The organism is Microtetraspora niveoalba (assembly GCF_001570405.1).
In the GTDB taxonomy this organism is placed as follows: Bacteria; Actinomycetota; Actinomycetes; order Streptosporangiales; family Streptosporangiaceae; genus Microtetraspora; species Microtetraspora niveoalba.
In genome coordinates, this window is the sequence record NZ_BBYM01000007.1 from 57672 (window position 1) to 113807 (window position 56136).

The following is a 56136-nucleotide window of genomic DNA, read 5'->3' on the forward strand; positions in this document are numbered from 1 at the left end:
TACGGCGCGTTCGCGTACGTGTACTGGCTGCGTTCGCGCGGGCTGCTCGGCGGGCTGGCCAGCGGGACGAACTGGGTGTTCCGCGACGAGTCCATGCACATGGAGTTCGCCTTCAGCGTCGTGGACACCGTCCGGGCCGAGGAGCCCGGCCTGTTCGACGACGAGCTGGGCGAGCAGGTCACCCGCATGATGGAGGAGGCGGTCGCCGCCGAGCTGGCCTTCGCCCACGACCTGTGCGGCGACGGCCTGCGCGGCATGAGCGCCGACAACATGCGGCAGTACCTGGAGTACGTCGCCGACCGGCGGCTCGCCCGGCTCGGCCTGCCCCTCCGGTACGGCACCGCCAACCCGTTCGCGTTCATGGAGCTGCAGGACGTGCAGGAGCTGGCCAACTTCTTCGAGCGGCGGGTCTCGGCCTACCAGGTGGCGGTCGAGGGCGACGTCAGCCTGGACGAGGCGTTCTGAGCCGCGAAAACCGCCTGGACCGCACGAACCGGGGGCCGTCCGGGACGTCTCAGGACGGCCCGGACGGCCGCAGCACCCGGGTGGCCCCGGCGATCAGGGCCGTGGCGAGGATCCAGCCGGCCGCGATGAGCCCGCCGGCCAGCCACTGCGTCCAGCCGACCGGCTCCCACGCGGCGCGCTGGTCGAACAGGCTGACCGGCACCAGCAGGTCGAGCGTGTAGAGCAGAGGGTTGAAGCTGCGCCGCTCGTCCAGGCCGATCTGTGAGGGGTGGTGGGCCGAGAACACCGCCGTGCCCAGCGCCAGCAGCAGGGTCGCCCACACCCCGGCCAGCCACGGCCGGTAGCCGTAGCCCACGATCACGTCGAGCAGCCAGCCCCAGACCATGCCGGGGAGCCGGAGCGTCCGCCGCCGGCCGCGCTGCTTGGCCAGGAGCACCCGGCGCGCGTCCGACTCGTGCCCGATCCGCCGGCAGTACGCGGCGAGCTGCTCGTACGGCTGCGGCCGGTACCCGTCCGGGTCGCGCCGCAGCCAGGCCAGCCGATCCGACAGCCGCGCCGGCCCGCGCAGCGACTCGTACGTGGCCTCGTTCAGGTGGACCGCGCCCGGATAGCAGTCGGGCCGGTCGAGCAGCACCCCGATGCGCGAGTAGCCGAGGTTGATCTCGCCCTCGATCGACGCCGGGGTGAGGATCAGCTCGTCCACCTGCATGTGGCTCAGGTGCAGCACCCGTTCCGGGGCGGTGAGCCTGGACCGGTCGAAGGACAACACCCCGCCGATCCGCGCCCCGCGCAGCCGTACCGTGCCCTTGGCGGTGAAACCCTCGCTGAACTCCGCCGCGGTCGCCTGCAGGTGGTCGGCGTGCACCGCGTACGGCCCGGCGGACGTGACGACGGACCGCTGCAGGTAGATCCCGCTGTTGAAACGGGCGCCGATCAGGCGCAGGGTCCCCGTGCTCCGCATGCCGCGCAGGAACGCCCCGCCGTCCACGGTCAGGCCGCCCGCCCACAACGCCGTGTGGCTGCGGGCGTACCCCCGTGCCTCCACCTCCTGGGGGCTGAACGGCTCCCGCGCGTCCGCGAGGTAGCTCTCCGTGCCCCGCATGACGTCGTCGGGCGTGCCGATCGTCGCGCGGGACAGCCGGAACTGGCCGGTGACGTGTGTGTTGTCCAGGCGCACCCCGGCGTGGACGGTGGAGCCGTCGAGATCGAAAAGCCCGTCGATCACCGCCCGGCCGGCCTTGAACCTGCGGATGTCGCAGCCGCGGAAGCGGACGCCGCGGGTGCGCGCGTCGTTGAGCGAGACCGCGCCCGGGATGTAGCAGTTCAGCAGGTGCAGCTTGGAGGTGAAGACGGCGTCGGACAGGTTGAGGTCGCCGACGATCCGCGCCCCGGCGAGGCGGACGCCGGGCACCTCGCCCGGCCGGCCCTCGCGCATCCCCAGCAGCAGCGCCGCGATCACCTGGGCGCGCACCCGCCGCTCCCGGCCCCAGGTCGCCCCGTCGGCGGGGTCGTCCCGGTCGCTCTCGCGCAGGTCCACCCAGGCGCCCGAGGGATAGGCGTCCCACAGCTTGCGCTCTGCCGGGTTCAGCCGCCAGAAAGGCCGTGATCTTCCCACTCGACGCACTGTAGCGCTAGAACGCCCGGATCGTCCCGGCGATCTGTTCGAACAGGGCGTCGTTCCCGTCGAGGTCGGTGGTCAGGGTGACGACGCACGTCGTGCCCCTGCCGGTCGGCACGTGGTACTGCGTGCCGCGCACCCTGACGCCGCGCAGCGGCAGCGCGTACCTGATCCGCACCGCCCGCGTGCCGCCCAGCGGCACCCCGGTCGCCTCCGAGACCTCCGCGTGGACCTCGGCGAGCTGCGCCCTGGCCGCGTCGATGAGCGTCTGCTCGGTCGCGCCCACACTCGGCCGGCAGAAGCCGTTGAGGTTCGTGGCGAAGCGGTTCCGCGACCGCTCGGCCGATCTCGGGTCGGTCGCGTAGAGCGCCTTGCTCGCCGCGAGCCCCTTGAGGCTGCTGCGCGCCTGCTCCAGCGCGGGGCCGGACAGGCCGCTCTGTTCCGCCAGCCGCTCCGGCTCGCCCGCGGCCAGGTCCATCGAGGCCCAGCTCTCGGGTACGGCGATGAGCAGGCCGTTGGCGGCGCCGCCGATCCGCCGGAACCCGTCCGGCACGTCGCCCGCCGGGGCCTCGCCCGCGTCCCCGCCTCCGCAGCCCGCCGCCAGGACGGCGGCCAGGGCGGTGCCCAGCACGGATCGGGTGACGTGTCGGCGCACGGGTCCGCCTCCTCGACCTGCCGGGTTCACGGCCGCTTGGCGGCGATTATCGCATCGCTTGGGGATGCGGGCCGGGTTCGCCCACCTCCGGCCGGCGACGATGTGGGATGCCGTGAATTGACCAATGGTGTCAAAGCCTTTCCGGAAAAGGCATTCCCTCTGATTATTTTCGCGAGCAAAATAGGCATAAACGGGACTCGCAGCGGTAATGACCCTGTGAGGTGTGAGATGTCGCAGAATCCATTCGCCCGGCTCGCTCGATGGCTGGGATTCGACAGGAATCCGCTACGCCGCCGGTGTGACCGGATCGAGGCGATCATGAGGTTGATCGCCGTCGTGGGCGTGGCGGTCGCCGCCGTGCTCGGGATCCTGTTCGGCGTCCGGGCGTACGGCGACGGAGTGCGCACGGAGACCGCCCAGGCGCACTCGCGGCACCTGACCCGGGCGACGCTGCTGCAGGACGTGCCGGCACGTGGCCTGGCTCCCTCCGGGGTCGCGGTCGGCCGAGGCCGGGCGGAGTGGACCTCCGTCACCGGCGCCCATCGCACCGGACTCATCGAGGCGCCGCCGGGCAGGCACACCGGCGACGTCGTGCAGATCTGGACCGACGACACGGGGGCGCCGGCCCGCCGTCCCCAGGATCGGGAGACCACCGTGGTCGCGGCCATGACGGTGGGGCTCGGCCTGCCCACCGGCGCGGCCGCCCTGCTGACCCTGCTCGTCCTGGGCACCCGTACGGTCAACCAGCGGCGGGCCACCCGCGCGTGGGAGGCGCAGTGGAGCGTCGTCGAGCCGATGTGGCGGATCAACGGTCGATGATCTCGTTCTTGCCGATCACCACGACACCGCCGCGGGTCACCGCGAACCGCTGCCGGTCGTAGTCGAGGTCGAAGCCGATCCGGGCGCCGTCCGGGACGACCACGTTCTTGTCGATGATCGCCCGCCGGACGACCGCGCCCCGGCCGATCTTGACCGCACCCATCAGCACCGAGTCCTCGACGAGCGAGTGCGAGTGGAGCACGACGCCGGGGGAGAGGATCGAGCGGACGGCCGTCCCGCCGGACACGATGACGCCCGGGGACACCAGCGAGTCGAGGGCGTGCCCCATCCGCTCGCCCTCGTTGTGCACGAACTTCGCGGGCGGGAGCGGGTCGTGCCCGGTGTAGATCGGCCACCGGCTGTTGTAGAGGTTGAACACCGGATGCACCGAGATGAGGTCCATGTGCGCCGCGTAGTAGGCGTCCAGCGTCCCCACGTCCCGCCAGTAGCCCCGGTCGCGCTCGGTCGAGCCGGGGACGACGTTGTCGGCGAAGTCGTACACCTCGGCGCCGCCCGACTTCACGAACATCGGGATGATGTCGCCGCCGAGGTCGTGGCGGCTGGAGGGGTCGAGGGCGTCCTCGCGCAGCGCCTCGATCAGCGTCTGCGTCTTGAACACGTAGTTGCCCATGGACGCGTAGATCTGGTCCGGCGCGTCCGGCAGGCCGACCGCGTCCTTGGGCTTCTCGCGGAAGGCCGTCATGCGCCGCCCCGACGGATCGGTCTCGATGACGCCGAACTGGTCGGCCAGCGCCAGCGGCTGGCGGATCGCGGCGACCGTCACGTCCGCGCCCGAGTCGATGTGCTGCTCGACCATCTGCCGGGGGTCCATGCGGTAGATGTGGTCGGCGCCGAAGACGATGCAGTGGTCCGGCAACTCGTCGTAGATCAGGTTGAGGTTCTGGAACAGCGCGTCCGCCGAGCCGGCGAACCAGCGGGGGCCGAGCCGCTGCTGGGCCGGCACGGGCGTCACGTAGTTGCCGAGCATCGCCGACAACCGCCAGGTCCGCGAGATGTGCCGGTCCAGGCTGTGGTTCTTGTACTGCGTCAGCACAACGATCTGCAGGTAATGCGCGTTGGCCAGGTTCGACAACACGAAGTCGACGAGCCGGTATATCCCCCCGAACGGCACGGCGGGCTTGGCGCGGTCCGCCGTCAGCGGCATCAGCCGCTTTCCCTCACCGCCGGCGAGCACGATCGCGAGGACCTTCATAGCCACGACCCTAACCCGCCAAAGCTCGTATAAAACACCGCGATTGCCGACGAGAAATGCGAAACCACCGCGGAATCCGATGCAGTGCCGGGGGACCCCGCGACGCCGTGCGGCGCCGTCCGGGTGGCGGGCGGGCGGCAGGCGGCGGGACGCGACCCGGCGCGCACGACCTAAGCTCCTGCCATGCGCGTCGATCTGCTCAGCCGGGAGTACCCGCCCGAGGTGTACGGCGGTGCCGGCGTCCACGTGGAGTACCTCGCCCGCGAGCTGCGGCGGCTCGCCGACGTCCGGGTCCGGTGCTTCGGCGCGCCGCGCGAGGAGACCGGCGTGGCGGCCTACCGGGTGCCGGGCGGCCTGGAGACCGCCAACCCGGCGCTCCAGGTGCTCGGGGTCGATCTGGAGATGGCCGCCGCCTGCGCCGGAGCGGACGTGGTGCACAGCCACACCTGGTACGCCAACTTCGCCGGACAGGTCGCCAAGACGCTCTACGGCACGCCGCACGTCGTGACCACGCACAGCCTGGAACCGCTCCGCCCGTGGAAGGCCGAGCAGCTCGGCGGCGGGTACGCCCTGTCGTCCTGGGCCGAGCGGACCGCCCTGGCCTCGGCCGACGCCGTCATCGCCGTGTCCGAGGGCATGCGCCGCGACGTTCTCACTGCGTATCCCGAAATATCGCCCGACCGGGTGCGGGTGATCCACAACGGCATCGACACCGCCGAATACGCGCCCTCACCCGGCGCCGAGGCGCTGGTCCGGCACGGCATCGACCCGCGGCGGCCGTACGTCGTCTTCGTCGGGCGGATCACCCGGCAGAAGGGCCTGGTCCACCTCCTGCGCGCGGCCCGGTCCTTCGACCCGGGCGCCCAGATCGTGCTCTGCGCCGGGGCGCCGGACACCCCCGAGATCGCCGAGGAGGTCACCACCCTGGTCTCCGAGCTGGCCGCGACCAGGAAGGGCGTCGTCTGGATCTCCGAGATGCTGCCCCGGCCCGAGGTGATCCAGATCCTCACGCACGCCGCCGTCTTCGTGTGCCCCTCGGTCTACGAGCCCATGGGCATCGTCAACCTGGAGGCGATGGCGTGCGAGACGGCCGTCGTGGCCACCGCCACCGGCGGGATCCCCGAGGTCGTGGACGACGGCGTCACCGGCCTGCTCGTCCCCCTCGACCAGGGGCCGGACGGCGAGCCTCATGACCCCGGCGCGTTCGCCGCCGCGATCGCCGAGCGGGTCGGCGCCCTGCTCGCCGACCCGGACCGCGCCGCCGCCATGGGCGCGGCCGGCCGGAGCAGGGCCGTCGAGCGCTTCTCCTGGCGCAGCATCGCCGAACGGACCCACCGCCTCTACACGACGCTCGCGGACGCCCGCACGTGAACGGCGGGCAGACCCCTTCCGGGCGCCCGCCCGTTCCCCACGGACAAGGAGACACATGATCGCGATCGACCGGGTCCGCATGGCCTTCACCGACCGCCACGGCGGCGTCAGCGTCGAGCCGTACGGCACCCGCAACCTCGGCGGCGCGGTGGGCGACGACCCCGCCGCCGTCGTGAAGAACCGGGCCGCCACCGCGGCGGGGTTCGGCCTGGACGAGGTCGTCTTCATGCGCCAGGTCCACGGCGCGGACGTCGCCTACGTCACCGCCCCCTTCGGCGACGACCCGCCCGGCCTGGACGCCGTGTACACCGACCGGCCGGGCCTCGGGATCGCGGTCCTGGTCGCCGACTGCGCACCCGTCCTGGTCGCCGACCCCGTCGCGGGCGTCGTCGGGGGAGCGCACTCGGGCCGCCCCGGGACCGAGGCCGGAGTGGTCCCCGCGCTCGTCGAGGCCATGGCCGCGCGCGGCGCGGCCCCGGAGCGGATGGTCGCGCTCGTCGGCCCCGCCGCCTGCGGCCTCTGCTACGAGGTGCCGGCCGACCTGCGCGACCGCGTCGCGGCGCGGGTCCCGGAGACCCGGTCCGCCACCCGGCTCGGCACACCCGCCCTCGACATCCGCGCGGGCATCGCCGCGCAGCTCACGCGCGCCGGGGTGGCCGACATCAGGCACGACGACCGCTGCACGATCGAGACGCCCGACCTGTACTCCTATCGCCGGGACCGGAACACCGGCAGGTTCGCCGGATATATCTGGCTCACCCGATAGGGGCGCTCAAGACGCGCGCCCCCGTGGGCGCCGGCGAGTGTGACCGGCGCGGCGACCGTGACCGACCGGCGCGGCGACCGTTACGGATCGGCGCCGTGGCCGGCCGCGGCCTCAGCGCCGGGTGAGCCGGCAGGCGTCCTCCCACCGGAGCGGATCGACCGGCGGCTCGTGACGGATCAGCTCGGCGCAGTCGCCGATCGCGTCCGTCAGCAGCTTCCTGAGCATCGCGTCCGGATCGGCGACGCACGCCTCCGAGATCCCCCGGACGGCGAGCTGGACCGTGTTCGGCGCCGCGTACCTGCGGAACCCCTTGGCGGAGACCCGGACGCCGCGCCGGAACCTGTAGGCCCACCGGGCCGCGTCCGGGACCTTCGCCAGCGTGCGCGCGCTCTCCTCGCCGACACTGCCCTGCGGCCGCCCGTCGAGGGTGGCCAGCACGTGCTCGGCGGAGAGCACGGACACCGCCAGCGCGAGCTGGCGCTCGTGCGAGACCACCGGCAGCGCCGAGGTCGCGCACCGGAGCGCGATGCGGGCGTCGATGCGCGGGTCGTCGCCGGTGAGCCCGATCACGGACGGGATCAGCGGGGCCAGCAGCGGCCGCGCCGCGTCCGTCGTGTGGTCGTTGACCAGGCGCGCCAGGCCGGCCAGCAGCGGATGCGTGCAGGCCGGATGGTCGCTCCAGCGCTCCCCGGCCAGGAAGGACGCCAGCTCCATGAAGCACGCGCCCTTGCTGGGGTTGCGATGCTTGCCGCGTGACAGCAGCGGCATTGCCGTGGGCATCTGATCGTGCACGAGAAACTCCCACCCGAATCGCCCAACATGTCGCTTTCCAGTGTGCGCTCAGGTGGCGTCATTGAGAAGAACCGGCCCCCGGGGGTCCCCGTCCACGGACGCGGAAAGCGCCGATTTCACGGGTATCGCGGCGGATCCGCTTTCGCATTGGCAAAGTCGCGTTTCGAGGAAGCTGCCCGCCCGAACGCCCACGCGGCCGGGGGTTTCGCAGGGCCGCGCGTCACCGAGACGGGTAATCGGCCTCAACGGAGCCTTTTGCCTGTAATAGGTGACCACCGTGATTTGCGCCCTTTAGCGTGAAGCGAGGGAGTACCCGATAAATGCCGCCCGTGCCTCGGGCACGGATCCGGACGGACACGCCGCGACGCGCGTGAAGGCCGGAGCGAGCCTCCGGCCGACCGTCCCGCCCTCGTCGAGAGATCCGAGCGCGCGAGGAGCTCTCGGCGAGTTGGACGACAACGCGGCGAGCACCGCCGGGCCGTGCGCGGCTAGGGCGCATTTTCCGGGGACGACCAGGTCACACGCCGTTTCGGCGCCTTCCCGGGAAGCCGATTCGACTGCTCCGTCGATCCGCGAGTGCCACCGGCCCAGCCGACCCGTTCGGCGGGCCAGGCAACACCTGCGAACACGCCCCGCCCCTGAGCCGGGCGTGAACCTCACCACACGGAGTGATTCTCATGCTCAGACAAGTCCTCGCAACCGGCGCGCTCGTCGCCTCCGCCTTCGTCGTCCCGCTGGCCATGCAGGCCCAGCCCGCCAACGCCGGCGTCACCCCCTGCTCCACCGGCACGGACAGCTCGTCGTCCTCCACCAGCACGACGACGTCGTCCTCGGCCGCCTGCCACTGGCGGCGCGGCTGCAAGATCTGCCATGGCGAGGTCGTCTACTGCAAGCACCGCCGCTACCACCACCCGCGCCATCCCGGTAACGAGAACTTCAACGAGAACCGGAACGAGAACCTCAACCGGAACGAGAACATCAACCGGAACGAGAACATCAACCGGAACACCAACATCAACCGGAACGGCTGACGCCCACCGGTAGAAGCGGCCGCCCCGTGAGCGCACCTCACGGGGCGGCCGCCCCATGGCGTGCCCACGACGGCGGGGACGGCCTCTCCGGCCTCCAGCGGCCTCTCCGGCCCGCGGGGCCGCTTCGCCGTGCCGACCGACGTCCCCGCGCGGCATCTGAGCGTAGGAGCGCCGCTACGGCCTGACATCTGGTTGTTCGCCGCGTTCGCTGAACGGTTTCACAGTCCATCCGAACAGACGGTAATCCGCCCCGTCCGAGCCCTTTGCCACTTACGGGTGACCCCCCGCGAGGGGCGTCCCTACCGTTGGGATAGGTCGACACGCCGTTTCGGCGTCATCCCGGGAGACCGATTCGACGCTCCGTCAGTCACCACGCGCCCGTGGCAGGCCGCATCACCGGCAGGCTCAGCGGGTCACGGAGGTCCGGCCCTTGCCATGAGGGGCGCGCGATCACCAGCCAGAAGACACCAACGGAGTGATTCTCATGCTCAAGAACGCAATCGCCACCGGCGCGCTGGTGGCCTCCGCCCTCGTCATCCCCGTCACCTTCTCGGCGCTTCCCGCGAACGCGGCCGCGGCGTCCCAGGGGGTGGGCTCCGAATCGACGACCACGAACGCCGCCGACTGCTGGTGGCGGGAGGGCTGCAAGTACTGCAAGCAGCACGGGGAGACGCGCCGCGTCACCTGCGAGCGCAGCCGCCGCGGCCACGAGAGTCGCGAGCACTGGGAGAGCCGCGACCACCGCGGCCACGAGTACCGGAACCACGAGTACCGGAACCACGAGCAGTACCGTCGCCACTAGCGGGGCGAGGGGCGCTTCCTAGGGCCGCCCCACGCTGAGAAAGGCCCGGCGAGCCGGGCCGGACACCGCCGTCGCCTCGCGGGGGAACCCGCGGGGCGACGGTGCTCCGGACGGCGGCGCGGCCCGATCAGCCGCCGCTCTTGCGGCGGAAGGTGCGCCGGCCGCCGGCCGGGCCGTGGGCGGCGTGGACCTTCGACGGGTCCTTGCCGGTGCCCGAGGCGTTCCGCTCGGCCTGCGCGCGCTTCTTGCGCTCCAGGGCCTCGCGGAACTTCCGCTTCATCTCGTCGTCTTCCGGCGCGTCGTGCTCCGGTTCGGCGGCAGCCATGCGGACCTCCTGCAGGGTGCATGCGCGCGGTTCCAGGACCGGCGCGGTACACGCTCACCCTACCGCCACACAGGTTCTCTTGATCCGCGCGGAACAGGGCGCGAAGGAACACGGACGGCCTGGCCCACCGGCCGGATCGTTTCAGAGGTGGAGACGGGATTTGAACCCGTGTGGACGGCTTTGCAGGCCGCTGCCTCGCCTCTCGGCCACTCCACCGAGGGAGGCCCGTACGGAAGACCTCTCAGAGCGGAAGACGGGATTCGAACCCGCGACCCTCACCTTGGCAAGGTGATGCTCTACCACTGAGCCACTTCCGCGTCCGCCTGACGGCGTCGCCGTAACTGTACCGGGTTTCCGGCTCCGATGCGTACTCTCGCGACAGGCGTCGTTCACGGCCGTGTTCCCGCCGGTTCGCCGCGGGTCTCCCGGCCCGGCCCCGATGCCGTACGTTCCACACCCGGCCGACGGCGAGAATGAACGCATGAAAATCGGGACGTTCGAGGTGTGGCCCCCCGTGGTGCTCGCGCCGATGGCGGGGATCACCAACATCGGCTTCCGCACGCTCTGCCGCGAGCAGGGCGGGGGCCTGTTCGTCTCCGAGATGATCACCTCCCGGGCGCTGGTCGAGCGGGTGCCGCTGACGTTCCAGATGATCCGCTTCGGTCCGGAGGAGCGCCCGCGCAGCATCCAGCTCTACGGCGTGGACCCGGCCATCGTCGGCAAGGCGGCGCGCATGGTGGCCGAGGAGGACCTGGCCGACCACATCGACCTGAACTTCGGGTGTCCCGTCCCCAAGGTGACCAGGCGCGGCGGCGGGTCGGCGCTGCCGTACAAGCGGAACCTGCTGCGGGCCATCCTGAGGGAGGCGGTGGCGAACGCCGGCCCGCTGCCGGTGACGATCAAGATGCGCAAGGGCATCGACGACGACCACCTGACCTACCTCGACGCGGGCCGGATCGCCGCGGAGGAGGGGGTCGCCGCGGTCGCCCTCCACGCGCGCACGGCAAAGCAGCACTACGGCGGCACCGCCGACTGGGACGCCGTCAAGCGGCTCAAGGACGCGGTGCCGGAGATCCCCGTGCTGGGCAACGGCGACATCTGGACGGCCGACGACGCGCTGCGCATGGTCGCCGAGACCGGTTGCGACGGCGTCGTGGTCGGCCGCGGCTGCCTGGGCCGGCCCTGGCTGTTCCGCGACCTGGACCTCGCCTTCGGCGGGTCGCCCGAGCGCACCCGGCCGACCCTCGGCGAGGTCGCGGCCACGATGGTGCGCCACGCCGAGCTGCTGTGCGAGGTCATCGGCAGCGAGCCGCACGGGCTGGCCGACTTCCGCAAGCACGTGGGCTGGTACCTCAAGGGCTTCGTGGTCGGCGCCGAGACGCGGCGCGCGCTCACCACCGTCTCCAGCCTCGCCGAAATGCGCGAGCGCGCCGCCGAGCTGGACCGGGACCAGCCGTGGCCGGCCGAGGCGGACGGCCCGCGCGGCAAGAGCGGCGAGCGGGCCAAGGTCATGCTGCCGCACGGCTGGCTCGACGACCCCGACGACATGACCGTCCCCGGCGCGGACGCCGAGGACGCCACCTCCGGCGGCTGACCCGCGCCCTCCGGCCGGCACCCTCCGGTCAGCGCCTTCCGGCGCTCTGGGAGGGCGCCGGCCGGGGAGCGGTCACATCCGGGCCATGCCGGTGACGTGCAGCACCGCGTGGCCCTCCTCGTCGGAGGCGGCGAGATCGACCTGCGCGGTGATGCCCCAATCGAGATGCCCCGCCGGGTCCTCGATGACCTGGCGGACCCGCCACAGCTCCTTCTCCTCCTCGATCTGGAGCAGCGCGGGGCCGCGCGCGGAGGCGCCGGTGCCGATCTCGTCGTGCTCCTCGTAGTACGCGTCGAGCGCGGCCCCCCAGTCCACGTCCGGCGCCAGCTCGACCAGCTCCTCCTCGCGGTCCAGCGCGGCCAGCTCGACCATCCGGAACATCGCGTTGCGCACCAGCACCCGGAACGCGCGGGCGTTGGCCGTGACGGGCCTGATCCTGCTCTCCAGCTCGGCCTCGGACTCCAGCGCCTCCGACGGGTTGGCCAGCTTCTCCCACTCGTCGATCAGGCTGGAGTCCACCTGCCGGACCAGCTCGCCCAGCCACTCGATCAGGTCGATCAGGTCGTCGGTCTTGAGGTGCTCGGGCACGGTCTTCGACAACGTGCGGTACGCGTCGGCGAGGTACCGCAGGACGGTCCCCTCCGACCGGGCCAGCTCGTAGAACTGGATGTACTCCGTGAAGGTCATCGCCCGCTCGTACATGTCGCGCACGATCGACTTGGGGCTGACCGTGTGGTCGCCCACCCACGGATGGCCGCGCCGGTAGGTCTCGTACGCGCCGAACAGCAGGTCGGCGAGCGGCATCGGATAGGTGATCTCGGCGAGGCGCTCCATGCGCTCCTCGTACTCGACGCCGTCGGCCTTCATCTCGGCCACGGCCTCGCCGCGCGCCTTGTTGAGCTGCGCGTGCAGGATCTGGCGCGGATCGTCCAGCGTCGACTCGACGATCGAGACGATGTCCAGCGCGTACGTGGGCGACTCGGCGGACAGCAGCTCGAACGACGCGAGCGCGAACGTGGACAGCGCCTGGTTGAGGGCGAAGTCCTCCTGGAGGTCCACGGTGAGCCGGGCCCTGCGGCCGTGCTCGTCGGGCTCCTTGAGCGTCTCCACGATGCCGCCGGCGAGCAGCGAGCGATAGATGGCGATCGCGTGGCTGATGTGCCGCCGCTGCGCCTTGCGGTCCTCGTGGTTGTCGGTCAGCAGCCGCTTCATCGCCTGGAAGCAGTCGCCCGGCCGGTTGATCACCGAGAGCAGCATCGCGTTGCTGACCTTGAACCGCGAGGTCAGCGGCTCGGGCTCGGCCGTCTGCAGCTTCTCGAAGGTCTCCTCGCTCCAGCCGACGAATCCCTCCGGCGGCTTCTTGCGCGCGTAGCCGCGGCGCCGCTTCGGGTCGTCGCCGATCTTGGCGAGCGCCCGCTCGTTCTCGATGACGTGGTCGGGGGCCTGGCACACCACGTACCCGACGGTGTCGAAGCCCGCCCGCCCGGCGCGGCCCGCGATCTGGTGGAACTCGCGGGCGCGCAGCCGCCGCACCCGGTTGCCGTCGAACTTCGACAGCGCGGTGAACAACACCGTGCGGATCGGGACGTTGACCCCCACGCCCAGCGTGTCGGTGCCGCAGATGACCTTGAGCAGGCCCGCCTGGGCCAGGCGCTCCACCAGACGGCGGTACTTCGGGAGCATGCCGGCGTGGTGGACGCCGATGCCGTGCCGTACGAGCCGGGACAGGGCCCGGCCGAACCGCGTGGTGAACCGGAAGCCGCCGATGAGGGAGGCGATGGCCTCCTTCTCGGCCTTCGTGCACATGTTGATGCTCATCAGCGACTGGGCCCGCTCCATCGCGGCCGCCTGCGTGAAGTGCACGACGTAGACGGGCGCCTGCTGCGTGGACAGCAGCTCCTCCAGCGTCTCGTGCAGCGGCGTCAGCCGGTACGAGTAGAGCAGCGGCACCGGCCGCTCGGCATTCTTCACCACGGCGGTGGGGCGGCCGGTGCGGCGCGTCAGGTCCTTCTCGAACCGCTCGACGTCTCCCAGTGTGGCCGACATCAGTACGAACTGCGCCTGCGGCAGCTCCAGCAGCGGCACCTGCCAGGCCCAGCCGCGGTCGGGCTCGGCGTAGAAGTGGAACTCGTCCATGATCACCGTGCCGACGTCGGCGCGCTCGCCGTCCCTGAGGGCGATCTGGGCCAGGATCTCCGCCGTGCAGCAGATGATCGGCGCGTCGGAGTTGACCGAGGCGTCGCCGGTCATCATGCCGACGTTCTCGGTGCCGAAGATCGCGCACAGGTCGAAGAACTTCTCCGACACGAGCGCCTTGATGGGCGCCGTGTAGAAGCTGACCTCGTCCCTCCCGAGGGCCGCGAAATGGGCCCCGGCGGCGACCAGGCTCTTGCCGGACCCGGTCGGGGTGGCCAGGATCACGTTGTTTCCGGAGACGACCTCGATCAGCGCTTCCTCCTGCGCCGGGTACAGCGTCAGCCCCCGCTCGGTGTTCCACGCGGCGAACGCCTCGTAGAGCGAGTCGGCGTCGCTGTCAGCCGGAAGGCGCGCGATGAGATTCATGCTCTTTATCCTGCCGAAGGCTGAGGGCTGCTTCGACCGCCGGGCGCGGTTCGGCCGCGGATGACCCGCCTGAGATCCCGCGGCCCCCGCCGTCCGGGAGGAGGTTCTTTCTCCCGGTAGGAGGAACCCCAACCCGAGGGCCCTGCGGCGCGCGGCGCCCACCACCGGTTCCGTTACCGTCTGCGACTGTCCCATCACAGACCCCCGAAAGGAATCGGTACGTTGACCGTGACCATCGAGAGCTTGGACAGACGGGTGACCGTGCTCGAAGGGCAGGTGAAGACGGTGAGCCACTTCGCCGGACTGGCGCAGCGGCGCTACGAGGCCACCGCGGAGTGCGTGAGCCACGTGCAGATCGAGATCCGGGAGCTGCGCGCCGAGGTGAACGAGCGATTCGACGCGCTCGGCGAGCGCGTCGCCGGGCTCGAAGAGCGCATGGACCGGTTCGAAGAACGGATGGGCCGGTTGGAGGAGCGCCTGACCACCGTCGGGCACCGGCTCACCGATCTCGAGAGACGCCTCACGAACGTCGAGAGCCGGCTGACCAGGGTCGAGCACCGCCTCGACGGCGTGGAGGTGGTCCTGCGGTCGCACGGCGAGATGTTGCAGGAGATCCTCCGCAGGCTCCCCGCCGCCGCGTGACGCGCCGCCCGGCCGAGACCGTCGGCCGGGCGGTCCGCCATCCCGAGTGGCCCGGCCCGGGCCCGGGCCGGTTCGTACGCCGGGCGGCGGATGTCAGAGGCCGAGGTCCTCGATCTCCTTCAGCAGCGCCGACCGGGAGTCGCCCGCGGAACCGGACGCCGGGCCGGATGACGACGGGGGGCCGCCCCGGCCGGAGGAGACGGCGGCCCGGCGCTCGCGGAAGAGATAGCCGCCCGCGATGCCGCCCAGGAACCCGAACAGATGCGCCTGCCAGCCGATCCCCTCGGCGGGCAGGAGCCCGGTGAACTGGTAGGCGAAGCAGAGCCCCATCACCAGGCCGATCACGATGTCGATCAGGTGCCGGTCGAACGCCCCGCGCACCAGGATGTAGCCGAAGTAGCCGAACACCAGCCCGCTCGCTCCGGCCCCGACCGTCGAGGGGGCCGCGGTGAACCACGCGCCGAGCCCGCTCGCCACCGCGATCAGCGCGGTCACCCCGAAGAACTTCTTCACCCCCCGGTACGCCGCGAGGAACCCGAAGATGAAGAGCGGGCCGGAGTTGCCCTCGATGTGCTCCCAGCTCCAGTGCAGGAACGGGGCGGAGACGATGCCGGGCAGCCCGTCCAGCTCCCACGATTTGATCCCGTAGCTGTAGCTGAGGCCGTATCCGGCGGCCCAGTTCACGATCTGGACGACCCAGATGAGGCCGAGAAGGCCGACCATGACCCAGAACGCCTTCCGGGCCTCGGCGATCATGATTTCCGCGGTGCGGCCGTCGCTCAACGAACCTCCCCGTCCGGCGGACACTGCAGCCGAAACATATCCCCGGGCGGGCCCGGCCGCCACCGGCGGCCGGACGCGCGCCACCCGCGGGGCGTGACCGCGGCCCGGCCTATGGCGGGGCCGGGCCGCTCCGGCGCGCCGGGTCCGCCATGGGCCGTCGCCGGTCAGGCGCGTTCGATGACGACCACCGGGATCTCGCGCTCGGTCTTGCGCTGGTAGTCGTCGTACGGGGGCCAGGTGGCGGCCATGGTCCGCCACATGTCCGGCTTCTCCTCGGGCGTCGCCGTCCGGGCCACCGCGGCGAACCGGTCACCCCTGACCTGGAACTCCACGTTCGGGTCGGCCTCGATGTTCCGGTACCAGAGCGGCGGCTCGTCGGCCCCGCCCTTGGACGCCACCACCAGGTAGGCGTCGCCGTACTTCTGGTAGATGAGCGGAGTGCTGCGCCTGAGCCCGGACCGGCGGCCGGTGGTCGTGAGGATCGCGACCGTCGTTCCCTGCCAGTCGTGGCCTTCCGCGCCGTCGGTCTCGACGTAGCGCCTGACGTGTTCCGCGCCGTAAAGCATGGTGAGTCACCTGTCCTCTCGTCGGGGGCAACCTTCCGCCGAGTCGATCAATTCCAGCGCGAGCCGCAACGCCGCGTCCGTCCGCTCCTCGTCGTCCACCTTCACGTCGCGCAGCACGAACCAGGCCGCGTGCATGGTGAAGATCGCCATGGACCGCCGCAGTCTGACGTCGACCGGATCGTCGGCTTCGCAGAGGACGGAGAGGATCGTGGTCATCCGCTCGCGCATCATGGTGATCTTGTCGTGCCCCTGGAGCGCGGTCTGGTTGCGTTCCAGGAAGCGCATGACCTCGTGGTCGCGTCCGTGGGTCATGTCGTGCGAGTAGCGGCGGACGAGCTCGCGGCGGGTCTCCGCCGTACGCGGCTGCTCCTTGGCCCAGGAGATCAGCGAGTCCAGGGACGCGATGCGGTCCTCGGTGAGACTCGCGACGATGTCGTCCTTGCTTTTGAAGTGGTAGTAAAGGGCGGCTTTGGTGACGTTGAGTGCTTCGGCGATCTCACGTAGGGACGTCGCCTCGTAGCCCTGTTCCGTGAACAGTCGCAGCGCGACCTCCTGGATCCGACGCCGCGTGTCGGTCTGTGCACCCATTGCCTCGCTTTACCCCTTTATTTAACTTGACGGCCGGTAAGCATGGAGCTTAGCGTGTCCCCCTGCCGCTAGCCGGTCGGCAAGTAAGCCACACATTCAAGGGGGACGTCGATGACAGAATCCGCTGCGCCACCAGGCAGGTCCAAAGAGGTCATGATGGTGCTGCCGGGCCTCATGCTCGCGATCATGCTGGCGATGCTGGACAACATGATCGTCGGGACGGCCATGCCGCGCATCGTCGGCGAGCTGAACGGCCTCGAGTACTTCACATGGGTCACCACATCGTACGTGCTCGGGACGACCGTCTCGACGCCGATCTGGGGCAAGCTGGGCGACCTCTACGGCCGCAAGAACATCTTCCTCGCCTCGATCGTGATCTTCCTGGTGGGTTCCGCGCTCTGCGGCATGGCGGGTTCGTCGCTCTTCGGCGGAACCGAGGACGGCATGATCGAGCTCATCGCCTTCCGCGCGGTCCAGGGCCTCGGCGCCGGCGGTCTCCTGGTGAACGCGATGGCCATCGTCGGCGACCTCGTGCCGCCCCGCGAGCGCGGGCAGTACCAGGGCATCATGGCCGCGATCATGTCGCTGGCCATGATCGCGGGACCGCTGGTCGGCGGCTTCATCACCGACCACCTGGACTGGCGCTGGGCGTTCTACGTGAACCTGCCCATCGGCGGCGTCGCGCTCATCTGGCTGATCCTCAAGCTGCACCTGCCCAAGCACCGCACCGAGCACCGCATCGACTGGCTGGGCGCGGCCGTCCTCACCGTCGGCATCACCGCCATCGTGCTGATCACCTCGTGGGGCGGGCAGGCGCACGGCTACCCGTGGGGTTCCTGGCAGATCCTCGGCCTGACCGCCCTGGCCGTGGTCTCGCTGGCGATCTTCCTGCCGATCGAGAAGCGCGCGGCGGAGCCGATCATGCCGCTGCACGTGTTCCGCGACCGCAACTTCACCCTGATCTCGGTGCTCGGCTTCCTGCTCGGCTTCGCGATGTTCGGCGCGATCAGCTTCCTGCCGCTGTTCCAGCAGACCGTGCAGGGCGCGAGCGCCACCAACTCCGGCCTGCTCCTGCTGCCGATGATGGGCGCGTCGATGGTCGTCTCGCTCTTCGTCGGCCGCGCCATCACGAAGACCGGGAAGTACAAGATCTACCCGGTCGTCGGCGGCGCGATCATGGCGGTCGGCACCTGGCTGCTGTCCCTGCAGGACGCGAAGACCAGCACGCTGACCACCGGCGTCTTCATCGCGGTGCTCGGCCTCGGCATGGGCTTCCTGATGCAGACCACCATGCTGATCGCCCAGAACAGCGTCGAGCAGAAGGACCTGGGCGTGGCGAGCAGCGCCTCCACGTTCTTCCGCTCCATCGGCGGCTCGTTCGGCATCTCGCTGTTCGGCGCGATCTTCAACAACAACCTGACGAACCAGCTCACCGAGAAGCTCGGCCCCGAACTGGCCCATCAGGTCTCGTCCACCGGAGGCCGGATGAACCCGGCGCAGCTCGCCCAGCTCCCGCCGCAGATGAAGGACGGGATCCTCGGCGCGCTCGCCGACTCCATCAGCGGGGTCTTCGGGTGGTCGGTCCTGTTCGCGGTGCTCGTCCCGGTCATCGCGATCTTCGTGAAGGAGGTCCCGCTCCGCAGCGCCGCCGACATGCCGGGCGCCGCGGGGGAGAAGGCGGAGGTGGTCCCGGCCTTCGAGTGACCGGCGGTCCTGCCACCACGGGTACGGCCCGCACCCCCGCGTGGGGTGCGGGCCGTACCCGTTCTCCCGGTGGCCGGACGCGCGGTCCGGTGGGAAAGGTCGGGCGGGGGTGGTCAGGCGGGCCGCTCCCGGCGGTCGCCGGACCAGTCGGTGTGGAACACGCCCTCGCGGTCCACCCGCTGATAGGTGTGCGCCCCGAAGAAGTCGCGCAGCCCCTGGATGAGCGCCGCCGGGAGCCGGTCCCGGCGCAGTGCGTCGTAGTACGCGAGCGCGGAGGAGAAGCCGGGGGTCGGGACGCCGATCGTCGCCGCCGTCGCGACGACCCTCCGCCACGACTCCTGGGCGTCGGCCAGCGCGGCGGCGAACGTCGGGTCCGCCAGCAGCGTCGGCAGCGCCGGGTCGGCCTCGTAGGCGGTGCGGATCCGGTCCAGGAACCTGGCCCTGATGATGCAGCCGCCCCGCCAGATCGTGGCCATCGCGCCCCGGTCCACGTTCCAGCCGTACTCCTCGCCGGCCGCGGTGATCTGGTCGAACCCCTGCGCGTACGCGACGATCTTCGAGGCGTAGAGCGCGCGCCGCACGTCCTCCACGAGCTCCGCGCCCGCCGCGGCGGCGGCCGCCGGCCCGGCGAGGGAGCGGGCCGCGGCGCGCTGGCCGGGATGGCCGGACAACGAACGCGCGAACACCGCCTCGGCGATGCCGGTGACCGGGACGCCGAGCTCGAGGGCGCTCTGCACCGTCCAGCGGCCGGTGCCCTTCTGCTCCGCCTGGTCGACCACCACGTCCACGAACGGCCGGCCGGTGGCGGGGTCGGTGTGCCCGAGCACCTCGGCGGTGATCTCGATGAGGTAGGACTCCAGCTCGCCCCGGTTCCACTCGCGGAAGACCTCCGCCAGCTCGCCCGGCGACAGTCCGAGCGCCTGCCGCAGCAGGTCGTAGGACTCCGCGATGAGCTGCATGTCGGCGTACTCGATGCCGTTGTGGACCATCTTCACGAAGTGTCCGGCGCCGTCCGGGCCGACGTGGACGCAGCAGGGGGTGCCGTCCACCTTCGCCGCGATGTCCTCCAGCAGCGGCCCGAGCGTCTCGTACGCCTCGGCGGCGCCGCCGGGCATGATGCTGGGCCCGTGGAGCGCGCCCTCCTCGCCGCCGGAGATGCCGGTGCCGACGAAGTGGAGGCCGCGTTCCCGCAGGGCGGCCTCCCTGCGGCGGGTGTCGAGGAAGTGCGCGTTGCCGCCGTCGATGATCATGTCGCCCGGCTCCATGCACGCGGCGAGCTCCTCGATCACGGCGTCCGTGGCCGGGCCCGCCTTGACCATGATGATCGCCTTGCGCGGCCGCCGGAGGGAGGAGACGAACTCCTCGATCGACGAGGACGGGACGAAGGCGCCCTCGTGGCCGTGCTCCTCGACGAGCTGCTTGGTGCGGCTCTCGGTGCGGTTGTGGACCGCGACCGTGTGGCCGTGGCGGGCGAAGTTCCGCGCGAGGTTGCGGCCCATGGTGGCCAGCCCCGTCACTCCGATGTCTGCTGTGCGCATGTTCCCAGTCTTATCCCATGACCCCGGCCGGGCGGCGTCGCGTCTCACCGCTTGGCGCCCGGTTGGTGACCAGCGGAGACAGTCAAACCAATCAAACAGATGGGTATTGTGTAATTATCGCGCGGCGTCCCGCCCGCACCACCGGGGGCTTCCCGCTGTAAGGGTGGCGTACAGCCGTGGCGGTGCCCGTGAGCCCGCCGGACTCCGGCTGCCCTCGTCGTCACGTGACCAACGGAGAGAAAGACGTGTTCATACCGCAGCCGGACCGTTCCGCCGTCGCCGTCGCCCCGCCCGGGGAGGGCCCCGGATTCTGGGCGGGCGCGCCCAGCGCCGTCCACCGGGACGGCTCGATCTACCTCGCGTACCGGCTGCGGCGGCCTCTCGGCGAGGGGAGGGGCTACGCCGTCGCCGTCGCCAGGTCGGCGGACGGCGAGCGGTTCGAGACGCTCCTCACGATCACCAAGGAGCAGATGGACACCGAGTCGCTGGAGCGGCCCACCCTCGTCCCGACGCCGGACGGCGGCTGGCGGCTCTACCTGAGCTGCGCCACGTACGGCACCAAGCACTGGCGGGTGGAGGTGATCGAGGCCGCCGACCCCGCGGCCTTCGACCCCGCGACCTCCCGCGTCGTGCTGCCCGGCGACGCCAAGACGGGCGTCAAGGACCCGGTGATCGTCCACCGGGACGGCCGGTGGCACCTGTGGGCGTCCTGCCACCCGCTGGAGGACCCCGAGCAGGCCGACCGGATGGTCACCCACTACGCCACCAGCCACGACGGCCTGGAGTGGACCTGGCAGGGCACGGCCCTCGACCGCCGCCCCGGTTCCTGGGACTCCCGCGGGGTACGGGTGAGCGCGGTGCGCTTCGACGGCGACGGCGCGGTCACGGCGTACTACGACGGCCGGGCGTCGGCGGAGGAGAACTACGAGGAGCGGACCGGCGTCGCGACCGGCCCCGACCCCTCGGTGCTGACGGCGAGCGGCTCGGCGCCCGCCGCGCTGTCGCCGTACGCCGGGGGAGGGCTGCGCTACCTGGACATCGTCCCCGTCCCCGGCGGGCACCGGCTCTACTACGAGCTCACCCGGGCCGACGGAGCCCACGAACTGCGCACCGAACTCCGCCCGCACTGACCGGATATATCGCTATATAGGGGGATCCGCCCCGCGCCCTGGCGGGATGCTGTGGGACATGGCGCCCGGCGCGGGCCGTCCAGGGCGCCGTGGGAGCGGCGGCCCGGCCGCCGGGACGCGCCGGGCGGGTGTCGTGGTCAGACCGCCCGGGGGCGGCCGTTCCGCGCCTGCCGCTGCCCGGTGGGCCGCACGCCCACCAGGCCGCCCGACCGCTCTCTCGGACGCAGCCAGTCGCCGAAGTCGTCCCCGGTCACGTCCTGCAGGAGGGCGATGTCGGTCGTGAAATAGGACAGCAGCTCCTGCCGCTGCGCCCAGGTCAGCGGCTCGCGCGCCCGGCCGCCGCGTTGCAGCACCCGCTCCAGCGGCGACGTCAGCGCCTGGCCCGCCACCCGGTCGCCGAGCCGTACGAGCTGGGACAGGAGCCGGTGTCCGCGGCTCTTCGGCGGGTGGGCGGTGACGTTCTCCGGCGGCGCCTCCGTCACCAACCCCCGCTCGACGCCCAGGAACCCGCAGATGCGGTCGAGGGCGACCTCCGGCCGGTCCACCAGGTCGCGGTACCGGAACACCAGGACCTGCTCGCGGGGGAACAGGGTGTAGAGGTGCCGCAACTGCCGGCCGTACCGGCCGAGCCCGACGTAGTGCCAGAACGGCGCCCACCCCGCGGCGACGCGGCGGCCCTCCTCGGCGCAGGCGCGGACCACGTCGCCGATCGGCTCCAGTCCGGCGGACCAGAGGTGGGTCCAGTTCGAGTGCGCCCGCTCGACCGGGTCGCGCAGGACGACGATCAGCCTCGCCGCCGGGATCAGCGCCCGGATGCGCCGCTGCGCGGCCAGGTCGTACAGGTAGAACGGGGTGGACTCGCCGCGCAGCGAGCCCGGGGGAGCGCCGTCGAACAGCGCCTCGTAGTCCGCGCGCCGCCACACGTGCTCCCGGTACGTCTCGGCGTCGCCGGGCCCGCCGCGCCTCGGCGGCGGGCCGTCGGTGAGGAAGAACTTGGGCTCCTTGACCGCCGACATGTGCAGCCTCGGATGGCGGGCCAGGGCGCTGTGCAGGGCCGTCGTCGCGGCCTTGGGCGCCCCGATCACCAGGAAGTCCGGCAGGGCCATCGCCGTCCCCTCTCCAGAGTTTTCCTACAAATTTAGTTGGAAACCCTCGGCTTCCGGAAGGCGTGGCGTCGCGGGAGTGGTCCGACCCCCCGCCCGCCGGTCGGAACGCGCCGGTCCGCGGCCGTCTCCCCCGGAGTTCCCGGCCGGCAGCCGATCATGTGCCGTACCGCACGGCCCGGCCCGGAAGCGGCGGGTGCACGGCCGGAGGCGGCGCGGGTGGCGGGCGGATACGGCGGGGGCGCGGGGCGGAGGCGGCGCGGGCGGCGGGTGGAAGCGGCGGGGGCGCGGCAACCTTCGGCCAAGGATCCCGTGCCGTCCTCGCGGCCGGGTGACTCCGGCGGCGGCGGGGGTATGGGCAGCCGAACGGCCGAGAGTGCGCTCCGGACGGCCGCCCGAGGCGGGCTCCGGCCACACCCCGAGCGAAGGCCGAGGTCGCGGACATGACACGCACGACACCGAGGAGCGCCCCCACCCCTTCAGTCCCCGCGCCGGAGGCGGTGAGGACCCGTGCCGAGACCCGGCGCGAGGAGGCGCGGAGGAAGCCGATCCTGCGGGCCGCCGTCCGCGGCGTGATCGGCGCCATGGCCATGTCCGGCCTCCGGCAGGCCGTGGTCGCGCTGGGCGCGGTCGAGAAGACGCCTCCGGAGTCCATGCTCCGGCGCGTCGTCCCCGGCCTGTTCCACAGCGTCCCGTCCCGGCACAGGCCCGCCCTGGTCGAGTTCGCCCACTGGGCGTACGGCGCCGCCGGGGGCGCGGTGTTCGGCGCCCTGCCGCGCGCGGTGCGGGAGCGGCCCTGGGCCGGCCCCCTGTACGGCGTGCTGGCCTGGGGGGCGTTCGAAGGCGGCCTCGCGCCCGTCCTCGGCCTGGCCCAGGAGAAGAGCCACGATCCGGTCGAGCGGCTGACGCTGCTGGCCGACCACGTGCTCTACGGGGTCGTCGTCGCGGCGTCGCCGTGGCCGCACCATGACATGCCCGTCGCGGAGGGCGACCGTCCGGGACGCTGACGTTCCCCGGTTTCCGCCGGATTCGCGGCGCGAAACCGGCCTTCCGGCCGCGGACGGACCGGGGAGCCCCGGGCATCCGCGACAATGGATGACCGGGATTTCACAGAAAGGGTGCGTCGATCGTGGCTGCAAGCTCCGAGACCGACTGGGTCTCCCGTTTCGCTGACGAGGTCATCGCCGAGGCGGAGCGTCGCGCGCCGGGCAAAGCCATCGTCTGCGCATCTGGCCTCAGTCCGTCGGGGCCCATCCACCTGGGCAACCTGCGCGAGGTCATGACCCCGCATCTCGTCGCCGACGAGATCCGCCGCCGCGGCCACGAGTGCGTCCACGTCCTGTCCTGGGACGACTACGACCGGTTCCGCAAGGTCCCGGCCGGGATCGACCCCGCGTGGTCGGAGCACATCGGCAAGCCGCTGACCTCCGTTCCCGCGCCCCACGGCAGCCCGTACGCGAACTGGGCCGAGCACTTCAAGGCGCCCATGATCGCCGCGCTGGAGGAGATGGGCATCGAGGTCCGGCCCATCAGCCAGACCGAGCGGTACACCTCGGGCGCCTACCGCGAGCAGATCCTCTTCGCCATGCGCGAGCGGGAGCGGATCGACGCGATCCTCGCCCAGTACCGGACGAAGGACAAGGGCGCCTCCCCGGCGTCGCGGCAGACGCCGGTGGACGAGGCGGAGGCCGCCGCCGCCGAGGGTTCGGGCGCGGCGACCGAGGACGACGGCAGCGCCGCCGCCGGCTACTTCCCGTACAAGCCCTACTGCTCGGCCTGCGAGCGCGACCTGACCACGGTCACGTCGTACGACGACGAGACGACCGAGCTGGCCTACACCTGCGTCTGCGGCTTCTCCGAGGTCGTGCGGCTGTCCGAGCACAACCGGGGCAAGCTGGTGTGGAAGGTCGACTGGCCGATGCGCTGGCAGTACGAGGGGGTCGTCTTCGAGCCGTCGGGGGTCGACCACTCCTCGCCGGGCTCCTCGTTCGTCGTCGGCGGACAGATCATCAGGGACGTGTTCGGCGGCGACCAGCCGATCGGCCCGATGTACGCCTTCGTCGGCATCAGCGGCATGGCCAAGATGAGCAGCTCCAAGGGCGGCGTGCCCACTCCCGCCGACGCCCTGGAGATCATGGAGGCGCCGCTGCTGCGCTGGGTGTACGCCCGGCGCAAGCCCAACCAGTCCTTCAAGATCGCTTTCGACCAGGAGATCCAGCGCCTCTACGACGAGTGGGACGCGCTGGGGCGCAAGGTCGCGGACGGCACGGCGCTGCCCGCCGACCTCGCCGCGCACGCCCGGGCGGTCGGCACCGCGGCCGGCCCGCTGCCGACGACGCCGCGGCCGGTGCCGTACCGGACGCTCGCCTCGGTGGTGGACGTCTCCGCGGGCGACGCCGAGCAGACCCTGCGCATCCTGCGGGACCTCGACCCGGCCGACCCGATCGTGTCCCTGGACGAGACCCGGCCCCGCCTGGACCGGGCCGCCCACTGGGTCACCACGCAGGTGCCGGTCGAGCAGCGCACCCGCGTGCGCGACGAGCCCGACGCCGAGCTGCTCGCGTCCCTCGGCGACGCCGAGCGCGAGTCGCTGAAGCTGCTGCTGGAGGGGCTCGACGAGCACTGGTCGCTGGACCTGCTGACCACGCTCGTCTACAGCGTGCCCAAGATCCAGGCCGGTCTGGCGGCCGACGCCAAGCCGACTCCGGAGCTGAAGGCCGCGCAGCGCGCGTTCTTCGCCCTGCTGTACCGGCTGCTGGTCGGGCGCGACACCGGCCCCCGGCTGCCGACGCTGCTGCTCGCGGTCGGCGCGGACCGGGTGCGCAAGCTCCTCGGCGCCTGATCCCGCCCCTCGCGGCCCGGGACGTGGTTCCCGGGCCGTGAGAACGCCGTCCGCCGCGGACAAGGGGCCACGGCGGACGGCGGGGTCAGCGGGCGCCGCCGTTGACGTAGAGCGTCTGGCCGCTGACGTAGGACGCCTCGTCGCTGGCCAGGAACGCGATGACCGAGGCCACCTCGCGCGGCTGCCCCACCCGGCGCAGCGGCGTCGCCTGCGCGGCCCGCTCCTGATGGTCCTCGACGGTCGACCCCACCCGCAGGGCGGTCGCCGCCGTCATCGCGGTCGCGATGTACCCGGGCGCGACGGCGTTCACGTTGATGCCGAACGGCCCCAGCTCGATCGCCAGCGTGGCGGTGAGACCCTGGATGCCGGCCTTGGCCGCGGCATAGTTGGCCTGGCCGCGCGCCCCGAGGGCGGACCGGCTGCTGAGGCTGACGATCCTGCCGTAGCGCGCCTCCACCATGTACTTCTGCGCCGCCCGGCAGCACAGGTAGACGCTGGTGAGGTTGGTGGCGAGCACGGAGTCCCAGTCGTCGCGGCCCATCTTGAACAGCAGGTTGTCGCGGGTGATCCCCGCGTTGTTGACCAGGATGTCCAGGCCGCCGAACTCCTCGACGACCCGGCCGGTCGTCTCGGTCACCGCCGCCTCGTCGGTGACGTCGCAGCCGAAGGCCGCCGCGACGCCGCCCGCGTCCCTGATCTCGCGGGCCACGGCCTCCGCCCGGTCGGTCCGCAGGTCCACCACGGCCACCCGGGCGCCCTGCTCGGCCAGCAGCGCGGCGGTCGCCGCGCCGATGCCCTGGCCCGCGCCCGTCACGATGGCGGTGCGGTTCCGGAATCTCGTCATGATCGGTTCTCCTCGCGTCGTGGGTGGGGGCGGGTGGGTCAGAACGCGTTCACGCCGGTGAGCGCGCGTCCGATGAGGAGCTGCTGGATCTGCGAGGTCCCCTCGTACAGGGTCGTCACCCGGGCGTCGCGCAGGTACTTGCCGACCGGGAACTCGTCCACGTAGCCGTAGCCGCCGAAGACCTGCAGCGCGTTGTTGGCCGCGCGCACCGCCGCCTCGCTGGCGAAGTACTTGGCGATCGACGCCTCGGTGGTGAACCTCTCGCCCCGGTCGACCAGGTCGGCGACCCGCCAGGCGAGCAGCCGCGCCGCGTCGAGGTCCACCCGGATCTGCGCGATCAACTGCTGGACGAGCTGGTACGACGCGATCGGCCGGCCGAACTGCTGACGCGCCGACGCGTACTCCACGGCGGCGTCCAGGCAGCCCTGGATGATGCCCGCGCAGCCGGCGGCGAGCGACATGCGGCCCTTGTCCAGGGCGGTCATCGCGACCCGGAACCCCTTGCCCTCCTCGCCGAGGCGGGCGGAGCCGGGCACGCGCACCTGGTCGAAGCTCAGCTCCGCGGTCGCCTGGCCGCGCAGGCCCAGCTTCCCGTGGACCTCCCGCCGGTCGAGCCCCGCGGCCGAGGTCGGCACGAGGAACGCGGTGACGCCCTTCGGCCCCGCCTCCCCGGTGCGGGCGAACACCACCGCCACGTCGGCCCAGGTGCCGTTGGTGATGAAGACCTTCTCACCGCTGATCAGCCAGTCGTCCCCGTCGCGTACGGCGCGCGTGGTGAGCGAGCCGGCGTCGGACCCGGTGCCGGGCTCGGTGAGCGCGAAGCACCCGAGCGCCTCGCCGGAGCACAGCCGGGGCAGCCACTCCCGCCGCTGCTCCTCCGTGCCGAAGGCGAGGATCGACTTGGCGACCAGTCCGAGGGACACCGAGACGATGCCGCGCACCGACGAGTCGCCGCGGCCGAGCTCCTCGATCACCAGGCAGTACGTCATGTGGTCGCCGCCGGAGCCGCCGTACTCCTCGGGGATCGTCAGCCCGAGGAACCCGATCTCGCCCAGCTTGGCGACGATCCCCGTGTCCACCTTCTCGGCGCGGTCCCAGCCCCGTGCGTTCGGGAGCACCTCCCGGTTCACGAAGTCCGCGGCGAGGGCGCGCACCGCCTGCTGCTCCTCCGACAGTGTCAGGTCCATCCGGGTCCTCTCACGATGGATTACAGTAGCGAGGAAACTAGCACTGTAAGTTTTACCCGTCCAGGCAGGGATGTTCCTGTGGGACGATGGCGTCCTGCGGCGGTGCCCCCGGGTTCCAGGTGGGGGCAAGGCCGTGAGATCCGGTGAGGGGTGCCGGCGCGCGGTGTGCCCGCGCCCGCAGCGACGAGGGAGGCGCGACATGGGACGGCCGAGCCGCCCGATGCTCAGCCCCGGCATCATCGTGGCCGCGGCGACCGAGCTGATCGACGCCGAGGGGCTGGAGGCGTTGTCCACCCGCCGCCTCGCCGCCGAACTGGGGGTGAGCGCCCCGTCGCTCTACAACCACTTCAGGAACAAGGAGGAGATCCTCGACGCGGTGGCCGACGCGATCATCGCCAGAGTGGACGTCTCCGCGTTCCTGACCCACGACTGGAAGTCCGCGCTGCTGCTGTGGGGGCACTCCTACCACCGGGAGCTGCGCGAACATCCGCGGATCGTGCCGTACCTGGCGAACGGGCCGCGCCGCAGGCCGGCCGCCCTCGCGATGGCCGACGCGGTGTACGGCGGGCTGATCCGGGCGGGCTGGCCTCCGGCGAGGGCGACCCACGTGGGCGCGCTCATGCGCTATTTCGTCGTCGGGTCGGCGGTCGGATCGTTCGCGATGGGCTTCGCCGGCGACGACGCGCTCGACGAGGCGCGGTACCCGCATCTGGGCGACGCCCACCTGCTGCCCGGGCATCGGGAGGCGGTGGACGAGGGGGCCTTCGCCCTCGGCCTCGACTCCCTCATCGCCGGGCTGGCGATCACGTTCGACGCGATCACCCGCCACCAGACTAACGCTGTTAGTTAGAGCCGCCCGTTCCCCGGAACGGTGGTCAGCCGACGACGCCGGCCGGGGTCAGTCGATGAGCTCCTCGGCGAGCAGGTCCATGAGGAGCCCGTCGTGCCAGGTGCCGTCCGGGCCGCGCTCGTACCGCCGCATGACGCCGACCGGGCGGAAGCCCACCTTCCCGTAGCACCGGATCGCGGCCGCGTTGTCCGCTGCCGGGTCGATGGTCAGCCGGTGGTGGCCGCGGTCGGCGACCAGGTGCCGGGCCAGCGTCCGCACCGCGTCGGTGCCGACGCCGCGACCGTGCACCGCCGGATCGACGTACACGTCGATGCTCGCGTGGCGGTAGTCGGGCTCCTCCTCCGCCGACCACTGGATCTGGCCGGCCACCCGCCCGTCGTACACGATCGCGAGAACGGCGGTGTCCGGGTCGTCCAGGTCGCCGGCCACCTCCGCCGCCAGGTCCGCCCCGCCACGCCACCACCGGTACACCTCGGACGTGGACCGGATGGCGACGAGCGCCGGGATGTCGGCCTCCGTCGCGGGACGCAACGTCACGGCCGTGCCGTACAGGGTGGGGTGCGGGTCGAGGGACATGCCCGGGGACGCTACCGCAGCGGGGCGGCCGGCGGCCATACGGTATTCCTCCGCACGCCTCCGTGCCGTTCAGGAGGGCCGCTCCCGGCATCGCGGCGCGGGCGATCCGGATGAGGGAGGCCGCTCCCCGGCCGCGCGGCGGGCCGGCCCATTGGGACCCCGGCCGGGTCCGCGACCGGCGGGAAATCGGGTTGATCCGGGCACGGGCGGGAGGCATCCTCGCGAGCATGACGCGGTCGCCGGAGTTCCCGCCCGAGATCCTCGACTACTACCTGCGGGGGAGGGAGGACGGGCGGCTGCGCTCCGGCCGGGGACGGCTGGAGTTCTGGCGCACGCAGGACGTGCTGCGCCGCGTGCTGCCGCCCGCCCCGGCCCGCGTCCTGGACGTGGGCGGGGGCAGCGGCGTGCACGCCGAGTGGCTGGCCGCGGACGGACACCGGGTCGAGGTGGTCGATCCGGTGCCGATGCACGTCGAAATGGCGGCCCGGCTGCCCGGCGTCGTCGCCCGGATGGGGGACGCGCGGACGTTGGAGGACGCCGACGGCTCGGCGGACGCCGTCCTGCTGCTCGGACCGCTGTACCACCTGACCGACCGTGCCGACCGGGTGCGCGCCCTCGCCGAGGCCCGCCGGGTCGTACGGCCGGGCGGCGTGGTCGCGGCGGCGACCATCAGCAGGTGGGCCGCGGTCCACGACATGATCAGGTCGGGCCGCTACGCCGAGGAGAGCGTGCGCGCCGTCGTGGACGACTCCGCGCGCCACGGGCTGCTCCGGGGGAACGAGCGGATCGGCTTCACGACGGCCTACTTCCACGACCCGGACGAGATCCTCGGCGAGTTCGCCGACGCGGGCCTGCCGGAGGCCCGGCGGTACGCTCTCGAGAACGTCTTCGGCCTGTACGCCGACATCGACGAGTGGCTGGACGACCCGGAACGCCGCGGCATGATCCTCGACGTGGCCCGGCGCTCCGAGGGCGAACCCACCCTGCTCGGCGTCGCCGGCCACATGCTCACCGTCGCCCGGGCGTGACTCCCTGTCCCACCGCCGGCCTCGCCTCCGCGGCGATCCGCCCGGCGATGTCCGCCCGCAGCGCCTTCTTGTCGATCTTCCCGACCTTGGTCAGGACCAGGTCCTCGACGAGCACGAGGCGCTCGGGGAGTTTGAAGCGGGCCACGCCCACCTGTTCCATCACCGCGCGGGCCTGTTCCAGCGTGACCGTCTCGCCGGGCCTCGGCACCACGTAGAGGCACACCCGCTCGCCGAGGGCGGGGTCCGGCATGGCCACCGCGGCGACCTGGCTGACGGAGGGGAGCCGGTAGACGAGGTTCTCCACCTCCTCGGCGGAGATCTTCTCCCCGCCCCGGTTGATCATGTCCTTGTCGCGGCCCTCGACCACCAGGTTGCCCTCCGGCGTACGGCGGCAGATGTCGCCGGAGCGGTACCAGCCGTCGGCGGTGAAGGCGCGGGCGTTCTGCTCGGCGGCCCGGTAGTAGCCGCGCGGAGTGTACGGGCCCCGGGTGAGCAGCAGGCCGGGTTCCCCTTCGGGCAGGTCCTGATCCAGTTCGTCCACGACGCGCACTTCGTCGTCCGGGGAGATCGGCCTGCCCTGGGTGGTGCACACGACATCCTCCGGATCGTCGAGGCGGGTGACGTTCAGCAGCCCCTCGGCCATCCCGAAGACCTGCTGGAGCGCGGCCCCGAGCACCGGCCGCACCCGGTACGCCAGCTCGTCGGACAGCCGGGCGCCGCCGACCTGGAGGACGCGCAGCGTCGCGAGCCGTCCCGCGCCGTGTTCGGCGGCGTGCTCCAGCCACCGCCCGGCGACGGCGGGGACGACGGCGGTGTGCGTGACGCCCTCGGCCTCCACGGTGGCGAAAGCGCGGCCGGGCTCCGGGGAGGGCAGGGTGACCACCCGGCCGCCGGCCAGCAGCGTGCCCAGGATCCCCGGGCAGGCCAGCGGGAAGTTGTGCCCGGCGGGCAGGCTCACCAGGTAGACGGTGTCGGGCCCGACCGCGGCGAGCTCGGCGCTGGCCCGCGCGTTGTAGGCGTAGTCGTCGTGGGTGCGCGCGATGAGCTTGGGCAGCCCGGTCGTGCCGCCGGAGAGCAGGAAGACCGCCACGTCACCGGCCGCGGGGGCGGCGGCGTCGAGCCGGGCCCGGTCGGCCTCCGCTTCGGTGGCGGGGCCGCACAGTGCGCGCAGGTCCACGCTGCCGGGCGCGACGTCGTCCCCGGCGACCAGGACGTGCCAGTCCGCGCCGGTGGCCGCGCGTACCTCGGCGGCGATGTCGTGGCCGAGCCGCTGGTGGTCGAAGTCGCGCATCCGGTCGGGCACGGCGATGGCGACCGCCTCGGCGTGGACGGCCAGGTGGGTCAGCTCGGCCCTGCGGTGCGCGGGCAGCGCCATGACCGGCACGATCCCGGCGCGCAGGCAGGCCAGGGTGAGCACGACGAACTCCCAGGAGTTCCCCAGTTGCACGACGATCCGGTCGCCCCTGGCGACGCCGAGGCGGAGCAGCCGTACGGCGGCGGCGTCGGCGCGTTCGGCGAGTTCCGCGTGGGTGAGCCGGAGCCCGGCCCCGCCGTGGGCCACCGGATCGACGAGGGCGGGGGCGTCCGGGGTGCGGTCGGCCACCGCGCGGAGCAGGGTGCCGATCGGGACCCCGGCCCAGTGGCCCGCCGCGACGTAGCGCTCGGCGTACGGCGCGGGCCAGGGCACGGTGTGCTCATTGATCGGGGTGGGCATCGTCGGCCTTCCTGGTGAGGATGACGGCGTCGAGCGCGACCAGACCTTCGTGGCCGAGCCGCAGGGGGTTGATCTCGATCTCGTCGAGGATCGGGTTGGCGGCGAGCAGGTCGCCGAGCGCGGCGACGATCCGGCCCAGTTCCGCGACGTCGAGGACCGGGCCGCCGCGCCAGCCGGTGAGGAGGGCGTGCCCGGCGAGTTCCGCGGGCATCGCGGCGGCCTCCTCCGGGGTCAGCGGGGCGAGCCCGACGGCGACGTCGGCCAGCGCCTCCGCGACGGTGCCGCCCAGCCCGACCAGGACGACGGGCCCGAAGACCGGGTCGCGGCGGGCGCCGACGACCAGGTCGATCCCGGCGGGCGCCATCGACTCGACCAGGTAGCGGCGGGCCCCGGCCGCGTCGAGCCGGTCGAGCGCCGCGTCGAGGTCGTCGCCGGTCACGACGCCGAGGTGGACGCCGCCGATCTCGGTCTTGTGCAGGACGGCGGCGTCGAGCAGTTTGACCGCCACCGGCCCGCCCAGTTCGGCGAGCGCGGCGTGGGCGGCGGCCCGGTCGGCGCAGGCGCGGCGTGGCATGGTCGCCACGCCGAGGCGGCCGAGCAGGTCCTTGGCCTCGTGCTCGTCGTACGTGCCGGTGACGTCACCGGGCACCCCGGCGGGCGCAGGCGGTGCGGAAGGCATGTGGGCAGCCGCTCTGGCGCGGGCGTCGGCCAGCAGCGCGGCGGTGGCGGCGGCCACGCCCCGGGGGTCGGCGGCCACGGCGATCCCGCCGTCCCGCAGCGCCGCCCGGTCGCGGGCGACCTCCTCTCCCGTACCGCCGAGGCCGAGCACCATGGGGACCCCGGAGGTACGGCCCTGCCGGGCGGCGGCGACGACGTCCGCGGCGTCCGGTTCGTGCAGGACGTAACCGGCGATCACATCGACGCCCGGGTCGGCGCCGACGGAGGCGAGCACGGCGCCCAGTTCGGGGCCGGGGCGGCCGGTGTCCACCGGGTTGAGCTGGTAGGTCAGCGGCGGCAGCAGCCCGGACAGGGTCCGCCGGGTGCCGGGGGTCAGCTCCGGCACCCGCGCCCCGCGGCCGCGCAGATCGTCCAGGAGCAGCAGCCCGGGGCCCGCCTGGGCGGTGACCAGGCCGACGCCCGGCTCGGCGCACGGCGGCATCCGGGTCACCGACAGCGCGCCGACCGCGTCGACCAGCTCACGCTCGTCGCCGACGAGTACGGCTCCCGCCCGGGCGAGCGCCGCCCTGGTGGTCCGCCAGGAGGTGGCCAGCGCCCCGGTGTGCGAGGCGGCGAACGCGCCGACGTTGTGGCGGCCGACGACGAGCGCGACGACCGGGCGGCGCGCGGAGAGCCGGCGCACGCTCTCGACCAGCCGGGGGCCGTCCGCCACCGACTCGACGTGCAGCGCCACCGCGGCCGTGCCCGGGTCCTCGGCCAGGTGGTCCAGCACGTCGGGGGCGGTCACGTCCGCGCCGTTGCCGAGCCCGACCGCGAGCCTGACGCCGTACCCGGCCTCGGTCAGCGCGAACGCCAGGGCGTGGTTGACGCCGCCGCTCGCCGCGACGACGGCCACGGAGCCGGGCCGTACCCGGGCGACGCCGGGGACGAAGCTGGCGGTCACCCCGGCGGCCGGGGCCAGGAAACCGCTGGTGTTCGGGCCGAGCAGCCGGATGCCGGTGTCGCGGACGACCTCGCGCAGCGCGTGCTGGTGGGCCACGCCCGGCCCGCCCGCCTCGGCGAACCCGCCGCCGCAGACGACGGCGGCCCGCACACCGGCGGCGGCGGCCTCGGCGAGCACGCCGGGGCAGGCCGCGGCCGGGACGCAGATCACCGCGAGGTCCACCGGCCCGGCCTGCGCCGCCGCGCGGATCGACCGGTGCATCGTGTCGTCGCGGGCGTTGACGAGCGCCAGGTGGCCGCCCGCCTCGGCGAACGCCGACAACGACCGCGCCATGACCGCGCCGAGCTTGGCCGGGTCGCGGGACGCGCCGACGACGGCGACGCCGCGCGGCGCGAACATCGGGGTCAGGCTCCGCGCCGTCATCGGGGCACCCCCACCAGGTCGGCGCGGCCGGACAGCACCGTGGTCAGCGCCCGGTCGAGGTCGTGGTCCGGCTCGACCGTCAGGGCGGGCAGCCGCTCCCGTAGCCTGGCCCGCTCGCAGAGCAGGGCGCGTGTCAGCGGGGTGCCCCCGTGTACGGCGACCAGCACGGGGGCGTCCTGCCCGTCCTGCCCTGCCAGCCCGGCCTGCCCGGCGAGCCGGTCGAACGACGCGGGCAGGCCCGCCTCGGTGTCCGGCGCGGCCAGCAGCGCCCCCCACGCCCCGGGCGCCGGCCGCGCGGACAGGGGCAGGTCGCCGGTGCCGCGTACCGCGGCGGGCAGGCCGTCCGGGCCGGTGACGATGTCCACGAGGCGGCCGGGCGCGGACCAGCGGGGCGTGCGGAACGGGGTGTCGAGCGGCTGGGCGCCGTGCTCCTCGCGCCACCTGCGGTGCGCGCCGGCGACGTAGTCCGGCGCGCGGCGGGCCAGCCGGGCGTCGGTGATGCTGCGGGTCAGGAAGTGGTAGGCGAACTGCCACGGCTCGAACGCGTCGTGGTAGCCGCCGAAGTTCTCCCACCAGGCCAGGCTGGGCCGCGCGGAGTCCTGGATGCGCCGTACCGGAGGCTGGGCGGCCCGTTCGTAGGCGGCGAGGGCGGCGGGCAGGTCATCGGGGTGCGCGGCCAGCGCCCCGGCGAGGGCGACGGCGTCCTCCATCGCCATCTTGGTGCCGGACCCCACCGAGAAGTGCGCGGTGTGCGCGGCGTCGCCGAGCAGGGCGACCGGGACCGGGCTCAGGGTGTGCCACCGGCGGGTACGGCGGGTGCGGAAGTTCGCCCACCGGGAGTTGTTCGTCAGCAGTCGCCCGCCGTCGATCTGGTCGGAGAAGAGCCGCTCCAGGTACTTCTTGGACCGCATGTCGCTCGACCCGGGCGGCTGGGACACGTCGAACGCGTCGAGCCCGGCCCGCCGCCACGACGCCTCGTCGGTCTCGACGATGAACGTCGAGACCGTGTCGGAGATCGGGTAGCCGTGCACCGCGAAGACGCCGTCCGGGCCGCTCTCGTGGATGAACGTGAGCCCGTCGAAGAGGTGGTCGGTGCCGAACCAGATGAACTTGGCGCCGGCCGTCTCCACCTCCACGCCCAGGCCGGTGCCGAGGGCGTCGCGGATCCTGGATCCGGTGCCGTCCGCGGCCACGACGAGGTCGTAGCCGGTCAGGTCGTCCAGGGTCACCTCGGTGGAGAACCGCAGCGTGGCTCCCATGTCGCGGGCGCGATCCTGGAGCAGCAGGAGCAGGGTGCGCCGGGAGACGGCGGCCATGCCGTTGCCGCCGCAGCGGATCCGCTCGCCCTTCAGCCGTACCTCGATCTCGTCCCAGTGCCGCCCGTGCTCGACCAGCGCCCGGCGCAGCACCGGGTCGGCCTGGTGGATCGCCTCCAGGGTGCGGTCGGAGAAGACGACGCCGAAGCCGAAGGTGTCGTCGGCGCGGTTGCGCTCGAACACGGTGACCTCGGCCGTGGGGTCCGCCTGCCTGATCAGCGCGGCCAGGAAGAGCCCGCCCGGCCCGCCGCCCGCCACTGCGACACGCATCGCGATCAGCCCTTCCCGGCCATGACGTCGCGGGTCTCGTCCGCACGGACCCCCGCGGTTTCGGTGGTGGTGGTGGTGCGGATCGTCGCGAGTTTCACTGCTGACAACCTCTCTGGATGTACGGACGTGAGGTCTCCGGCGGAAGACGCCAGGAGGTACGGCACGCCCGGGCCACGCCCACGCGGACGCGGCCCGGCGTTCCGGTCAGACGGCGGAGTCCGCGCGGCCGAGGATCTTCGCGACGGCCGTGCCCAACGCGGCCTCCGGGTCCGACGGCAGGGAGGCGGCCCGCCAGCCCACCATGTGGTCGGGGCGGACCAGCAGGACGCCGTCCTCGCCGACCTCGGAAGCGGCCCGGTAGTCGCCGTAGCTGTCCTCGTAGTCGCAGCCCCGGCCGATGCTGTGCACCCGGATCGGCAGGCCGAAGCGCGCCGCGACCGCTTCGGCGGCCGCGCGCCAGGCCGCGCCGCCGATCCCGGTCAGCAGGGTGAACTCGCCCCTGCCGCACAGGTCGAAGGTGGACACCCGCCGCTGGTCGCGGGTCACCCACACATGCGGCAGGTGCCGTCCCGGGCGGGTGGTCCGGAAGTAGTAGACCTCCTCGTCACGCGGCGCGGGCACCTCGGGCGTGCCGTCCGGGACGACGGCCGCGGACGTGTAGTGCTGATTGGTCTCGACGCCGTGCGTGTTGAAGCACATGAGCGTGGCGTGCAGCGCGTCGTCGAACGTGCGGCGGCGCCGACCCGCCTCCGCGGTCGGCTCGGACAGCCGGTCGATCGCCTCACGCATCGTGTTCTCGTCCGGCGCGGTCGGCAGTTCGAGCGCGGCGAAGATCGGCGGCATGAGGTGCGCGCTGCGGGTGGCCCGCTGCACGATCTGCTTGGCGACGGGCGCCCGCTCGTCGCGGTAGGTCTCGAGCAGCGAGGGCGCGGCCTGGCCACGAAGGACCAGCGCGAGCTTCCAGCACAGGTTGTAGCTGTCCTGCATGGAGGTGTTGGAGCCGAGGCCGTTCATGGGCGAGTGCCGGTGCACGGCGTCACCCACGCAGATGACCCGGCCCCGCATGTTGTCCGTCGCGTACACGTCGTTGACGGCCCAGGTGGAGATCGACAGCACCTTCACCGGGACGGTGTCGTCGCCGATGAGCTGGTGCGCGATCCGGATGCCGTCCTCCTCGGTGAACGTGGGCGTGCCCTGCGACTCGTCGTAGCCCCACACGCCGACCCACCGGGTCCACGGGCGGACGACGCGCAGGACGCCGATGCCGTTGCCGTCATGGCCGACCCCGGGCTGTACCAGCCAGTACATGTCGCCCGGCCGGTGTTCCACGAACCGGGTGAGGTCCGCCTCGAACACCACGTTGATCGAGCCGCCGGTGCCCATCTCACCGACCATCGGCAGGCCGAGCCTCTCGGCGACGACGGACCTGCCGCCGTCGGCGCCGATCAGGTACTTGCTGCGGATGCCGTATTCCTGGCCGGTCAGCCGGTCGCGGACCAGGGCGGTCACGCCGTCCTCGTCCTGGGTGAACGTCACCAGTTCGGTGTTGAACCGTACGGAGGAGCCACGCGTGGACGCGGCGTCCACCAGGATCGGCTCCAGGATGTGCTGCGGCAGGTCGCACACCGAGCAGGGGCTGGCGAGGTCGTGCTCGGCCTTGAAGTGCGGGTGGGTGTACCAGGTGCGCAGCCGGCCCAGCTCGTTGCCGGCCAGGCTGGTCGCGTAGACGTGCTCGCCCATCAGGTGTTGCGGCGTCGCCTGCCTGATCACCTGGTCCTCGACGCCGAGGTCGCGCAGCACCTCGACGCCACGCTGGTTGGTGATGTGCGCGCGGGGCGTGTTCGAGACCCCGGCGTACTTGTTGATCATCACGTTCGGGATGCCGTACGTCGCGAGCAGCGCCGCGGCGGTGGCGCCGGCGGGCCCGGCGCCGACGATGAGGACTTCGGTCTCCAGGACGGGGGTGAGGTTGTCCATCTGCCAGTGACTCCTAGATGTGGGGTGTCGCGACGGCCCGGCCTGCGGCGGGCCCCGGGGGCCGGTCCGTTGCCGGGAGGGCGCCGCAAGGTCAGTGCCGGTGGCCCCAGATGTCGGGCCCGGGGATCTCGGTGACCTGCCAGGTGGCGTCGTCGATCAGCACGCCGCCGCAGCCGAACTCGGTGTGCACCCCGACGGGGGACTCGGCGTAGAAGGAGAACATCTTGTCGTTGGTGTGCTGGCCGAGCGTCATGGTGACCGGCACGTCGCGGTCCAGCACCAGGTCGTACGTGCGGCCGACCTGCTCCATGTCGGGGACCTCGAGCATGAAGTGGTGGAGGAAGGGGTGCTCGATGCCGAAGAACGGGCCGTCCACGAAGGCGATGCTGTGGTGCCGCGGATTGGTGTGCAGGAACGTGGCCCGGAACGGCGCCCGCATCGTGTCACTGATCTTGAAGCCGAGCACGTCGGTGTAGAACGCCTCCTGCGCGGCGACGTCCGGGCTGGCCAGGACGACGTGCCCGAGGCCGAGGTCGCCGGTGATGAACCGTTCGATGTCGCGGGCGGAGGTGAACTCGCCCTCGCCGCTCGCCTGGCCGTGGTACAGCTCCACCCGGTTGCCCGCCGGGTCGAGGAAGTGCGCCATGCCCTCGACGCGGCGGACCTCCAGTTCGCGCTGCGTGGCCGACTGCGCCCGGACGCCGTGGTCGCTCAGCTCGTCCATCGCGGCGCGCAGCGCGTCGGCGTCGGCGAGTTCCCACCCGTAGTAGGCGCCGCCGTCGCGGTCGGCCGTCTCGACGGTGACGCGGTGGTGCCGGTCGTCGATGCGGAAGTGGGTGGCGCCGTCCTCTCCCGCGACCCGCTGCATGCCGAGGATGTCCGTGGCGTAGGTGGCGAACGCCTCCGGCTCCCGGGAGTGGAGGCCGAGGTAGCCGAGCTGCTTGATGTCCATGTGTCTCCTACCTGACTGGTGGTGGCCGGCCGTCAGTTCGCGTCGGCGAGGAAGTGGCGGAGCAGGGCGGCGTAGTCGCGGGCGCGCTCGATCTGCACCCAGTGCCCGCAGTGCGGGAAGACGTGCAGCTCCGCGTTGGGCAGGTGCTGCTGGAGGTACACGCTGGAGTCGGGCGTCACGAACCGGTCCTCGCGGCCGTGCACGATCAGGAACGGGTGCGGCATCCGGCGCAGCGCGGACGGCGGGACGGCCGCCTCCGCCGGGGTCGAGACCGCGGAGAAGAACCGCTCGTAGGACCGGCGGACCTCCGGGCGCATGACCTCCTGGTAACGCTGCTCGACGATCGACGAGATCGATTCGCTCAGCGCGCCCTCGTCGTGGACGAACCACCTGGTGAGGTTCTCAAGGGCGCTGATCGTCGGGTCCTTGTAGAAGGAGACCATCCGCATGACCTCGGGCGTCGGGTGCATGCTTCCTCCCGCGCTGCCCATCAGGGAGATCCGGGCGAAGCGGTCCGGCGCCGCCATCACCAGGTGCATCGCCAGGGCCCCGCCCATCGAGTTGCCGACCAGGTGCGCCCGCTCGATGCCCAGCCCGTCCATCAGGGCCAGCACCTGGTTCACCCGCAGCCGCAGCCAGCCGATGAGGGTGGGCGGCATGTCCTCCGGGTGGTCGGTACGGCCGTAGCCGACCAGGTCGGGCGCCAGGACCCGGTAGTCGCCGGAGAGCAGCGGGACGAAGTCACGCCAGTTCGACGAGGCGTTCGCGCCCGGGCCGCCGCCGTGCAGCAGGATCACGGTTTCGGAATTCTCCGCTCCGCTCTCCAGAAAGAATGTGGAGTAGCCGTCTGTCTCGACAGTATGTTCGGTTACCTGGGTCACGCGTATCGGGTTCCTTTCCTCACGTGTCGGACTGCTCGGCCGGGGTTCCGTCGGTCGCCGCCCCAGGCGGCTGGCAATCATGCCCCGCGCTGTGCCAGCATTCGTCCAGGCCCCGGGTGATTGACCGCCGACCCGGACTCGGAGATCAGGGGGCCTTTCCCAGTGACCCGGCCGTCGCGTCCCGGCATGGACGGCAGCGGCTTTCGGTCACCTTCACATGCGGCGAAGTCAGCTTGTGCGGTGTTGACTCACCGTAGCCGGGCGGCAGGCGGACGCGCTTCGGACGTTCTGTCGCCGCTTGTCGGACGTGATCCGACGAAGTGTCGAAGGAGAGGACCACCCCGATGAGCCTTGATGACACCCTCCAGGATCTGGCTGATCGATTGGGCGCCCCGCTGGTCGTGCTGGACCTCGACCTGAAGGTCGCGGCGTACAGCGTCCACGACACCGACGCGCGCCGCTCCCGGCTGGCCCGGCTGCTGGCCGGATCCCTGGCGCCGCTGACCGAGGCCCTGGTCAGGGCGTACCGGCTGCGCACCGTCGCGCACCCGGTGCGCGTACCGGCCGATTCCCAGTGCGACGCAAGGGTCGTCATGCCGCTGCGTCACGAGCAGCACCTCCTCGGCTATGTCTACTGCGTGGACGACCGGCCCGGCGGGGAGACGCCGGCCGACGCCATGCGGGCTTTGGAGGCCGCCGGTCCGGAGATCGGCATGCTCCTCGCGTTGCGGCTGTCGGACCTGCGCCGCAGCGTGGAGCACGCGAGATCCCTGCTGTCCGCCCTGCTGAGCGACGCGCCGGAAGAGCGCGGGCGGGCCGCGGAGTCCCTGCTGCGGGAAGGGCTGATCGAGGACGTCGAGCACTACTCGGTGCTGGTGTGCCGGGCCCCCGAGCCGTACCCGCGGTCCGTCACCCGACTGGCGGTCGAGGCGACGCTGGAGTTCACCACCCGCTCGACGACCGTCAAGATCGTCGGCGCGGTCCTCGGCGTGGAGGGGGTCGTGCTGTTCCCCCGCCCGGTCAACCCGGCCAGGCTGGACCGCGTCCTCGCCTCTCCCGGCCTGGAGCACGTCACGGCCGGGGCCGGCGGCGTCAAGCGGTCGCTGACCGAGGCGGTGGAGTCCTACCGTGAGGCGCAGATCGCCTACCGCGCCTCACGCGCGGACCCGCGGCGTTATGGCAGGCAGGTCTTCTGGGACGACCTGGGCCTGGACCGTCTCCTCCTGCAACTGCCGCTCGACCGGCTGACGTCCGGCCACCTGCCCGCCGGAGTGCGGCGGTTGCTGGCCTCCCCGCACAAGGCCGAACTCGTCTCGACCCTGCAGACCTACCTGGACAGCGGCGGCGAGATCCAGCGGACCGCCCGACGGCTGGCCATCCACCGCAGCACGTTGTACTACCGGCTCGACCGGATCCGTGAGGTCACCGGCTGCGACATCTCCGACGGCGCGGTACGGCTCGACCTGCACGCCGGCCTGCGGATCGCCCGCCTCGCCGGACTCTGCTCGGACGAGTGACGCCCCGGGCGGCGGATCGCGAGCCCGTCCTGTGGCCAGGTGCGGGGGCGTCGAGCGCCGCGAGGAAGTCGCGGCGCTCTTCGGGCGTGTGGTGGAGATCACGCGAAGGTTTGCCCGGGTCGCCCCACTGCCGACGGCAGCCCGGCTCGCGCGGGGATCCTCACCGGTCGCGCCTCTCCGTCACCGGGACACGAGGAAGGCGAGCATCTCGGCCCGGGTCTGCTCGTCCGGCTCGATCGCCGCCGCCCGCCGGACCCAGGCCCCGGCCTCGTCCGGTACGGCCGACGCCGGCCAGGCGGCCAACGCCCCCGTCGCCGCGCGCCTGAGCCGGGTGATCCGGTTGCGCAGGGCCACCCGGATCAGCGGCAGGCCGATCCCGGGAAAGGCGTCCAGCCTGGAGACGACGGACTCCAGAGCCCGATCGGCGGCGTACTCCTCCCCGAGGTCGTAAACGTCGCCGGGGCCGTTGGCCAGATCGGACAGGGGGAGCAGTCGCTCGGCGAGGACGCACAGCCGTTCGGCCTCCGATGACGTGGCGGCGCCCAGCGCCGACCACCAGACGAACCCGTCCAGCGGGTCGATCTCCAGACGGGCGACGGCCTGCGGGACGACCGGCAGCTCCAGCGGCCCGGCCGCCCAAAGCGCGTCGTGGAAGCCGGGGTCGCGCGGATCCGCGAGGTGCCCCAGCACGAGATCGCTCCATCGGGGCTCGGCGAGGCGATCCTGGTAGCTCCGGCGCAGCCGTGCGATGTCGTCGGACGGCCACCGGGCGCCGTCGCCGGGGTCGCGCAGGTAGCCCAGCACTCCCAGCAGGCCGTGCAGCCTCCGGAGCGTGGCCTGGCGGCCGGCGAGAAGCTCGGCGAAGCGTCCCATCGCCGGCAGGGCGTCGTCGTAGTCGCTCATGTCCTCGGCCGGGCCGCCCAAGGCCAGGGCGGCCAGGATGTCCCCGGCGCCGTCGAGCAGGGCGTCGTCGACGTCGCTCTCGACGAGAGCGCGCCAGAGGCCGCCGGTCGTGGCGGCGATGTAGGCGAGGTACTCGTTCATGATTCCGTTGCGGAAGCCGTCCCGCAGCAGCCACGCTTTGATCTCCGGATCGTCGCAGCCCTTGAGTCGTTCCACCGCGTGGATCCGGCCCCAGCCCTCGACGCGGCGGGCCAGCTCGTACACGGCCCGCTGCCGGTCCGGCTGGGTGCGCACCAGGGCGACGACCGCGTACAGGGTGAGCTCCTCCAGGGTGCCGAGCAGGAGCAGCAGGTCCCGGTCGCGCTGGTCGCCGTACGCGCCCACCAGCACCAGACCGATCTTCACCGTGTCGCGGCGGGTGCCGTGCTCCGCCAGGTGGCGTCCGAGTGCGCGGATCCGGTCGCCGGGCAGCCGACGCAGCCGGGTCTGTTCGACGAGGTCGTCCGCGACGGCGATCGCCGACGTGCCTGCGGACCGATCGTGCAGTCGCGACAGGTCCTCGCGGGCGGGTCTCCGGGTGGTGGCCAGCCTGTCGAGCAGGTCGGCGATCTCGGTGACCGCGCCGGCGTCCGGGGTGGCGCGGAAGTGGTGGCTCTCGATGCCGTCCCTGACGACGCTGCTGATGAGGGGCCCGCCGTCGCTCGGAGGAGGCGGATCATCGGGGAGCGTGTGTGCCTCTTCCGGCCAGGGGCCGGGACCGTGGCGCAGGGACATCGCGAGCGCGTGTGCGAGGAAGGTGGGGCGATCGTCGACGGGGTCGTCGCCCAGCTTCCACATGCCGGGGTTCACCGGCTGGGGCGGTGGCCGCCCTTCCCATAGATCATGTCCGTCATGATGGCCCATCCGCCGCGTACGCCGCAATCCGGACGCGTACCCGGATCAGGGCGCGGGCCGGACATGGATCTCGACCACCCGGTCGTCCGGGTCGCGCGTCAGATGCCGCCCCGGAGGGAGCCCGGCGGCGGCGAGGGTCGCGAATCCCAGCCGGAGGGCGCCGGTCGTACGGCCCCTGAGCGCGGGATAGATCTCGAAGACCGTCCCGTCCGGCAGGACGGCGGCGAAGTGCTCCGGCCCGTCGCCGTGCCGCTCGAGGCGGAAGTCCATGCCCAGGGAGGAGTAGAAGTCGCGACACTCCCCGGGACGCGTGGTGTAGATGACCAGAAGGTTCGCCCGCACAGTCTCATTGTGGAGCGGAGGCGCGGCTCGATCTCCGGGCTCGGGGCCGTTGCCTCGGGAAACAGGAAATCCCAGGCCGCGGGGCCTGGGATTTCCGATGGTGGACGATACTGGGATTGAACCAGTGACCTCTTCCGTGTCAGGGAAGCGCTCTCCCGCTGAGCTAATCGTCCTTGGCGTGGGGCCAGAGGTGGAGACGGGATTTGAACCCGTGTACGCGGCTTTGCAGGCCGCTGCCTCGCCTCTCGGCCACTCCACCACGTAAAGCTCCGAGCGGAAGACGGGATTCGAACCCGCGACCCTCACCTTGGCAAGGTGATGCTCTACCACTGAGCCACTTCCGCGTGATTTCCCGCCCCCTTGGAGGCGGCCTCACGCAGAGAACTCTAGCGAATCCGCGCCGACTCCCCAAATCAAGCGGGAGACCCTGGAGATGTAAGCAGCTAACATTGCAGACGCTAGTTACCAAGTGTGGGAAGAGTGGAACCATGCGGGACAACGAGGTCGTGGAGATCGGGCCGGAACCCCTGGCCTTCGGCGATGTGATCAGCGTGGCCAGGTACGGCGCCGCCGTACGGCTCACGGACGACGCGATCGCGGAGATGGCCGCGTCCCGGGGCAGGATCGAGGAACTGGCGGAGGGGGACACCCCCGCCTACGGCGTCTCCACCGGGTTCGGCGCCCTCGCCACCCGGCACATCGACCCGGCGCTGCGCGGCCGGCTCCAGCGCAGCCTGATCCGCTCGCACGCCGCCGGGTCGGGCCCGGAGGTGGAGACCGAGGTCACCCGGGCCATGATGCTCCTGCGCCTGCACACCCTCGCGACCGGTCACACGGGCGTGCGCCCCACGACCGCCAGGGTCCTCGAGAGCCTCCTCAACGCCGGGATCACGCCCGTGGTCCACGAGTACGGCAGCCTGGGCTGCTCCGGCGACCTCGCCCCGCTCTCGCACGTCGCGATGACGATCATGGGCGAGGGGGTCGTCCGCGACCGCGAGGGCCGCGTCCGGCCCGCCGACGAGGCGCTCAAGGAGTACGGCGTCGAGCCGGTCGAGCTGGCCGCCAAGGAGGGTCTCGCCCTCATCAACGGCACCGACGGCATGCTCGGCATGCTCGTGCTCGCCATCCACGACCTGGAGCGGCTGCTCAGAACGGCGGACATCAGCGCCGCGATGAGCGTCGAGGCCCTGCTCGGCACCGACCGGGTCTTCGACGCGGCGCTCCAGGCGCTGCGCCCCCACCCCGGCCAGGCGGCCGCCGCCGCCAACATGCGCGCCCTGCTCGCCGACTCGGGGATCATGGCCTCGCATCGGGACGGCTCCTGCACCCGCGTGCAGGACGCCTACTCGCTGCGCTGCGCCCCCCAGGTCGCCGGAGCCGCCAGGGACACCGTCGCCCACGCCGCCACCGTCGCCGGGCGCGAGCTGGCCAGCGCGATCGACAACCCGGTGGTGCTCGCCGACGGCCGGGTCGAGTCGAACGGCAACTTCCACGGCGCTCCCGTGGCGTACGTGCTGGACTTCCTGGCCATCGCGGTGGCCGACGTGGCGTCGATCGCCGAGCGCCGGACCGACCGCATGCTCGACGTCGCCCGCAGCCACGGGCTGCCCGCGTTCCTGGCCGACGATCCCGGCGTCGACTCCGGGCACATGATCGCCCAGTACACGCAGGCCGCCATCGTCTCGGAGCTGAAGCGCCTGGCCAACCCCGCCAGCGTCGACTCGATCCCCAGCTCGGCGATGCAGGAGGACCACGTGTCGATGGGCTGGTCGGCGGGGCGCAAGCTGCGCCGGGCGGTCGACGGCCTGACCCGGGTGCTCGCCGTCGAGCTGCTCACGGCGGCCCGCGCGGTCGACCTGCGCGCGCCGCACGCCCCGGCCCCGGCGACGGGGGCGGTGACCGCGCTGATCCGGGAATCGGTCGCGGGCCCCGGGACGGACCGGTTCCTCGCGCCGGAGATCGAGGCGGTCGTACGGCTCGTCGACGAGGGGGCCGTGGTCACCGCCGCCGAGTCGGTGACGGGGCCGCTGAGCTGACCGCCGCGGCCCGTCACGGCCGATCCACCTGATTCACCCGGTCCACCCGATCGGGCCGGCCCGGCGCCCGGCCGCACCGGTCCGATCGGTCCGCCCCGTACGCGGCGCCGCCGCGCGGCGGGGGTCAGGGGATCGCGGCGATCACCTCGACCTCCAGCAGCGCGTCCGGCAGGAAGAGCCGGCCCACCTCGACCGTGGTGCTCGACGGCGGCTCCCCGGTGAGATAGCGCGCCCGGGCCTTCGCGTAGTCGAGCAGCCGGTCCATGTCGGTGACGAACGTCTTGACGTGGATCACATCGTCGAACGAGCTTCCCTGGTCCGCGAGGATCCGGCCCAGGCACTCGAAGACGTACTCCGACTGGCGGGCCATGTCGCCCTCGCCGACGACGCGGCCGTCCCCGTCCGCCGCGACCTGGCCGGAGACGAACAGCAGGTCTCCGAAACGCACCGCGTGGGAGTATCGGCCGTTGGTCGGGGGGACCGTGGAGGGGTTGATCCGCACCGCGGCCTTCCGGCTCCCGGGCGAGCCGGAGGCCGCGACGGGGCCGGTCGCGCGGATCTCACCCCCGGCCGGGGCGCTCCCGCCCGGGGCCGCCGCGTCCGCCGCCCCGGCGGCCCAGCGGACGACGGCGGAGAGGTCCTCGGAGCCGAGGCCCGCCGCCTCGGCCGCGGCGAGCAGGTCGCGGGCCGCGGCGGCCACCGTCTGGCCCGCCCCGGTCCCGCCGGTCGCGAGCCGCAGGTCCTTCGCCGCCAGGCCCAGCGCGTACCGGGTCTCGGCGGGGCCCGTCGCGGCGGCGTCCAGGCGGCCGGCGAGCGCGCCGAGCGGGGTGCCGGCGAGGATGTCGAGGAAGACGTCGCGGCCGACGCCCAGCCTCTCGGCGTACGCCAGGTTCTCGGCGAGCATCACCTGGGCGGGGACGAGCGCGCTCATGACGGCCAGCTTGAGCGCGGCGCCCGCGCCGAGGCGGCCGACCTCGCGCACCGTCCCGAAGACGGCGAGCACGTCGCGGCAGCGGGCGAGGTCCTCGGTCGAGCCGCCGGCCAGGACGACCAGCCGCCCCTCCTCCGCGGGGGCCACGCTGCCGAGGACGGGCGCGTCCACCAGGCCCGCCCCGGACGGCAGCGTCCGCCGGAGCCGGGCCACGGCGTCGGGGCCGATCGTGGACATCTCGACGATCAGCGCGTCGGGACGCAAGCCGGGCAGCGCGGAACGCGTCACGTCCTCGACCGCGTCCGGGTCGGCCAGCATCGTGAGGACCAGGCCGGCGTCCGCGACGGCCTCCGCCGGGGTGGCCGCCACCGTGGCCCCGGGGAACTCCTTGCGCGTGCGGTTCCAGACGGTCACCTTGTGCCCGGCGTCCACGAGGCGCCGGGCCATGGGGGCGCCCATGCGCCCCAGTCCGAGAAAAGCGATCACGGGTGGCGACTGTAGGTCGGCGCCGAGCCATTCCACCAGCGACTAAATGTCATGCTATCCATGCGCTCAGGTCATGGATGGAGGGATCGTGTTCGACACCGACGCGCTCAGCCTGCTCGACGCCGTCGCCCGCACCGGGTCGTTCACCGCGGCCGCGGCCGAGCTGAACTACACGCAGTCCGCCGTCTCCCGGCGGATCGCCACCCTGGAGGCCCACGCCGGTGGCCCGCTGTTCGAGCGGCTGCCCCGGGGCGTACGGCTCACGCCCGCCGGGCGCGCCCTCCACCGGCACGCCGTGGACGTGCTCGACCGCCTGCGCTCCGCGGCGGAGGAACTGTCGGCCATCCACCGGGGCGTCGCCGGGCGGCTGCGCGTCGGGGCCTTCGCCACCGCCAACGCCGCGCTCGTCCCCGGCGCGCTGCGGGCGTTCCTGCGGCACGCCCCGGACGTGGAGACCCGCATCGTCGAGGGGCCGAGCGACCGGCTCATGGGGCGTCTCGCGGACGGCGACATCGACGTCGCCGTGGTCAGCGACTACCCGTCGGGGCTGGAGGAGGGAGCGGAGACCACGCTCACCCCGCTCCTGGAGGACGAGTTCCTGGTCGCGCTGCCGAGCGGCCACCCGCTGGCCGGGCGTACGGCGGTCGACCTGCGCGACCTCCGGGACGAGAGCTGGATCGAGGCGCCGCCGCGCGGGCACACGACGATGCTCGTGACCTCGTGCGCGCGGGCGGGTTTCACGCCGAGGACCGGCTTCCGGGTGGCGGAGTGGACGGGCAAGTTCGGTTACGTGGCGGCGGGTCTCGGCGTCACCCTCGTCCCGGCCATGGCGGCGGCCGGCGTCCGCCACCGCGCCGACCTCGTGCTCCGCCCGCTCGCGGAGTTCGCGCCGCGCCGGGCGGTGTACGCGGCGCTGCCGTCCGCGGCCCCGCTCCCCGCCGCGCTGACGTTCCTGCGGCTGCTGCGGGCCGAGGTGCGCGCGGGCGTGGACCGTCCCGCGGACCCGCGAGCGGGCGGTGAGGTGGAGACGGCGTCACGGTGACGCGGGTCCGTGACGGGGGAGCGGCCCGGCGACGGTGAACGCGGCCGCGGTGGGCCCGGGCGGGGGACGGGAGAGGGCGGTGGCCGGAACGGGCGAGAATGGAGCGGTGCACGACGCCTTCGCCCATGTGGGCGGTCGCCTCGCCACCGGACTGCGCGACGTGACCACCGATCCCGCCGCCCTCGACTCCGCCGGGTGGTGGGCCGTCGTCGTGACCTACGAGGGCAAGGTCACGTGCGCGCGCTTCGACGACGTGCGCCCCGCGCCGCTGCCCCGGCCGCGCGGCCCCTGGCCGGGCCCGGCCCGCGACGCGTGGACGACCTCGCTCGACCGGGAGGCGTACGAGCGGGGCGTGCGCGCGATCAGGGAGCACATCGGGCGGGGGGATGTCTACCAGGCCAACCTCTGCCGGGTGTTGTCGGCCCCGCTGCCAGGGGACGCCGACCCCGCGGCCCTCGCCGTACGGCTCGCCGAGGGCAACCCGGCGCCGTACGCCGCGGTGATCGACGTGCCCGGCCGGACGGTCGTGTCGGCCTCGCCCGAGCTGTATCTGTCGCGGGCCGGCGACGTCGTCGAGTCGCGGCCGATCAAGGGCACCGGGGTCACGGCGGCGGACCTGCTGGAGAAGGACCACGCCGAGAACGTGATGATCGTCGATCTGGTGCGCAACGACCTCGGCCGGGTCGCCGAGGTCGGCTCCGTCACCGTGCCCGCGCTATGCGAGGTCGAGGAGCACCCGGGCCTCGTCCACCTCGTCTCGACCGTACGGGCCAGGCTGGCGCGGGGCGCGGGGTGGCCGGAGCTGCTCGCGGCCACGTTCCCGCCCGGCTCGGTGACGGGAGCGCCCAAATACACGGCGCTTCAGATCATCGATCGGCTCGAACCGGAGCCGCGGGGGCCGTACTGTGGGGCGGTGGGCTGGGTCGACGCCGACCGGCGGGAAGCCGCGCTGGCGGTCGGCATCCGCACCTTCTGGGTGGAGCAGGGCATGATCCGTTTCGGCACCGGAGCGGGCATCACGTGGGGTTCGGACCCCACGCGGGAGTGGCGCGAAACCGAGTTGAAGGCGTCCCGGCTCATCGGACTCGCCTCGCGGAGCTAGCACGAGCAGGGATGGAGATCTAGATGGCAGTACCCGTGTGGGTCAACGGTGAATTGCTGGACCCGGAGAAGGCCGTCGTCTCGGTCTTCGATCACGGGCTGATGGTCGGCGACGGCGTCTTCGAGACGGTCAAGTTCGTGAACGGGCGGGCGTTCGCGCTCACCCGCCACCTGGACCGGCTCGCGCTCTCCGCCAAGCGGATGGACCTGCCCGAGCCCGACCTCGGCGCCATCGCCGACGGCGTGCGGCAGTGCCTCGCCGCCGCGCCCGCCTGGCCGCTGGGCCGGATCAGGATCACGTACACCAGCGGACCCGGGCCGCTCGGCTCCGACCGCGGGTCGGAGGGGACCAACGCGGTCGTCATCGTCGCGGAGCAGAAGCCCTTCCCGGAGACGGCCGCGGTGACCGTCGTGCCGTGGCCGCGCAACGAGCGCGGCGCGCTCGCCGGGGTCAAGAGCACCTCCTACGGCGACAACGCCAAGGCCCTGGCGTACGCGAAGGAGCGCGGCGGCGGCGAGGCGATCTTCGCGAACCTGGCCGGCGACCTCTGCGAGGGCACCGGCAGCAACATCTTCGTCGTGACCGGCGGCCGCCTGGTGACGCCGACGCTGGCCTCCGGCTGCCTGGCCGGGGTGACCAGGGCGCTCGTCCTGGAGTGGTGCGGCGGCACCGAGGAGGACGTGCCCCTGTCCGCGCTGTACGAGGCCGAGGAGGCGTTCCTCACCTCGACCACGCGCGACGTCCAGCCGATCCGGCTGGTGGACGACCGCGAGCTGCCGCAGGCTCCCGGTCCTGTCACGCTGGCGGCGATGAAGGCGTTCGCCGAGCGCTCGGCGGCCGATCTCGACCCGTGACCGGTCAGCTTCCGTAGGCGTACTGGGTCTGGGCGTTGAACTCCTCCACGGTGACGGCCTTGGCGGGGTCGGTGCGCGGGTCGTCGATCCGCAGGACGTCCAGACCCTTGGTGATGTCGCTCGAATAGATGTGGCCGTTGTAGTAGTACGCCGACCACGATCCGCCGACGCGCAGCCCGGCCCGCAAGGGGCCGCGCTCGAAGAACGCGATCTCCGCGGGGTGGTCGGAGTCGGTGAAGTCCCAGACGGAGACCCCGCCCTGGTACCACGCCTGGACCATGATGTCCTTGCCCGGCACCGGGATCAGCGCGCCGTTGTGGGCCACGCAGTTCTCCTCCGGCCCCTGCGGGCGCGGGATCTTGAAGTAGCCGTGCCGTACGAGCTCCCGCGAGGGGGTGATCTCGTACACGGCGTTCGCGCCCTTGGTGTCGTTGCCCGAGGAGTCGCAGGTCGCGACCATGCCGCCGCCCAGCTCGTCGCCGAAGACGACCTTGGTCCCGGTGTCGTTGAACGTGGCCGAGTGCCACAGGGAGAAGTTCTGCCGGTCCGTCACGGTGGTGATGACCTGCGGACGGGCCGGGTCGGAGATGTCGAGCAGGTAGCCGTCGCCGTAGCACGCGGCCGCGGCCAGCTTCTTCGCCGGATAGACCGTGATGTCGTGGCAGCCGCCGTACCCGCCGCCGCCCTGGTGCTCCTTGAAGAGGGAGGGGGTGGCGACGACCTTCGCGGCCTTGGGGTCGCGGACCGGCACCTCGACGATCGAGATGCCGTCGTGCGGTGCCGGGCAGTTCGGCGCGCCGGGGTCGGGCCCGCCGGCCGAGACGTACACGTAGAGGGTGTCCGCGTCCGGCCCGGGGACGATCACATTGGTGTGGGAGCCGCACTCGGTCGCCACCGCGGCCAGGTACTCGGGGCGGGCCTTGTCCGAGATGTCGAAGATCCGGATGCCCTCCCAGCCGGACTCGGCCGCGCGGGACATGAGGTCGCTCTCGCAGGTGTCGCCGGCCCGAGGGTCGTCCACCGAGACGATCAGCAGGTCGCCGGAGACGGAGACGTCGTTCTGCCCGCCGGGGCACAGTACCCGGGCGACCACCTTCGGGTGCGCCGGGTCGGAGATGTCGTGGACGGTGAAGCCGTCGTAGTTCCCGGCGAACGCGTAGTCCCCCTGGAAGGCCAGATCGGTGTTCCAGGAGTGCTCGCCGTCGAACGGCGCCTCGAGGGGGACGTTGGCGACCGGCGTGATGTTGTCGCTGTGCAGGATCTCGTCGACGCCGAGGTCCGCGCTGGCCCGCGCGGCGCCCCCCGAGGATGACGGCGCGGACGCGGCGGACGACCTCGACGGTGTGGCCGTGGACGCGCCGGAGCCCGAGGTGCAGGCCGTCGCGCACAGCGCCATCGCCAGGCACGCTGCCAGTCCCGCACGCTTCACTGTTCCCCCTGGATCTTGGAGACTGCCGCACTATGGACGTTATGTCGGGCAGATATGGCGTGCGTGGCGCTTTTGTAACAGTTGTGGGGGCAGTTCTGATCTCGGGCGCGGCAGGCTGCGCCGCCGACACCCCCGCCGACCGGAGGGCCCCGTTCGTCGCGGGATCCGGTGCGCCCGTCGTCGTGCCCGGCGCTCCCGGAGGGGCCGCCCGTACGGCGACGCCGGGGGAGCGGATCGGTGAGTCGGACGCCCGGACCGGCGCCGCGGACGTGCGCTTCGCCGAGGCGATGATCCCGCACCACCGGCAGGCGCTGGAGATGGCGGGACTGGTCGCCGGCAGGGACGCCGGAGCCGAGGTGGCCGCGCTGGCCGGGCGGATCGCCCAGGGCCAGGGACCCGAGATCGCGACGATGACGTCGTGGCTCGCGTCCCTCGGCCGTCCCGCCCCCGCCGCACACGCCCACGCTCGCCGGGACGCGTACGGCATGGCCACGCCGGAGGAGATGAACCGCCTGCGTGGCGCTCGGGGCACCGCCTTCGACACGCTGTTCCTACGGTTGATGATCAGGCATCACGAGGGAGCGGTGCGGATGGCGGAGGAGGAGCTGCGCGACGGCGCGGACCGCCTCATGCGGGAGATGGCCCGTGACGTCGTCTCCGGGCAGCGGGCCGAGATCGGCCGGATGCGGCGGATGCTCGCCGCTTAGGAGTCCCGCGGCCGGTACGCCCGCGCGTCGGCGGGACACCCTCGGCCGCGGCGGCGCCGGTGAGAACACCTAGGAGCGCCGACCGGGCGGGAGCGGGCCGGATCGGGATCGGACCGGGGGCCTGTGGGGGCAGACCGCCGGATCGGGAACGCGCGGGGAGTGGGGGACCGGGGTCAGGAGCTCCAGAGCATGTTGGTGAGCTCTTCGTCGAGGTCCATGAAGTCGGTCTCACGACCGGCGGGGACGAGCTCGAACGTGCGGTGCAGGAACTGCGTCAGCGGAGCCAGGGGCACTTCGAACAGGGCCTGTCCGAACGGGGACGTGAGGCTGATGTTCAGGGTGCGCTCTCCATCGGAACGGGCGGGCCACACCTGGACGTCCCCTTCTCCCACGCGCCGGACGATGCCGACGGTCAGGAGTTCGCGGGCGAAGATCCACTCGACCGGTTCGTCGTTCCCCACGTGGAATGCCATGCGTATGGCGTACGGGTCCTCGGCCGTGTAACTGAGCCCGGCGAGCAGGGGCACGGTAGTACGGTCGGGGACCACAAGCCGAAGGCCCAGCTCGGCAGTGACGGTGGTGCTGTGCATCGTCAGCCAAACCTTTCGTGACGGGTCCCCTCACAGGGGCTTGCAACTGCTCTCACGGACTTGCTGCCGTCCGCGGAGCTATGTACGCGAACGAAGAAACCCGTAGGAGAGATTCCGCTTCCTGGGCCTTCTGTAACGCATCTCACAGGTAGACATTTGAGCATCTACCTGCCCAAACATCGCTAACAGCCGCATGTTGGCGCGGGTTTTGCGTGTCGATCCGGCTGTCGTGGCGAAGTCTTGCACAGTACAAATGATCTTAGCCTGGGACGTATCGGGGGACTCTGGGGCATCACGATGCTATGACAACACGGCGCCGTCCCGCCGGTCCGGGTGGAAACGATTCGGTGAGGACCGGCCCCGATCACTGTGGCGGGGGCCCGGCGGGTGGCCCGCGCGGCACCGATGGGGAGCCGCCCTCCGAGGCTCGGGCGTGGTCCGCCCCCGGGTGCCGGCGGAAGGGCGCGTCGTGGGAGGGGCCGCGCGCCCGGTGGTGTCGCCCGGGTGTGGTGTCGGCGGAACGTGGCCGCCGGGCCGCGGGGAGGCGGGTGAGGGGCCGTGCCCGCTTCGCTTCGCCAGGACCCCTCCAAGTGCGGTATGGTTTTCCCCGTCGGCGCCGCGAGGGGCCGATCATCCCGGGCGATTAGCTCAGCGGGAGAGCGCTTCGTTCACACCGAAGAGGTCACTGGTTCGATCCCAGTATCGCCCACCATATAGATGCAGCTCAGAGGCCGGACCCCGATATCGGGGATCCGGCCTTTCGCGTCCTGGACCGTGGTCGGACCGCGGGATCAGACGTCACGTCCCGTCTCGGACCGTCACGGACCCGCCTTCCCTGGCACCTGGCGATCTCTCGCGGGTTGATGCCTGCCTGGCCGTCGCTGGACTGGCTTCGGTGGCCGGCGAGCTCTCATTCTGATCTTCGTGCCCCCCGTGCCGACGCGAGCGCTCGTCGCTGGAGCGCTCGCCGTCATGTACGCCGTCATGCGCGTCGCCATCGCCCCGATCGAACTCGGAGGCCAAGCAGCGAGTTGCCTTAGTCAATCAGTCGGTATATATCGATCACATGAAACACAGATCGATGCAGGAGCCCACATTCCTGATCCTGACGTCACTGGCAGCCGGACCTCAGCACGGGTACGGCATCATCACGGACGTTCTGCGGATCTCCGCTGAACGGGTACGGCTACGCGCCGGCACGCTCTACGCCGCGCTCGACCGCCTGCAAGGGGAAGGCCTGGTCGAAGCCGACCGCGAGGAGATCGTCGACGGCCGCGCACGGCGTTATTACCGTCTGACTTCCGAGGGTGAGTCCCGCCTGTCCGTCGAAGCCGAGCGACTGCGCCGCAACGCGGAAACCGCCACCTCGCGACTGCGTGCCCAGCTAGGCCCGGCGCTCACTGTGAGGCTGCGCGCTCTGGGCGCCCCTCGCCGTGGAGCGGCCTTGGCCACCTCGCCGGGGAGCACCGCATGACCCCGCTGGAACGGCGTTACCGAAGGCTGCTGGCGTGGTACCCCGAGGCGCACCGCGAGCAGCACGAGGAAGAGATGATCGCGGTGCTGCTCGCGGGGGCGGATCCCGGCCAGGACCGGCCGACCGCTCGCGACACGCTCGACCTGCTGCGCGGGGGCCTCGCGATCCGCCTGCGCCATGCCGTCGGGCCCGGGTCGCGTCGGCACTGGCGTGCTGCCCTCAACATCACGGCATTCATCCCACCGCTCGTGCTCTTTCTTATGGCGATCTTCCGAGCCGGAGCACTCGCCGGTCGGCTCAACTTCGATTCGGCACTGGGAACGCTCGCCTCCGCCCTGCCGTACGGTTTGATCTTGTTGCTGACCTGGCGCAAGCGACCGAAGGCCGCAGCCGCCTGCGCGTGGGGCTGGACGGTGGTGGCCGCGTTGATCCTCCTCAACCTGGGCGTCAACGACCTGTCCTCTGACGACATGGTTGTCAGCATCGGGGTGAGCATGCTTCCCAACTGTGTGTGCGCCGCGATGCTGACCTTCGCGCCTTCACCAGGGCCGGCTCCGTTGGGCGCTCCGCGGCTACTGACCTGGACGGCCATAGTGCTGGCCACTTTGGTCGCCGGCCGCCAGGTCTCTTTGGCGTGGGGGACTCAACTTCCCTTTGTCGTATTGCCCGTTGTCGTGCTGGTAGTGGCGGCCGTGAGGGCACTGCGCTCCTCCATCGGTCGCCGAGCGGTGATCACCGTGCTGCCGTTCCTCGGCGTGTTCTTGCCAAAGCCCGGGGTCGGCGGTCTGGCGATGCTGGCGACGCTCGCCCCTCTCTCGGTAACGATCCTGGCGGTCACAGCATGGCTTGCGAGAACCGACCATGCCATCTCAAGGTCGTCGAACGGATAGTGACACCCTCGGCGCGGTTTCAGGATTCGACCGACGCAAACGCTTGATCCGGCGTTGAGGAACATCTCTGCGAGATCGTGCGCTGAGCACGGTTGATCGCCCGCCGCGAGCCAGGCCTCAAGGACATCGGCCGTGCGGCCGGGCAGGACGTCGATGCGCTCGCGGGTCTCGGCGTCGATGAGCACCTCGAGCGCGCAGGCTCACTACCATGCTGATCATGGAGAAACCGGACCCTCGCCGCACCGCATTGCTCCTTGTCGATCTGATGACGCGCATCGTCGAGCAGCCCACGGCACCACATGCCGGATCTGCCGTGGTCGCCCGCTCCCTCGCGCTGGCCGACGCGGTGCGAAAGGCGGGAGGTCTCGTTGTCGCAGTGCGGGTCGAGCGGCCGGGCGTCGCGGAGCAGCCACCGGGCAGCGAGCTGGTGGAAGGGGTGTCCGGCGACCTGGAGATCGTGAAGCGCACCTGGGGCGCGTTTCACAACACCGGGCTGGAGGAGGCATTGCGGGAGCGCGCCATCGACACTCTGATCATCACCGGGATCGCCACGAACTTCGGCGTCGAGCAGACCGCGCGTTTCGCCGACGAGTTCGGCTTCAAGGTGATCCTGCCCGAGGACGCGGTCACCGCGCTCGACGCGCACGCCCACGAGTTCGCGTTCGAGTATGTCTTCCCGCGCATCGCCGCTGTCAGCACCACCGCCGAGGTCGTGGCAGCACTCGAGTGAGAGCAGTACGGACTCGAACCGGCTGGAGCGCCATGGCCACCAGGGGCGGCCATTGCAACGCCAGGCCGCCGAAGACGAGACTCGCACAGTGATCGTGCCGTTGCACGACACTCTGGCCGTCGGCGCGCTCGCCTCCATCGCGCGACCGGCCGGTCGTACTTCCGAGCGCCTACGCCACCTGCTGCGACCGGCGCCGCGTTCCGTTGCCGGTCCCTGTCACCTGTGAGAGCTGACGGCTGCCCGGCGCGGCGACTGTCCGATCACCGGTCAGGCGATGACGCAGTGCGTGCCACTGAAGATCGTCGGCATGCATTTGTTGCAGTGGATGCACAACGATCGGGTGCCGGAGTCCTGCCGGACGCGGTCGATCAGGTCGGGCTCGCGGAGCAGGGCGCGCCCCATCGCGACGAACTGGAAGCCCTCGGCCATCGCCAGGTCCATCGTGGCGCGCTGGGTGATGCCTCCCAGCAGGACCAGCGGAAGCTTCAGCGCGGCGCGGAACTGGCGGGCGCTGTCCAGCAGGTACGCCTCCTGGTAGGGGTAACTGCGGATGAACCGGTCGCCGACGAGCTTGATGCCGAGCCGCATGGGCTGCTTGAACGTGGCGGCGAACTCCGAGATCGGCGCGTCGCCGCGGAAGAGGTACATCGGGTTGAGCAGTGAGCTGCCGGCGGTCAGCTCCAGGGCGTCGACGCTGCCGTCGCGCTCGAGCCACTGGGCGACCTGGAGGCTCTCGTCGAGCCAGAGGCCGCCGGGCACGCCGTCGTCCATGTTGAGCTTGGCGAGGACGGCGATGCGGTCGCCGACGGCGTCGCGTACGGCCCTCGCCGCTCCGAGGGCGACCTTGGCCCGGTTGGTCAGGGTGCCGCCGTACCCGTCGCGGCGCTTGTTGATCTTCGGGCTGAGGAACGAGCTGGCGAAGTAGTTGTGCCCGAGGTGGATCTCGACGGCGTCGAAGCCCGCCTCGATGGCGAGCAGCGCGGCGTCGGCGTGCGCCCTGGTGATGCGCTCGATGTCGGCGCGAGTCGCGCTGCGGGTGAGCTGCATGGCCTGCGCGTTGAACGAGACCGACGGGCCCAGCGCGGGAACGCGGTTGGACTTGCCGTTGGCGACCGGCCCCGCGTGCCCGATCTGTGCCGAGGCGGCCGCGCCCTCGGCGTGGACCGCGTCGGTGAGGCGGCGCAGTCCGGGCAGCGCCTCGGGCCGCATCCAGATCTGGTCGCGCTCGGTGCGGCCCTCCGGCGCCACGGCGCAGTACGCGACGGTCGTCATGGCGACGCCGCCCGCGGCGTGCCGCCGGTGGAACTCGATCAGATCGTCGCTGACCAGTGCGCCTTCGGTCATGCCCTCGAACGTCGCGGCTTTGATGATCCGGTTGCGCAGGGTCAGCGGGCCGAGTTCGGCCTGCCCGAACACGTCGGGGATCGATGAGGTCGTGTTCATGTCGCTGGTCTCCTCCGGGGCGAGTCTCGCTGCGCGGTGCCTCCGGGAGGCACCGCCTAACAGTAGTCAATCACTGATTGAATGCTGCATGGAACAGATGTGGTGCAATGGCCGTATGACTGAGGAAGCGCCGTCGACACGTGCACGCCTGCTGGCCGCGGCGGAGCGCCTGTTCCTGGACAAGGGCGCCGACCAGGTGTCGGTCCGCGCCATCAACG

The 56136-nt window shown here is 72.2% G+C and carries 50 protein-coding genes and 6 tRNA genes (2 of these 56 running past the window's edge); 25 read left to right on the forward strand and 31 right to left on the reverse strand.

All coding sequences use genetic code 11. The features are described 5' to 3' along the window. Nucleotides 1-465 carry the 3' end of a ribonucleotide-diphosphate reductase subunit beta gene (locus tag AWQ70_RS07030; RefSeq protein ID WP_245646803.1) on the forward strand. Its footprint begins 537 nt before the window's first position, so only the last 465 of its 1002 coding nucleotides appear in the window; its start codon lies off the left edge, out of view; it ends in the stop codon at nucleotides 463-465. A gap of 49 nt (nucleotides 466-514) precedes the next feature. On the opposite strand, the gene AWQ70_RS07035 is transcribed toward AWQ70_RS07030, so the two are convergent. Together AWQ70_RS07035 and AWQ70_RS07040 are read right to left on the reverse strand one after the other, a co-directional pair. Continuing rightward, the gene (locus AWQ70_RS07035; protein WP_084516609.1) at nucleotides 515-2080 is read right to left on the reverse strand and encodes a hypothetical protein; all 1566 of its coding nucleotides are present in this window, start codon (nucleotides 2078-2080) and stop codon (nucleotides 515-517) included. A 16-nt stretch (nucleotides 2081-2096) separates the two neighbouring features. After that, nucleotides 2097-2738, reverse strand: coding sequence for a hypothetical protein (locus AWQ70_RS07040; RefSeq protein ID WP_157529928.1), 642 nt, complete (start codon nucleotides 2736-2738; stop codon nucleotides 2097-2099). Between the two features lie 228 nt (nucleotides 2739-2966). Between AWQ70_RS07040 and AWQ70_RS07045 the strand changes: the two genes are divergently transcribed. After that, a complete protein-coding gene (locus tag AWQ70_RS07045) occupies nucleotides 2967-3557 on the forward strand; it encodes an Rv1733c family protein (RefSeq protein WP_444543091.1) in 591 nt (196 codons plus the stop codon). Here the strand turns inward: AWQ70_RS07045 and glgC are convergent. Next, nucleotides 3544-4770, reverse strand: coding sequence for a glucose-1-phosphate adenylyltransferase (glgC, locus tag AWQ70_RS07050; RefSeq protein WP_174552365.1), 1227 nt, complete (start codon nucleotides 4768-4770; stop codon nucleotides 3544-3546). The two genes, AWQ70_RS07045 and glgC, sit on opposite strands and share 14 nt — an antisense overlap. A 183-nt stretch (nucleotides 4771-4953) precedes the next feature. Here glgC and glgA point away from each other — a divergent pair, with 183 nt between their 5' ends. Further along, on the forward strand, nucleotides 4954-6141 hold the full coding sequence (gene glgA, locus AWQ70_RS07055; protein WP_067171927.1) for a glycogen synthase: 1188 nt from the start codon (nucleotides 4954-4956) through the stop codon (nucleotides 6139-6141). A gap of 55 nt (nucleotides 6142-6196) precedes the next feature. Then, a complete protein-coding gene (pgeF, locus tag AWQ70_RS07060; protein WP_067171928.1) occupies nucleotides 6197-6907 on the forward strand; it encodes a peptidoglycan editing factor PgeF in 711 nt (236 codons plus the stop codon). A 111-nt stretch (nucleotides 6908-7018) separates the two neighbouring features. On the opposite strand, the gene AWQ70_RS07065 is transcribed toward pgeF, so the two are convergent. Then, on the reverse strand, nucleotides 7019-7699 hold the full coding sequence (locus AWQ70_RS07065; protein ID WP_245646805.1) for a hypothetical protein: 681 nt from the start codon (nucleotides 7697-7699) through the stop codon (nucleotides 7019-7021). A 677-nt stretch (nucleotides 7700-8376) separates the two neighbouring features. Between AWQ70_RS07065 and AWQ70_RS07070 the strand changes: the two genes are divergently transcribed. Together AWQ70_RS07070 and AWQ70_RS07075 are read left to right on the forward strand one after the other, a co-directional pair. After that, on the forward strand, nucleotides 8377-8730 hold the full coding sequence (locus tag AWQ70_RS07070) for a hypothetical protein (RefSeq protein WP_067171931.1): 354 nt from the start codon (nucleotides 8377-8379) through the stop codon (nucleotides 8728-8730). Nucleotides 8731-9214: 484 nt separating this feature from the next. Continuing rightward, nucleotides 9215-9532 (forward strand): hypothetical protein, encoded by a 318-nt coding sequence (locus tag AWQ70_RS07075; RefSeq protein WP_157529929.1) that lies wholly within the window; start codon nucleotides 9215-9217, stop codon nucleotides 9530-9532. A gap of 127 nt (nucleotides 9533-9659) precedes the next feature. On the opposite strand, the gene AWQ70_RS07080 is transcribed toward AWQ70_RS07075, so the two are convergent. The 3 genes from AWQ70_RS07080 to AWQ70_RS07090 form a co-directional block, all read right to left on the reverse strand. Beyond that, nucleotides 9660-9857 (reverse strand): DUF5302 domain-containing protein, encoded by a 198-nt coding sequence (locus AWQ70_RS07080; RefSeq protein WP_067171935.1) that lies wholly within the window; start codon nucleotides 9855-9857, stop codon nucleotides 9660-9662. Between the two features lie 145 nt (nucleotides 9858-10002). Further along, a tRNA-Cys gene (locus AWQ70_RS07085) sits at nucleotides 10003-10073 on the reverse strand. A 29-nt stretch (nucleotides 10074-10102) separates the two neighbouring features. Beyond that, nucleotides 10103-10174 (reverse strand) — tRNA-Gly (locus tag AWQ70_RS07090). A gap of 164 nt (nucleotides 10175-10338) precedes the next feature. Here AWQ70_RS07090 and dusB point away from each other — a divergent pair. Beyond that, nucleotides 10339-11451 (forward strand): tRNA dihydrouridine synthase DusB, encoded by a 1113-nt coding sequence (dusB, locus tag AWQ70_RS07095; RefSeq protein WP_067171937.1) that lies wholly within the window; start codon nucleotides 10339-10341, stop codon nucleotides 11449-11451. Between the two features lie 72 nt (nucleotides 11452-11523). Here the strand turns inward: dusB and AWQ70_RS07100 are convergent, their stop codons facing one another. Continuing rightward, nucleotides 11524-14013, reverse strand: a complete 2490-nt coding sequence (locus AWQ70_RS07100; protein WP_174552366.1) for a DEAD/DEAH box helicase — start codon at nucleotides 14011-14013, stop codon at nucleotides 11524-11526. A 222-nt stretch (nucleotides 14014-14235) separates the two neighbouring features. On the opposite strand from AWQ70_RS07100, the gene AWQ70_RS07105 reads away from it, so the two are divergent. Next, the gene (locus tag AWQ70_RS07105; protein ID WP_067171939.1) at nucleotides 14236-14655 is read left to right on the forward strand and encodes a hypothetical protein; all 420 of its coding nucleotides are present in this window, start codon (nucleotides 14236-14238) and stop codon (nucleotides 14653-14655) included. Between the two features lie 93 nt (nucleotides 14656-14748). On the opposite strand, the gene AWQ70_RS07110 is transcribed toward AWQ70_RS07105, so the two are convergent. The 3 genes from AWQ70_RS07110 to AWQ70_RS07120 all read right to left on the reverse strand — a co-directional run bounded on the left by AWQ70_RS07110 (nucleotide 14749) and on the right by AWQ70_RS07120 (nucleotide 16592). Next, complete coding sequence (locus AWQ70_RS07110; RefSeq protein ID WP_218004449.1) at nucleotides 14749-15438, reverse strand: rhomboid family intramembrane serine protease; 690 nt, start codon at nucleotides 15436-15438, stop codon at nucleotides 14749-14751. Nucleotides 15439-15602: 164 nt separating this feature from the next. After that, the gene (locus tag AWQ70_RS07115) at nucleotides 15603-16004 is read right to left on the reverse strand and encodes a nitroreductase family deazaflavin-dependent oxidoreductase (RefSeq protein WP_067171941.1); all 402 of its coding nucleotides are present in this window, start codon (nucleotides 16002-16004) and stop codon (nucleotides 15603-15605) included. Nucleotides 16005-16010: 6 nt separating this feature from the next. After that, nucleotides 16011-16592 (reverse strand): TetR/AcrR family transcriptional regulator, encoded by a 582-nt coding sequence (locus AWQ70_RS07120; RefSeq protein ID WP_067171944.1) that lies wholly within the window; start codon nucleotides 16590-16592, stop codon nucleotides 16011-16013. A 111-nt stretch (nucleotides 16593-16703) separates the two neighbouring features. Between AWQ70_RS07120 and AWQ70_RS07125 the strand changes: the two genes are divergently transcribed. Next, nucleotides 16704-18296, forward strand: coding sequence for an MDR family MFS transporter (locus tag AWQ70_RS07125; protein ID WP_067171946.1), 1593 nt, complete (start codon nucleotides 16704-16706; stop codon nucleotides 18294-18296). 113 nt (nucleotides 18297-18409) lie between these two features. On the opposite strand, the gene gnd is transcribed toward AWQ70_RS07125, so the two are convergent. Next, nucleotides 18410-19834, reverse strand: a complete 1425-nt coding sequence (gene gnd / locus AWQ70_RS07130) for an NADP-dependent phosphogluconate dehydrogenase (RefSeq protein WP_067171949.1) — start codon at nucleotides 19832-19834, stop codon at nucleotides 18410-18412. Nucleotides 19835-20079: 245 nt separating this feature from the next. Between gnd and AWQ70_RS07135 the strand changes: the two genes are divergently transcribed. Further along, on the forward strand, nucleotides 20080-20964 hold the full coding sequence (locus tag AWQ70_RS07135; protein WP_157529930.1) for a hypothetical protein: 885 nt from the start codon (nucleotides 20080-20082) through the stop codon (nucleotides 20962-20964). A 137-nt stretch (nucleotides 20965-21101) separates the two neighbouring features. On the opposite strand, the gene AWQ70_RS07140 is transcribed toward AWQ70_RS07135, so the two are convergent. Further along, on the reverse strand, nucleotides 21102-22070 hold the full coding sequence (locus AWQ70_RS07140) for a sulfotransferase family protein (RefSeq protein WP_067171954.1): 969 nt from the start codon (nucleotides 22068-22070) through the stop codon (nucleotides 21102-21104). Nucleotides 22071-22567: 497 nt separating this feature from the next. Between AWQ70_RS07140 and AWQ70_RS07145 the strand changes: the two genes are divergently transcribed. Together AWQ70_RS07145 and lysS are read left to right on the forward strand one after the other, a co-directional pair. After that, nucleotides 22568-23074, forward strand: coding sequence for a hypothetical protein (locus tag AWQ70_RS07145; protein WP_245646806.1), 507 nt, complete (start codon nucleotides 22568-22570; stop codon nucleotides 23072-23074). A gap of 122 nt (nucleotides 23075-23196) precedes the next feature. After that, nucleotides 23197-24909, forward strand: coding sequence for a lysine--tRNA ligase (gene lysS, locus AWQ70_RS07150; RefSeq protein ID WP_245646808.1), 1713 nt, complete (start codon nucleotides 23197-23199; stop codon nucleotides 24907-24909). A gap of 85 nt (nucleotides 24910-24994) precedes the next feature. On the opposite strand, the gene fabG is transcribed toward lysS, so the two are convergent. Further along, a complete protein-coding gene (gene fabG / locus AWQ70_RS07155; RefSeq protein WP_067171958.1) occupies nucleotides 24995-25753 on the reverse strand; it encodes a 3-oxoacyl-ACP reductase FabG in 759 nt (252 codons plus the stop codon). Between the two features lie 38 nt (nucleotides 25754-25791). Continuing rightward, on the reverse strand, nucleotides 25792-26940 hold the full coding sequence (locus AWQ70_RS07160) for an acyl-CoA dehydrogenase family protein (protein ID WP_067171960.1): 1149 nt from the start codon (nucleotides 26938-26940) through the stop codon (nucleotides 25792-25794). A gap of 199 nt (nucleotides 26941-27139) precedes the next feature. On the opposite strand from AWQ70_RS07160, the gene AWQ70_RS07165 reads away from it, so the two are divergent. After that, a complete protein-coding gene (locus tag AWQ70_RS07165; protein ID WP_067171962.1) occupies nucleotides 27140-27790 on the forward strand; it encodes a TetR/AcrR family transcriptional regulator in 651 nt (216 codons plus the stop codon). 48 nt (nucleotides 27791-27838) lie between these two features. Here the strand turns inward: AWQ70_RS07165 and AWQ70_RS07170 are convergent, their stop codons facing one another. Next, a complete protein-coding gene (locus AWQ70_RS07170) occupies nucleotides 27839-28366 on the reverse strand; it encodes a GNAT family N-acetyltransferase (RefSeq protein WP_067172257.1) in 528 nt (175 codons plus the stop codon). A gap of 227 nt (nucleotides 28367-28593) precedes the next feature. Here AWQ70_RS07170 and AWQ70_RS07175 point away from each other — a divergent pair, with 227 nt between their 5' ends. Beyond that, on the forward strand, nucleotides 28594-29394 hold the full coding sequence (locus tag AWQ70_RS07175; protein WP_067172259.1) for a class I SAM-dependent methyltransferase: 801 nt from the start codon (nucleotides 28594-28596) through the stop codon (nucleotides 29392-29394). Here AWQ70_RS07175 and AWQ70_RS07180 read toward each other — a convergent pair. From AWQ70_RS07180 to AWQ70_RS07205, 6 genes are all read right to left on the reverse strand, one after another. Continuing rightward, the gene (locus AWQ70_RS07180) at nucleotides 29375-31108 is read right to left on the reverse strand and encodes a (2,3-dihydroxybenzoyl)adenylate synthase (protein WP_067171964.1); all 1734 of its coding nucleotides are present in this window, start codon (nucleotides 31106-31108) and stop codon (nucleotides 29375-29377) included. The two genes, AWQ70_RS07175 and AWQ70_RS07180, sit on opposite strands and share 20 nt — an antisense overlap. Continuing rightward, complete coding sequence (locus AWQ70_RS07185) at nucleotides 31089-33152, reverse strand: acetate--CoA ligase family protein (RefSeq protein WP_067171967.1); 2064 nt, start codon at nucleotides 33150-33152, stop codon at nucleotides 31089-31091. The genes AWQ70_RS07180 and AWQ70_RS07185 overlap by 20 nt, the downstream gene beginning before the upstream one ends. After that, the gene (locus AWQ70_RS07190) at nucleotides 33149-34738 is read right to left on the reverse strand and encodes an FAD-dependent monooxygenase (RefSeq protein WP_067171970.1); all 1590 of its coding nucleotides are present in this window, start codon (nucleotides 34736-34738) and stop codon (nucleotides 33149-33151) included. The genes AWQ70_RS07185 and AWQ70_RS07190 overlap by 4 nt, the downstream gene beginning before the upstream one ends. A 204-nt stretch (nucleotides 34739-34942) precedes the next feature. Continuing rightward, a complete protein-coding gene (locus AWQ70_RS07195; RefSeq protein WP_067171972.1) occupies nucleotides 34943-36715 on the reverse strand; it encodes an FAD-dependent oxidoreductase in 1773 nt (590 codons plus the stop codon). A 91-nt stretch (nucleotides 36716-36806) separates the two neighbouring features. Next, a complete protein-coding gene (locus AWQ70_RS07200; protein WP_067171974.1) occupies nucleotides 36807-37667 on the reverse strand; it encodes a VOC family protein in 861 nt (286 codons plus the stop codon). 32 nt (nucleotides 37668-37699) lie between these two features. After that, complete coding sequence (locus AWQ70_RS07205) at nucleotides 37700-38464, reverse strand: alpha/beta fold hydrolase (RefSeq protein WP_218004450.1); 765 nt, start codon at nucleotides 38462-38464, stop codon at nucleotides 37700-37702. A gap of 428 nt (nucleotides 38465-38892) precedes the next feature. On the opposite strand from AWQ70_RS07205, the gene AWQ70_RS07210 reads away from it, so the two are divergent. Further along, a complete protein-coding gene (locus AWQ70_RS07210) occupies nucleotides 38893-40065 on the forward strand; it encodes a PucR family transcriptional regulator (protein ID WP_067171979.1) in 1173 nt (390 codons plus the stop codon). Nucleotides 40066-40245: 180 nt separating this feature from the next. Here AWQ70_RS07210 and AWQ70_RS07215 read toward each other — a convergent pair whose 3' ends face one another. The 5 genes from AWQ70_RS07215 to AWQ70_RS07235 all read right to left on the reverse strand — a co-directional run bounded on the left by AWQ70_RS07215 (nucleotide 40246) and on the right by AWQ70_RS07235 (nucleotide 42548). Further along, nucleotides 40246-41817: a hypothetical protein gene (locus AWQ70_RS07215; RefSeq protein WP_084516612.1), complete on the reverse strand. Its 1572-nt coding sequence runs from the start codon at nucleotides 41815-41817 to the stop codon at nucleotides 40246-40248. Between the two features lie 90 nt (nucleotides 41818-41907). Beyond that, a complete protein-coding gene (locus AWQ70_RS07220; protein WP_067171982.1) occupies nucleotides 41908-42204 on the reverse strand; it encodes a VOC family protein in 297 nt (98 codons plus the stop codon). A gap of 98 nt (nucleotides 42205-42302) precedes the next feature. Beyond that, a tRNA-Val gene (locus AWQ70_RS07225) sits at nucleotides 42303-42377 on the reverse strand. A gap of 15 nt (nucleotides 42378-42392) precedes the next feature. Beyond that, a tRNA-Cys gene (locus tag AWQ70_RS07230) sits at nucleotides 42393-42463 on the reverse strand. 13 nt (nucleotides 42464-42476) lie between these two features. Next, nucleotides 42477-42548 (reverse strand) — tRNA-Gly (locus tag AWQ70_RS07235). 144 nt (nucleotides 42549-42692) lie between these two features. On the opposite strand from AWQ70_RS07235, the gene hutH reads away from it, so the two are divergent. Further along, on the forward strand, nucleotides 42693-44240 hold the full coding sequence (gene hutH / locus AWQ70_RS07240; protein WP_067171984.1) for a histidine ammonia-lyase: 1548 nt from the start codon (nucleotides 42693-42695) through the stop codon (nucleotides 44238-44240). 124 nt (nucleotides 44241-44364) lie between these two features. Here hutH and AWQ70_RS07245 read toward each other — a convergent pair whose 3' ends face one another. After that, on the reverse strand, nucleotides 44365-45657 hold the full coding sequence (locus AWQ70_RS07245; RefSeq protein ID WP_084516641.1) for an NAD(P)-binding domain-containing protein: 1293 nt from the start codon (nucleotides 45655-45657) through the stop codon (nucleotides 44365-44367). Nucleotides 45658-45745: 88 nt separating this feature from the next. Here AWQ70_RS07245 and AWQ70_RS07250 point away from each other — a divergent pair, with 88 nt between their 5' ends. The 3 genes from AWQ70_RS07250 to AWQ70_RS07260 all read left to right on the forward strand — a co-directional run bounded on the left by AWQ70_RS07250 (nucleotide 45746) and on the right by AWQ70_RS07260 (nucleotide 48655). After that, nucleotides 45746-46699: a LysR family transcriptional regulator gene (locus tag AWQ70_RS07250; protein ID WP_084516613.1), complete on the forward strand. Its 954-nt coding sequence runs from the start codon at nucleotides 45746-45748 to the stop codon at nucleotides 46697-46699. A gap of 106 nt (nucleotides 46700-46805) precedes the next feature. Continuing rightward, on the forward strand, nucleotides 46806-47801 hold the full coding sequence (locus AWQ70_RS07255) for an anthranilate synthase component I family protein (protein WP_067171991.1): 996 nt from the start codon (nucleotides 46806-46808) through the stop codon (nucleotides 47799-47801). A 23-nt stretch (nucleotides 47802-47824) separates the two neighbouring features. After that, on the forward strand, nucleotides 47825-48655 hold the full coding sequence (locus tag AWQ70_RS07260) for an aminotransferase class IV (protein WP_067171993.1): 831 nt from the start codon (nucleotides 47825-47827) through the stop codon (nucleotides 48653-48655). Between the two features lie 4 nt (nucleotides 48656-48659). Here the strand turns inward: AWQ70_RS07260 and AWQ70_RS07265 are convergent, their stop codons facing one another. Further along, the gene (locus AWQ70_RS07265; protein WP_067171995.1) at nucleotides 48660-50084 is read right to left on the reverse strand and encodes an LVIVD repeat-containing protein; all 1425 of its coding nucleotides are present in this window, start codon (nucleotides 50082-50084) and stop codon (nucleotides 48660-48662) included. A gap of 83 nt (nucleotides 50085-50167) precedes the next feature. Between AWQ70_RS07265 and AWQ70_RS07270 the strand changes: the two genes are divergently transcribed. Beyond that, entirely contained in the window at nucleotides 50168-50791 is a 624-nt protein-coding gene (locus tag AWQ70_RS07270) for a DUF305 domain-containing protein (RefSeq protein ID WP_245646810.1), read from the forward strand. A gap of 173 nt (nucleotides 50792-50964) precedes the next feature. On the opposite strand, the gene AWQ70_RS07275 is transcribed toward AWQ70_RS07270, so the two are convergent. Continuing rightward, on the reverse strand, nucleotides 50965-51381 hold the full coding sequence (locus AWQ70_RS07275) for an SsgA family sporulation/cell division regulator (protein WP_067171997.1): 417 nt from the start codon (nucleotides 51379-51381) through the stop codon (nucleotides 50965-50967). 637 nt (nucleotides 51382-52018) lie between these two features. On the opposite strand from AWQ70_RS07275, the gene AWQ70_RS07280 reads away from it, so the two are divergent. From AWQ70_RS07280 to AWQ70_RS07295, 4 genes are all read left to right on the forward strand, one after another. Next, nucleotides 52019-52093, forward strand: a tRNA-Val gene (locus tag AWQ70_RS07280). A 369-nt stretch (nucleotides 52094-52462) separates the two neighbouring features. Then, a complete protein-coding gene (locus AWQ70_RS07285; protein ID WP_067171999.1) occupies nucleotides 52463-52855 on the forward strand; it encodes a PadR family transcriptional regulator in 393 nt (130 codons plus the stop codon). After that, nucleotides 52852-53745, forward strand: coding sequence for a hypothetical protein (locus tag AWQ70_RS39785; RefSeq protein WP_067172001.1), 894 nt, complete (start codon nucleotides 52852-52854; stop codon nucleotides 53743-53745). The genes AWQ70_RS07285 and AWQ70_RS39785 overlap by 4 nt, the downstream gene beginning before the upstream one ends. A gap of 208 nt (nucleotides 53746-53953) precedes the next feature. Beyond that, nucleotides 53954-54475, forward strand: a complete 522-nt coding sequence (locus tag AWQ70_RS07295) for an isochorismatase family protein (protein WP_218004451.1) — start codon at nucleotides 53954-53956, stop codon at nucleotides 54473-54475. A gap of 267 nt (nucleotides 54476-54742) precedes the next feature. Here AWQ70_RS07295 and AWQ70_RS07300 read toward each other — a convergent pair whose 3' ends face one another. Further along, complete coding sequence (locus AWQ70_RS07300) at nucleotides 54743-55918, reverse strand: NADH:flavin oxidoreductase (protein ID WP_067172003.1); 1176 nt, start codon at nucleotides 55916-55918, stop codon at nucleotides 54743-54745. Between the two features lie 115 nt (nucleotides 55919-56033). Between AWQ70_RS07300 and AWQ70_RS07305 the strand changes: the two genes are divergently transcribed. After that, nucleotides 56034-56136, forward strand: the 5' portion of a protein-coding gene (locus tag AWQ70_RS07305) for a TetR/AcrR family transcriptional regulator (RefSeq protein ID WP_067172005.1). 536 nt of this gene lie beyond the right edge of the window; only the first 103 of its 639 coding nucleotides appear in the window; its start codon is at nucleotides 56034-56036; the stop codon falls past the right edge of the window.

Bases quoted from the DNA above. Each gene is read 5' to 3' on its own strand.
- AWQ70_RS07275 (WP_067171997.1), bottom strand. From the start codon at position 51,381: ATGCACAGCACCACCGTCACTGCCGAGCTGGGCCTTCGGCTTGTGGTC.
- AWQ70_RS07190 (WP_067171970.1), bottom strand. From the start codon at position 34,738: ATGCGTGTCGCAGTGGCGGGCGGCGGGCCGGGCGGGCTCTTCCTGGCC.
- AWQ70_RS07115 (WP_067171941.1), bottom strand. From the start codon at position 16,004: ATGCTTTACGGCGCGGAACACGTCAGGCGCTACGTCGAGACCGACGGC.
- AWQ70_RS07285 (WP_067171999.1), top strand. From the start codon at position 52,463: ATGCAGGAGCCCACATTCCTGATCCTGACGTCACTGGCAGCCGGACCT.
- AWQ70_RS07080 (WP_067171935.1), bottom strand. From the start codon at position 9,857: ATGGCTGCCGCCGAACCGGAGCACGACGCGCCGGAAGACGACGAGATG.
- hutH (WP_067171984.1), top strand. From the start codon at position 42,693: ATGCGGGACAACGAGGTCGTGGAGATCGGGCCGGAACCCCTGGCCTTC.
- AWQ70_RS07300 (WP_067172003.1), bottom strand. From the start codon at position 55,918: ATGAACACGACCTCATCGATCCCCGACGTGTTCGGGCAGGCCGAACTC.
- pgeF (WP_067171928.1), top strand. From the start codon at position 6,197: ATGATCGCGATCGACCGGGTCCGCATGGCCTTCACCGACCGCCACGGC.
- AWQ70_RS07125 (WP_067171946.1), top strand. From the start codon at position 16,704: ATGACAGAATCCGCTGCGCCACCAGGCAGGTCCAAAGAGGTCATGATG.
- AWQ70_RS07175 (WP_067172259.1), top strand. From the start codon at position 28,594: ATGACGCGGTCGCCGGAGTTCCCGCCCGAGATCCTCGACTACTACCTG.
- AWQ70_RS07070 (WP_067171931.1), top strand. From the start codon at position 8,377: ATGCTCAGACAAGTCCTCGCAACCGGCGCGCTCGTCGCCTCCGCCTTC.
- AWQ70_RS07165 (WP_067171962.1), top strand. From the start codon at position 27,140: ATGGGACGGCCGAGCCGCCCGATGCTCAGCCCCGGCATCATCGTGGCC.
- gnd (WP_067171949.1), bottom strand. From the start codon at position 19,834: ATGCGCACAGCAGACATCGGAGTGACGGGGCTGGCCACCATGGGCCGC.
- dusB (WP_067171937.1), top strand. From the start codon at position 10,339: ATGAAAATCGGGACGTTCGAGGTGTGGCCCCCCGTGGTGCTCGCGCCG.
- AWQ70_RS07180 (WP_067171964.1), bottom strand. From the start codon at position 31,108: ATGCCCACCCCGATCAATGAGCACACCGTGCCCTGGCCCGCGCCGTAC.
- AWQ70_RS07160 (WP_067171960.1), bottom strand. From the start codon at position 26,940: ATGGACCTGACACTGTCGGAGGAGCAGCAGGCGGTGCGCGCCCTCGCC.
- AWQ70_RS07260 (WP_067171993.1), top strand. From the start codon at position 47,825: ATGGCAGTACCCGTGTGGGTCAACGGTGAATTGCTGGACCCGGAGAAG.
- AWQ70_RS07210 (WP_067171979.1), top strand. From the start codon at position 38,893: ATGAGCCTTGATGACACCCTCCAGGATCTGGCTGATCGATTGGGCGCC.
- AWQ70_RS07170 (WP_067172257.1), bottom strand. From the start codon at position 28,366: ATGTCCCTCGACCCGCACCCCACCCTGTACGGCACGGCCGTGACGTTG.
- AWQ70_RS07120 (WP_067171944.1), bottom strand. From the start codon at position 16,592: ATGGGTGCACAGACCGACACGCGGCGTCGGATCCAGGAGGTCGCGCTG.
- glgC (WP_174552365.1), bottom strand. From the start codon at position 4,770: ATGAAGGTCCTCGCGATCGTGCTCGCCGGCGGTGAGGGAAAGCGGCTG.
- AWQ70_RS07100 (WP_174552366.1), bottom strand. From the start codon at position 14,013: ATGAATCTCATCGCGCGCCTTCCGGCTGACAGCGACGCCGACTCGCTC.
- AWQ70_RS07295 (WP_218004451.1), top strand. From the start codon at position 53,954: ATGCTGATCATGGAGAAACCGGACCCTCGCCGCACCGCATTGCTCCTT.
- fabG (WP_067171958.1), bottom strand. From the start codon at position 25,753: ATGACGAGATTCCGGAACCGCACCGCCATCGTGACGGGCGCGGGCCAG.
- AWQ70_RS07140 (WP_067171954.1), bottom strand. From the start codon at position 22,070: ATGGCCCTGCCGGACTTCCTGGTGATCGGGGCGCCCAAGGCCGCGACG.
- AWQ70_RS07185 (WP_067171967.1), bottom strand. From the start codon at position 33,152: ATGACGGCGCGGAGCCTGACCCCGATGTTCGCGCCGCGCGGCGTCGCC.
- AWQ70_RS07195 (WP_067171972.1), bottom strand. From the start codon at position 36,715: ATGGACAACCTCACCCCCGTCCTGGAGACCGAAGTCCTCATCGTCGGC.
- AWQ70_RS07075 (WP_157529929.1), top strand. From the start codon at position 9,215: ATGCTCAAGAACGCAATCGCCACCGGCGCGCTGGTGGCCTCCGCCCTC.
- AWQ70_RS07200 (WP_067171974.1), bottom strand. From the start codon at position 37,667: ATGGACATCAAGCAGCTCGGCTACCTCGGCCTCCACTCCCGGGAGCCG.
- AWQ70_RS39785 (WP_067172001.1), top strand. From the start codon at position 52,852: ATGACCCCGCTGGAACGGCGTTACCGAAGGCTGCTGGCGTGGTACCCC.
- glgA (WP_067171927.1), top strand. From the start codon at position 4,954: ATGCGCGTCGATCTGCTCAGCCGGGAGTACCCGCCCGAGGTGTACGGC.
- AWQ70_RS07045 (WP_444543091.1), top strand. From the start codon at position 2,967: ATGTCGCAGAATCCATTCGCCCGGCTCGCTCGATGGCTGGGATTCGAC.